We start from the raw sequence: 44128 nt of genomic DNA, 5'->3' as shown, positions 1-44128 counted from the left end.
CTCAGCCAGGTCAAGGACTCGGTCGCCACGCTCGGGTTCACCCCGGCGCTGCGTACCGAGGGGCTGCTCGACACCGACGTGCCGGCGCCGGTGGCCGACCACCTCGTGGCGGTGCTCGGCGAGGCGCAACCAGCATGCCCCGGGTGATTCGCACCCGAATAGGGCCGAACGGCTCTGCTGTACGGGGCAGTCGGCCCTGCGCGACAATGCGGTCGCCGACCCCACGACGGGAGGATCCGTGAACTTACGTCGCGCTCCGCTCACCCCGCACCCCATCCCCTTGAGGCTCACCCCGGTCGCCGCCGTCCTGGCCGCCGCGCTCCTCGCCGTGCTCACCGCCCTCGCCCCGCCCGCCGCCGCGGCCGAGGACCAAGCCGTCCGCGGCGGCGACATGCTCTACAGCAGCACCGGACCGTCCTGCCCGGTCGGCTTCAACGCGGGCCGCGGCGGGGAGCGTTACGCCCTCATGCAGGGCCGCTGCGTCGACGCCGCCGGCCCCGTCTGGTACGCGGACGCCGCCAGGACGGTGGAGGTCGGCCGGACCGAGGCCGTGAACTTCCCCGGCGGCGACTTCGCCCTGATCCGCTACACCCACCCCGGCTTCACCTACCCCGGCGAGCTGGCCGCCGGACCCGGGGTCGTCCAGATCACCGGCGCCGCCCAGCCCTCGGTCGGGCAGCAGGTCTGCCACGCCGGCCGGACCACGGGCGTGCACTGCGGCCGGGTCGTCTCGGTCAACGACACCGTCGGCTATCCCGAGGGCGTCGTCTTCGGCCTGTTCCGCTCCGGCGTCTGCGTCGAGCCGGGCGACGGCGCCGGGCCCGCCTTCTCCGGCGGTACGGCGCTCGGGCTGATCGTGTCCGGCGGCTCGTGCAGCTCCGGCGGGGCGACGTTCTACCAGCCGGTGGTCCCCGCGCTCCAGGCGTACGGGCTCACCCTGCCCTGAGCCGGCCGGCGGCCGGGTCGCGGGGCGAACGGCCGCCGGGCGGAGGGGCGTTGTCAGTGGGCTCGGATAGAACTGATGTATGAATGCTACGGATGCCCGACGCCAGCACTACGCCTTCGCCCACGCCGTGCTCCGCGACTTCGCCCTGAGGGCACCGGAGCGCCTGCTCGCCGCCGCGCTCGACGGCTCGCTCGACGCCGAGCTGCGGGCGCTGTGGCGGCAGGCCGGGGCGGGGCTGCCCGCCGGGGAGCAGTCGGGCGACCGGCCGGTGGGCCGGCTCGTCCGGCACGACTCCGTCCTCGTCACCCTGCCGCCCGCGGTGGCGCCGCCCGAGGCGCACTTCGTGCTGGTGACGGCGCCGCTCGGGGCGCCGGTGCGCTATGCCACGCTGGAGGCGTCGCCCGACCCCGCGGGGCGGCCCGCGGCGATGCTGTGCATGTGGGCGATGACGGCGGACGGCCCGGCGCACGCGAGCACGCTGCAGTTCCTGCCGCCGCGCGAGGACCGGTTCCTGGACGCCGCGATGGAACTGCCCAGCGTGCCGCCGACGTTCGCCCTGTCCTGACCGGCTCCCCGCCCTCCCGTCCGACGGCCACGCGCCCCCGGCGCGCGCCCGACCGGCCGGAACCGGCCGTCCCGGGGGCCGGATTCAGCCTTTCTGCGGCGTCGGGTCGAGCCCTTCCTCGACCACCTCGCGGGCCACCTCGGCCAGCGGCCGGCGGTTGTTGCGGGCGTGCCCGCGCAGCAGGCGGAACGCCTCGTCGACGGCGATGCTCCGGCGCTGGGCGAGCGCGCCCTTGGCCTGCTCGATGACGACGCGGGAGTTGAGGGCGTTCTGCAACTGCGCCGCGACCGCCGTCTGCTCGGCGAGCGCGCGCTGCTGCAGGATGCCGAGGGTGGCGACGTCGGCGAGCGCCTGGCCCAGCCGCAGCTGCGCGGCGTGCAGGGTGCCGGGCCGGTCCCGGAAGAGAGTGAGCGCTCCGACCACCGTGCCCCGCATCTGCATCGGCGCGGAGGCGACGAGGGCGAAGCCCAGCTCCAGCGCCCGGCCGGTGAACCGGGGCCAGTCCGCGCGGGCCCGCGCGTGCGCGAGCGGGGTGGCGGGCACAGGTCTCGCGGTGCGGTAGCAGTCGACGGCGGGGCCCTCGCCCCACTCCGCCTCCGCCTTCGCCAGGGCGTGCGCGCGCTCGTCGGAGGCCGACGCCGTCAGCGGGGCACCGTCGTCGGTGGCGAGGACGACGCCCGCGGCGCTGACGTCGACCAGCTCGGCGCAGTGCAACGCAAGCCTGCGCGCGTGCTGCTCGACGTCGAAATCGCTGTCGAGGGTGTCGGCCAGCTCCACGAACGCGGCGGCCAGACCGTCCTCTCGCGACTCCTCGGGCATGGGGTCGTCACCTCGTTTCACGGCTGCTGTGCCGACCGGATGTGCGGCCGGACGTGCCGCCGGAGGTCACGCGCGACCCGCTGCCCGCATCCGGGTACCTACGGGGGCTGAACTCGGGAGTGGTTCCCGGTCGAGCGTGGGCGCGCACCGGGACTTGCTCCCAGGGAGGGGCGGTTCGCTCGTGCTCCGGCGACGGCCCACCGGGGTCCGGGGTGGTCGTGGCAGACAACATTAGACGGCTGCCGCACGGGGGGCGAAGCTACCCCGCGGAGGCGGGCGTTCAGCGGGCGTTCCGCGGTCGTACGCCACCGGTGATGGCATATGCCGCGGCCATACGGGCGCCCCGGACCCGCCCCGTACGAGGGCCTGACGACGGTCCGGCGGAGGGCCGCGTCCCGGCATCCGGAACAGGGTCGCCCGCACGGCGGCGCGGTGCGAGTATCGCCGCCATGGTCGACATGTCCCTCCTCGCCGCCTTCGTCGTGGCGATCTTCGTGCTCTCCATCACCCCGGGCCCCGACATGATGTTCATCGTGGCCATGGGCGGGCGGGGCGGCTCCGGCATGGGCGTCATGGCCGCCGCCGGCGTCGCCTGCGGCATGCTCGTGCACGCCTGCGCCGCCGCCCTCGGGCTCTCCGCGCTCTTCGGCGCGCTGCCGGTGCTCTACCACGTCCTGCGCTGGCTCGGCGCCGCCTACCTCCTCTACCTCGCGATCCGCGCCTTCCGCGACCGCTCCGTGCCCGGCGACGAGGACGACGCGGCGGCCGGCACGGACGGCAGGCACAGCGGGCCGCGGCCGCGCCGCGCGTTCTGGCAGGGAATGATCACCAACCTGCTGAACCCCAAGGTCATCATGTTCAACATCGCGTTCCTGCCGCAGTTCGTGGACCCCGGCCGCGGCCATCTGCCGCTGCAGTTGCTCCTCCTCGGCATCACCGGCGTCGTCGTGGGCTTCTGCGTCGACGGCTCGGTCGGCCTGCTCTCCGGCCGGCTGTCGCGGGCGCTGCGCCGCAGCCGCCGGCTGGCGCGCGGGCTCAACATCTTCAGCGGCACCGTCTTCGCGGGCCTGGCCGTACGGCTGGCGGCCGCACCCCGCTGAGCCGGCACCCGGGAGGTCCGGGCCCGGGCGCCGCCGCGCCCGCGCCCGGACGTCACGCCGAGGTGAGTCCCGCCCGGGGCGCGGCTGCGGGGACGAGCAGCGCCCGGCTCCGCTCGTCGCCCCACGCCGAGTCCGGGGCGACGTACGGGCGCAGCAGCTCGTCGAGTTCGGGGTCGGCGAGACCGGCCAGCGCGTCGGAGGCCCGCTTGCGCGCGATCCCCGCGAGGAAGTCGGCGAGCTGCACCCGCGGATCGGTCTCCGCGTCGACGAAGCGCAGTGCGCGCAGGTGCGCCCGGGGCGGCCGGCACACCTCGTACAGCCGTGCCACCCGCTCCTCGGTCAGCGCCGTCTGCCGGTCGTGCACGACGGTCACCGCCGCCCCGTCCCGCCCCCAGTACGCGACCGCCGCGGCCAGCGCCGGCAGCAGCGAGTCCAGCGCCGGTACGGTCCGCGGGTCCGCGAGGAGCGCGGCACGCAGCGCCTCGGCCCGCGGGCGCGCCTGCCGTACGCGCGCCAGCACGCGCCCCGCCTCGCCCGGCGCCCCCGCGCGGTGGAGCTCGTCGGCCAGCCGGAAGAAGCCGTCGGCCGAGGTCTCCGCGCCGCGGCGGGTATTGATCCACATCAGCTCGTTGAACGAGGCGAGGAACGCTCGCCACGGCTCGCGGCCGTAGCGGAGCGGGCCCTCGCGGTACAGATCGCCCGCCGGGCCGCGCGCATCCGCGTCCCGCAGCATCGCCGCGGCGTCCGCCGGGTCGGCCCCGGACACCAGCAGGTCCACGATCCGGGCGACGGCGAAGAACGCCTTCTCCGTCAGGTGCACGCGGGCGCGGCCGGGGAGCGGCCCGTCGGGGCCGAGGAACCACAGCATCGTGCCGCGGTGCTTCTCGCGCTGCAGGTGGTTCGCCTTGTAGACGGTCGCGGGGGAGCGGATGCGGTTCCGCAGTTCGCGGATGCAGTCGGCCGCGTCCCCGGCCGGGACCGTCACACCGGCGTGCGCGAAGACGTCGGTGATGCCGCCGACGAGGTTCTCGCCCTCGTAGCCGGACTCGTCACAGAACAGCTCCGCCCCCGCCGCGAGCGGGTCGGCCAGGGGTACGCCGCCGGGGGCGTCCGCGGGCACGCCGGAGGGCGGACCGTGCATGAGCCGCCTCCCGCCGTTGCCGAGAGCGCGACCGTACCGCGGCCGGTTCCCGCGCACGAGAGGTTTTCCGCGCGGTGCCGCCGCCCGCCGGCCCGTACCCCGGCAGGAACCGGTGGGCGGGGGCCGGCGGGCGGGGCTTCACGCCGCGGTCGGCGCGGGGCCCACCAGCTCCGACAGGACGTCCTCCATGGTGACGAAGCCCAGCACCCGCCCCTGGTCGCCGGTGACGGCCGCCAGATGGCTGCCGGCGGCCCGCAGCGCGGTGAGCGTGTCGTCCAGCGGGGTGTCGATGGCCACCCGCGTCATCGCGTGCAGAGCCGAACGCGGGAACGGGGCATCCCGCTCCGTCACCCCGAGGGTGTCCTTGATGTGCAGGTAGCCCAGCAGCGCCCCGCCCCGGTCGGTGACCGGGAAGCGGGAGAAGCCCGCCTCGGCGGCCAGCCGCTCCAGCCGCGCCGGGGTCACGGTGTCCTCGACGGTGGTCATGGTGCCCGCGGGCACCAGGATCTCGCCGACCGGCCGGGTGCCCAGCTCCAGCGCGTCCCGCAGCCGTTCGCCGTCGGCCGGCTGGAGCAGCCCGGCCTGGCTGGCGTCGGTGACCATCCGGGCGAGCTGGTCGTCGGTGAAGACGGCGGCCACCTCGTCCTTCGGCTCCACCCGCAGCAGCTTCAGCAGCGCGTTGGCGAAGGCGTTGATGCCGAAGACCACCGGGCGCAGCGCGCGGGTCACGGCGACCAGCGGCGGGCCCAGCAGCAGCACGGTGGGCACCGGCGCGGCCAGCGCGATGTTCTTCGGGATCATCTCGCCGATCAGCATGTGCAGGTACGTCGCCACCGTCAGCGCGATCACGAACGCTATCGGGTGCACGGCGGCCGACGGCACGTTCGCCGCCTCGAAGCCGGGCTCCAGCAGGTGCGCGATGGCCGGCTCGGCGACCGCGCCCAGCACCAGCGAGGAGACGGTGATGCCGAGCTGGGCCGTGGCCATCATCGCGGAGAGGTGTTCGAGACCGTAGAGCGTGATGCGGGCGCGCTTGTGCCCGCGGCGGGCGTGCGGCTCGATCTGGCTGCGCCGTACGGAGATCATCGCGAACTCCGCGGCGACGAAGAAGGCGTTCGTGACCAGCGTCAGGGCGCCGATCCACAGTTGCAGCGCGGTCACCGGCGGACCTCCTGGGCGGGCCGGCGCTGGTCGGGCGCTGCGGCCCGGCGCGGCGGCGCGGCACCGGCCGCGGCGCCGGCGGGAGCGCTGATGCGCACCCGGTCCGCGCGGTGGTGCTCGACGGCCAGGACGTCCAGCCGCCAGCCGCCGAGGTGCACCGCGTCGCCCTTGGCGGGGATGCGGGCCAGCAGCGTGGCGATCAGCCCGGCGACCGTCTCGTACGGCCCCTCCGGGGCTTCCAGGCCCAGCTCGGCGAGCTGGTCCAGGCGGACGCTGCCGTCGGCGTCCCAGGTGGGCCGGCCGTCGGCGCCGACGCCCGCCGGCTGGAGGTCGGGCAGCTCGACCGGGTCGTGCTCGTCGCGCACCTCGCCGACGACCTCCTCGACGATGTCCTCCATCGTGGCCACGCCGGCGGTGCCGCCGTACTCGTCGATGACCACGGCCATCGTGCGCCGCTCCCGCAGGCGCTCCAGCAGCCGGTCGGCGGGCAGCGTCTCGGGCACCAGCAGCGGCTCGGTGGCCAGCTCGGTGACCGCCGTCGCGGCCCGCGTCGGGGGCTCCAGCGCGAGCACGTCGCGGATGTGCACCGTGCCGACGACCTCGTCCAGGCTGTGGGCGTAGACGGGGAAGCGGGACAGGCCGGTGGCGTGGGCGAGGTTCGCGGCGTCGGCGGCGGTGGCGCCGGACTCCAGCGCCTTGACGTCGACGCGGGGCGTCATGACGTTCTCGGCGGTCAGCTCGTGCAGGTGCAGGGTACGGACGAACAGCTCGGCGGAGTCCGCCTCCAGCGTGCCGCCCGCGGCGGAGTGCCGGGCCAGCGAGACCAGTTCGTCGGGCGTACGGGCGGAGGCCAGCTCCTCGGCGGGCTCCAGGCCGACGCGGCGTACGACGCGGTTCGCCGTGCTGTTCAGATGGCGGATGAACGGGCCGAAGGCGGTGGTGAAGCCGCGCTGCGGGCCGGCCACGGTCTTCGCCACGGCCAGCGGCCGGGCGATCGCCCAGTTCTTCGGCACCAGCTCGCCGATCACCATCAGCACCACCGTGGACAGCGCCACCCCCAGCAGCGTCGCCACCGGCGAGGCCGCGCCGCCCAGGCCGAGGGCCTGAAGCGGGCCGCGCAGCAGCGTGGCCAGCGAGGGCTCGGCCAGCATGCCGATGACCAGCGAGGTCACGGTGATGCCGAGCTGGGCGCCGGAGAGCTGGAAGGTGAGCCGGCGGACGGCCTTGAGGGCGCCCTCGGCGCCCCGCTCACCGGCGGCGGCGGCCCGCTCCAGATCGCCGCGCTCGACGGTGGTCAGGGAGAACTCGGCCGCCACGAAGATCGCGCAGGCCAGGGTCAGCGCCAGGGCGGCGAGCAGCAGGAGGATCTCGGTCACCGTGCCACCCCCGCCCCGTCACTCGTTCTCCGGCGGGCTGTGGCACGGCTGGTACTGGGAGGTTCGCCCATTGCGGGACGCTGCTCCTTCGTGATCGTCGGTGTGGGTGTCCTGGAGTTTCCCGTATCGAGTGTCTCCGATACCAGGGTAAAGGGATAGTAAACCGGCTGGCGTGCCTGTGACCAGGCACGGGGCGGCGGTACCCGGGCGGGGCGGCGGCGTCAGGTCAGCAGCAGCGGGTTGTCGTTGCGGTGCAGCCAGCGCAGATACGTCTCGGTGGACCTGGCCGCCTCGCGGTAGGCGTCCTCCAGCGCGCTGTAGACGGCGTGGAACTCGCCGTCGGTGGTCGAGGCCGCCCGGGCGGCCAGAATGAGCCGTACGGTCAGCGGGTCGCCGCGCAGCGGCCTGATCGCCATGCCGGGGCGAGGCGTCGAGGTGGGCTGGCACGGGGTGACGGCCACCCCGGCCCGTACCAGGTCGGCGCCCGTCAGGTAGTCGCCCTGGATGACCCGCAGCTCCAGCCCGGCGCTGGCGAACATCCGGCGGATGCCGTGCCACTCGCCGTCCACGTGCGGGTCGACGACCCACGGGTGCCCGCACAGGTCGGCGAGCGCCACCTCCTCGCCCGCGGCCGCGGGGTGCGTCGCGGGCAGCGCGACGAACTGCGGCTCGCGCCAGAGCAGCGTGCGCTGGCCGACGCCGTCGGGTACGCGCAGCGGGCAGCCGGTGACCTCGTGCACGAACGCGACATCGAGCTGCCCCTCGGCGACCATCCGCAGCAGCGTGTTCGGCGACGGGTCGACGCGGATGGAGACGTCCGTGTCCGGGAACCGCCCGCGCAGCCGGCACAGCCAGCCGGCCACCGCCCGGTTCGCGGTGCTGCCCAGCCGCAGCCGGGGCCCGCTCTCCAGCGCGCGGGCCTCCTCGCGCGCCTCGCTGACCAGGGTGGACATCTCGGCGATGATCGGCCGCGCGCGGGCGGTCACGGAGCGGCCGAGCGGGGTCGGGCGGCAGCCCGAGCGGTCGCGTACGAACAGCCGGCCGCCCACGGCCCGTTCGATGCGGTTCAACTGTGCCGTCAGGGCGGGCTGGGAGACTCCGAGCCACCTGGCCGCCCCGTGGACACTTCCGGCGTCGGAGATCGCGCACAGCGCGCGCAGATGCCTCAACTCCAGCTCCACGCGGGGAGCATAGCCGCAAACATTTGTCAGGGGCACTACACCTATGCGCCGTTCCGCCCCGGCCGCGGGCGTCGGCGGGGGCGGGATCGTACGCCGCTATCACCGGATGAGATCTGCCCCCGGCCGCCTCTTCGCCCGCAGACTCCTCAGCGACCGACCGACCAATCGTTCGCGAGGAGAAAACCCCCATGAAGCTCTCCGGAAGACTGGTCTCCACCGCCTTGGGCCTCGGCCTGGCGCTGACCGGCCTGGCCGCCTCCCCGGCACCCGCGGCCGACCACCACGACCGGCAGACGACGCGGGCCTCCGCGGCGTACGTCGGGCATGACAAGGAACAGCAGGCGGAGAACCGGGCCTTCTTCGAGATGATCCGGGAGAAGGCGCGGGAGAAGCAGGCGGCCGAACCCGGCTACCAGGCCGTCACCATCACGTACAACGACGCCAGCGCACCCAACTACCAGGGCGACATAGCCCAGAGCACCCAGATCTGGAACAACGCCACCAACAACATCACCCTCGCCGAGACCTCCGGCTCCGGCGACTTCAGCTACCGCCAGGGCAACGACCCGCGCGGCAGCCACGCCGTGACGGACGGCCGCGGCCACGGCTACGTCTTCCTGGACCTCCGTCAGACCCAGCAGTACTACTCGCTGCGGGTCGTCACCCACGAGACCGGCCACATCCTCGGTCTGCCGGACAACTACAGCGGCCCGTGCAGCGAACTGATGTCCGGCGGCGGCCCCGGCACGTCCTGCCGCAACGCCTACCCGAACGCGAACGAAGCGGCCCGCGTGGACCGCAACTTCGGCTGAGCCGGACCCGGCTGCGGGCAGCGCCCGGAGCCGGACGCCGGCCGAGCCCGGTCCCGGCCCCACACGGAACCGGCGGGCCGCCGCCCGCGGGCCACGTGCCCGGCGGCCCGACCGCGCCCGCCCCGCGAACCTGCGGGGCGGGCGCGGCGCGCGTCCGGCCGCCCGGGGCCGGCGCGCGTCCTCCGGCGGCGTCCTACGGCCAGTAGGCGTCGAAGTTCCTGGAGAACTCCCAGTTGTTGTACCGGTCCCAGTTGATCGACCAGGTCATCAGCCCGCGCATGCCGGGCCAGGTGCCGTGGGTCCGGTACGAGCCGCAGTTGCTGCCCTTCGTCAGGCAGTCCAGCGTCTTGTTCACCTCGCCGGTCGACACGTGCCCGTTGCCCGCCTGGGTGCTGGCCGGCATCCCGATGGCCACCTGGTCCGGGCGCAGCGCCGGGAAGAACCGCTCGGAGTCGCCCGCGACCGGGAAGCCGGTGAGCAGCATGTCGGTCATGGCGATGTGGAAGTCGGCGCCGCCCATGGTGTGGTACTGGTTGTCCAGACCCATGATCGGGCCGGAGTTGTAGTCCTGGACGTGCAGCAGCGTCAGCGAGTCCCGCAGTGCGTGGATCACCGGCAGGTACGCGCCGCAGCGCGGGTCCTGGCCGCCCCACTGGCCGCGGCCGTAGAACTGGTAGCCCATCTGCACGAAGAACGTCTCCGGCGCCATGGTGAGCACGAAGCGCTCGCCGTACTCGGCCTTGAGCGTCTTCAGCGCCGAGATCAGGTTGACGATCGACGGGGTGGTGGGGTTCCGGAAGTCGGTGTCGCCCGCGTCGAGCGAGAGCGAGTGGCCCTCGAAATCGATGTCGACGCCGTCGAGCCCGTACTCGTCGATGATGCCGCCGACCGACCGGACGAAGGCGTCGCGCGCGGCCGTACTGGTCAACTGCACCTGCCCGTTCTGGCCGCCGATGGACAGCAGCACCTTCTTGCCCGCGGCCTGCTTGGCCGCGATCGCCGCCTTGAAGTCCGCCACCGGCTCCACGTTCGGGCACTCGGTCTGCGGGCAGAGCCGGAAGCGGATGTCGCCGGAGGTCGACGAGGTGGGCTCGCCGAAGGCGAGGTTGATGACGTCCCAGCTCGCCGGGACGTCCGCGAGCCGGGTGTAGCCGGAGCCGTTGGCGAAGCTGGTGTGCAGATAGCCCACGAGGGCGTGCGGGGGCAGGGTGCCGCCGGGGTTGCCGCCGCCGTCGCCGGTGGTGGCGCTGACGGTGGCCGACCTGGCGGACTCGCCGGCGGCGTTGGTCGCGGTCACCTCGAAGCGGTACGAGGTCCCGGGCGTCAGCCCCGTGACGGTGGCGGAGGTGCCGGTCACGGAGGTGGCGCGGGTGCCGTCGCGGTAGACGGTGTAGCCGGTCGCGCCGCTCACCGCGCTCCAGGACAGCGAGACGGAGGTGGCGGTGGTGGAGCTGACCGCGAGTCCTGAGGGGGCGGCGGGGGCGGTGCCGGGGTCGCCGCCGGGGCCGGTGAGGGTGAGGTCGTCGGCGTGGTAGGCGGGCTGGCCGTACCAGCCGTGGGTGTAGACCGTCACCGAGGTGGTGTGCGGACCGGTGGTGAAGGACGTGTTCAGCTCGGTCCAGGTGCTCGCGGCGGGGGTCCAGTCCGCGACGTCGGTGGTGCCGGTGCCGCGGGCGCCGAGGTAGGCGTACGAGCCCTGCACCCAGCCGCTCAGCGCGTACTGCGAATCGGGCCGTACGGGCACGGTCTGGGTGCACTGGCCCTGGTCGCCGCCCGACGGCTGGACCCGCAGGGCGGAAGCCCCGCTGCGCACGGGGCTGGAGACCGCGGAGCCGCTGCCGGCGGAGCAGCTCCAGCCGTCGAGTCCCGCCTCGATGCCGCCGTTGCGGACGAGGTTGGGCTCGGCGGCGGCCTCGGGCGCGGTGGCGCCGGCGGCGGTGCCGGAGAGCACGCCGCCCAGCAGGGCGAACGCGGCGATCAGGGCCGCGAGCGGGACGCTGCGGCGGAAGCGGTGTCTGGAGAAGCGCAGGAATCGGTCCACAACTGCCTCCACGGCTTGGGGTGTTGGGGCCTGGCGGGGGATGCGCGAGGGACAGGTTGGTCCAGACCAATAATGATGTCAAGGGGACGCGTACACGTCAGGGCGCGCACGCCGTCCGCGTACGCGCCCTGTGCTGCCGCCGTGCCCCGTCGTACGGGTGCCGTCCGTCCGGGGGCTTCCTCAGAGGCCCGAGATCCGCCCGTTGCGGAAGAGGTCGACGAAGATCTGGTGGTCGGCCCGCGCCCGTACCCCGTAGTCGTGCGCGAAGTCCACCAGCATCTCCGTGAACCCGTCGGCGTCCGCCGAGATCGCCCCGTCGATCGCCTGCTCCGTCGAGAACGGCACCAGCGAGTGCCCGCTCTCCGCCACGTCCGCCGCCGCGTGCATGGTGGCGGTGGCCCGGCCCAGGTCGCCCACGACGGCCGTGGCCTGCTCCGGGTCGTCGATGTCGGACCAGTCCAGGTCCACCGCGTACGGCGACACCTCCGCGACCAGTTGCCCCGCCCCGTCCAGCTCGGTCCAGCCCAGCCACGGGTCGGACGCGGCCTGCAGCGCGCGCTGCGAGATCACCGTGCGGTGTCCCTCGTGGCGGAAGTAGCGGCGGATCGCCGGGTCGGTGATGTGCCGCGCGACCGCCGGGGTCTGGCCGCGCTTCATGTAGATGACGATGTCGTTCTCCAGGGCGTCGCTGTGCCCTTCGAGCAGGATGTTGTACGACGGCAGCCCCGCGCTGCCGATCCCGATGCCCCGGCGGCCGACGACGTCCTTCACCCGGTACGCGTCGGGGCGCCGCTCCCGGCCGCCGGAGGGCAGCGTCTCCAGATAGCCCTCGAAGGCGTCGAGCACCCGGGCGCGGGTGGCCGCGTCCAGCTCGATCGCGCCGCCGCCGGAGGTGAAGCGGCGCTCGAAGTCCCGTACCTCCGTCATCGTCTCCAGCAGCCCGAAGCGGGTGTGCGCGCGGGCGGTGCGCAACGCGCCGAGGAGCGGTCCGGAGGCGGTGTCGAGGGTGAAGGGCGGCACCTCGTCGTCCTTGGCGCCGGCGGCGAGGGCGCGGATGCGCTCGCGGTAGGCGTCGGCGTACGCCCGCACGAGGCCGGAGATCTGCCCGTCGCTGAGCGCCTTGGTGTAGCCGATGAGCGCCAGCGAGCCGGCCAGCCGCTTGACGTCCCAGGTGAACGGGCCGACGAACGCCTCGTCGAAGTCATTGACGTTGAAGACCAGGCGGCCGTTGGCGTCCATGTACGTGCCGAAGTTCTCGGCGTGCAGATCGCCGTGGATCCAGACGCGGCCGGTCTGCTCGGTCAGGAACGGATCGCCGCGCTCGCCGGCCTCCAGATCGTGGTAATAGAGGCAGGCCGTCCCGCGGTAGAAGGCGAACGCCGAGGCGGCCATCTTGCGGAACTTCAGCCGGAAGGCGGCGGGATCGGCGGCGAGCAGCTCGCCGAATGCGGAGTCGAAGACGGCGAGTATTTCCTCGCCGCGCTGAGCGTCCCTGGTGTCCGTGACCATGCGCCTCACGATACCGGCGCGGCACCCCGGGACAGGGGCGCCCGGGGCGTGCGGTCCGCGCCCCGCCGGGGCGGGCGGGGCGCGGGGCGTACGCCCGGCAGACGCGCGCAAACGGCGCGCGCCTGCCGGGTGCTTCGGCTGTCCGAAGCCTGCCTGCCGTTGCCTGCCCGCCGCGTCAGCGGCGGGGGCGCGGGCCGACCGCGAGCGGGACGCCCGTACGCTGCGACTGCGCCACCGATGCCGGCGAGTCCTCGCTGCGTGCCGCGTCCTTCGGGATCTCCGGCTCGGCCGGCTCCGTGGGCCGGTCCGCCGGCGGGGTGTAGCCCTCCAGCGTCGCGTTGCCCCAGACGTACGGGTCGGCCTGGGCGCTGCCGAACGGCGACCACGCGAGCCGGGTCTGGCCGGTCTTGTCGTCGGTGTCCGAGTCGTACACCAGGACGTTGAGCGCGAACTTCTCCGGGTCCGCGGCGGCCGGCAGGTCGGCCAGCGCGATCTTCGCCTCGATCGTGTAGCCCTGGTACGGGTCCGAGACCAGCGAGACCACCCGCATGCCGGGCGCCGTGGTGGCCGCCGGGCCCTGCCGGTTGTCGCCGTCGCGCTCGGCCGCCGCACCGCCGCCGTTCGCGGTGTACGGGAAGATGCCCGTCTTGAACGTCGTCGAGGTGTCGTCGGCCGTGCCGCGCGGGTCGAGGGTGATCTCGACCGCGTCCGTACGCCAGTGGCGCTTGGCGTCGCTCTCCTCCAGCGCCGTGCCCCTGCGCTCGTCGGTGACCTTGACGAACACGTACAGGTCGTCACCGTGCCGCGAGAGCTTCGCCGTCGCCGAGATGTCCTCCGCGCCGACCTTCTCGCCCTCCCAGTGCACCAGCGGCAGTTCGGGGCCCGGGTACTCGCCGGGGCGCTCCACCCCGTCGAGCACGGGGGCGGTGGCGACCTCGGGGATCGTCGTGGCCGGGGCGGCGGGGTACGCCGGCTGGGTGTCGTTCGCCAGCCACGGCAGGCCGACGCGCTCCGTCCAGTCGCGGAACTCCGCGTACAGCGGGCGCAGCTCGCCCTGGGGCCGCACCTTCGACTTCACGGCCTTGCCGTTCGCCGCCAGGACGGTGTACCAGTCGGAGCCCAGCTGCTCGGGGTCGGTCGGCACCTGCGGCGGCCGCGCGGCCCAGCCCTGCGTGACGTACTTGCGGGCGGCGTTCCGCTCGACCTGCGCCCAGCTCGTGCCGTACTCCTTGCTCTGCGTACCGGTGAAGACGCCGAAGACGGGCAGCCCGCTGGCGCGGTCCGTACGCCGCTGCTTCGGGGCGTCCGGGCCGAGCAGGCTGCCGAAGCCGTAGTTCTGCGCGAGCAGCAGCCGCGGGCGGTGCGGGCGGTAGCCCTCCTTGGTGATCTGCGAGCGGAACGCGCGCGGGTCGCCGGCGAGGAAGAACGCCTCGATCGCCAGCCGCGCGGACAGCTGGTGGCCGCCGTGCTGGTTGAAGGGGCGCGGGTCCATCGTCACGACCGTGTCCGGGGTGGTGGCGCGGATCAGCCGGACGACGCGCTCCAGCGTGTCGTCCACGTCCCAGATCGCGGCCGTCAGCGGGCCGGACAGCGTGTACCAGAAGTCGGGCTTGTCGAGGTAGTAGATGTTGTCGATGCCGGCGAGGCCGACCGCCTCGCGCTCCTCGTCCTCCCGCATCTGCCCGAGCGGCGGACCCTCCTCCGGGCCGACCGCGTTGCCGCCGCCCTCGCCGCGGGTGACGGTGAGCACGCCGGTGCTCAAGCCGTGCTGCTCCCGCCACTGCCCGAAGGTCGCGAGGTTGCCGCACTCGTCGTCCGGGTGCGCGCCGACGAAGAGAACGTCGTTGTGGGCACGGTCCCGCCGTCCCGGCGGCGCCTTGCGCGGACGCGGCACGCTCCAGTCGTCCGCCCACGCGGACGGGGCGGTCGCGCCCAGCGCCGTACCGACGATGCCGGACACCAGCGCGGCCGAGACGAGCCGCCGGCTCGGTCCCGACCGGTCCGCGTCCTGTGCCCGAACGGGCTCCGTTCTGTCCCCCTGTGCCGAGTTCGTCACCGATGGCCTCCCCTTGACGTACGTGGTGAGCCCCGCTTGATGAGGCTCACGACCGCCTTTCTAAGCCAGACCGGGAGCCGGGGCAAGGGGTTTGTCAGGACATCTTGTCAACTGGACGTCAGCCGCCGTCTCCCGGTGCGCCCCGTGGTGTTCCCAACTGTCGGCACGGGAACGGGAGTACGAGACATATCGCACCGCGTGTGACAGAGTTCGGATCATCCGACGGCGTACTCCGGAATGCATGTGACCACCGAGAACGGCGGGACGGCCTGGCTGAGCACGTGGCCGGGACCTCCTGGACCCCGCCCGGGATCGTTTTCACGAAGCCGCCATAGCCGGGGCGGCGGCACCGGCGGCCTCCCGCGGGCGAAGGTCAGCGCAGGGCCGGTACGGTGCCGCCCGCCGCCCGGGCGAGGCCGACCCCGCGCAGCCCGCCGCACCACCCGTCGGCGATCTCCGCGAGCCGGGCGGCACCGGGCGGGGTGCGGCCGAGGCCGATCGCGTACCGCGCGCACGCCGGCCCGGTCTCGAACGGCCGGGGCCAGGCGTGCGCGTCCGCCGCGCCGGTCTCCTCCAGAGCCGTCAGCAGCGCCGGCAGACGCCCCCGGACGCGCCCCAGGGTCTCCTCGAACTCCCCGGCCAGGTCCCGGCGTACGGTCAGGACCGCCCAGGCCGCGTGCCGCCGGTGCAGGGGCGGCGGCGACAGCAGCTCGGGCCAGGGGTCCCCGCCGGTCTCCGCCGCCTGCTCCAGCAGGGCCCAGGCGCGGTACAGCTCGTCGGCCAGCAGGTCCCGGAAGCCGGCGGTCACCTGCCCGGTGCAGGTACGGACCGGCGCTGTGGGGGTGAGGACGACCACCGGCGCCCGCGGTCCCGTGGCCGCGGTGCCGAGGGCGACCGGATCCCGCCAGTCCCAGGCGGCCCAGGTGCCGAAGAAGTGCACCAGCAGGTCCGGCGCGGCCGGTTCGACGGCCTCGCGTACGGTACGGGCCGCCAGCACCGACCAGGCCAGGCCCGGCAGTCCGCCGAACGGGGCCGAATCGAGGCCGCGGGCCTTCGCCCACGCCTTCACCCGGGTCGCGAGCCGGACGAAGGCGGGGTGACGGCCGCCGACCGCGGTCCGTACCGCCTCCGCGTCGCTCACCGCGCTCAGGGCGATCGCCGCCGCCTCGCCCGACTCGGCGCGCCGGGCGACCGCTTCGGCGGGATCGAGCGCTCCGGTGGCGGCGACGACCAGGTCGACGTCCAGGCCGCCGGTGCGCAGCCGCAGGCCCGGCACGCGGGCGCCGGTCACCTGCCGCACCCGGGTGGCGTCCGGCAGTGCGGCGCTCACCCGCGCCCGTACCCCGGAGAGGCCGGCGTCCCCGGGCAGCGCCGCGACCAGGTCCAGATCCGCGCCGGCCAGGGCGCAGCCCATGCGCCGCGATCCGGCGAGGTGGACGACGCCTTCCCCCAGCGCCCCCGAGATGCGCCGCACGATCTCGCGCGCCCGGGCGTCCTCGGCCTCGCCCGCCGCGGCCGGCACGGCGGCGGGTCCGGCGGTGCCCGGCGCCACGTCGGCCTGCACGCCGTAGTGGTCCGAGACGTACAGCCCGTCCGGCGTGGGGGAGTCGCCCCGCAGGGCGGCCCCCGTCGCGCGCAACCGGCCCGGGCGCAGGAGGACGCGATCCAGCCGGGAGGCCCGGCCGGACAGCGAGGACACGGCGGCCAGCGGGTTGACGCCCGGGTCGAACGTGGGCGTCCGGTCGCCGGCGCCGTGGACCTCCGTCCAGACGTCCCGCAGCCCGAGCGCGGTGGCGGGGGCGTCACCGCCGTCGTTGAAGTCACCGACCAGGACGAGGTCGCCGGCCACGCCGCGGAGTCCCTCGGCGAGCCGGCCCAGTTGGGCCCGCCGCAGGGCGGGGCCGTCGGCGGAGTGGTCGCTGCTCAGATGCGTCGTGGCCACGACGAGGGGACCGGTGCCGGTGTCCACGGTGAGGGCGGTGACGGCCTTGTGCGGTCCGAGCGCGTGCCAGCCCGCCTCGCGTACGGGCAGCCGGCTGAGCAGCAGCAGCCCGCAGTCGGCGACGCCCTTGCCGCCGGGGTCGGTGCCCAGGGTGTAGCCGGCACGGACCCAGGGGGCCCGCATGAGCAGGGTGAGCAGATCCGCCTCGACCTCCTGGAGCGCGATGACGTCCGCGTCGGCGTCCGCCAGGGCGGCGAGCAGCAGCGGGCGGCGCCGGACGGTCTCGATGCGGTCGCTGTCGTAACGGTCCCACAACGTGTTCCAGGTGAGGATCCGGACGCCCGCAGCGCCCGGCACCGCGGGCGGGGGGTCGTCGGCGGGGCGCCAACCGGCCGCCGGCTCCCACCGGAAGGGCGTTGCGGCGGTGAAGAAGGGGGCGCTCAGCAGACGGGGACTGCGCCTTCGGCCGGCGTCCGAGGTGTCGATACGGTCCACGCCGGTGGCGCGGTCCCAGAGCAGTTCGCCGTCCGCCTCGACGAACACGATCCGGTGCCACGGAATGTCGCCGCCGGGGACGAAGGAGGGCAGCGGGACCCGCTTGGGCGCCGCGCCGCGCTGGTTGATCCCCAGCACGAACCTGGCGGGATCGAACCGCGGGTCCCAGCGGACCCGGTGGTATATCTCGTCGCTCGTACGCATCACGCCTCGCCCTCGCCCTCGCCCTCGTCCGCGGGCCCGGCCAGCGCGCCGGCGGTGTCGGCGACCGTTCCGTCCGCGCCGGCGTACCAGGTGCGGTGCGCCTCGCCCGGATAGGGCGGGGTGAACCGGTGCACCTGGGCGATGAGCACGTCCGGCGGCACCGGGTGCGCCCGTGCCCGGTTGCGCCGTACCAGCTCGTCCTCGTCGACCAGCGCGACCACGTGGGTGACCAGGGCGTCGCGGCGCGCTGCCACCCGGTGCACCGCGGCCCGCTGGTGCCGGTTGAGGGAGGTGGCGTCCCACACCGCGGTCCCGCCGCCGGCCAGCGCCGCGTCGAGCCGGTCCAGACCCGCCCGCAGGACGTCCCCGTTGGCCCGCTGGTCGGCGCGCGAGCCCCGGGCCGTGCGCAGGTCGTCCAGGCAGACGTACGCGCCGGTCCCGGCGAGGTTCCCGGCGAACGTGCTCTTGCCGCTGCCGGACGGCCCGACGAGATGGACGAGCTTGGGGAACGACCCGGAGCGCCACCGCCAACTCGCCGCCACCGCCTCCGCGACGGTGGCGATCCGCCCGGCGGCGTACGCGTCCCGCGCCTCGGCCCAGCACCGGTCGGCGGCGTCGGAGCCGAGGCCGTCGAGCGCGGCCCGCAGCCCGGCCCGCAGCGGCTCCAGCGGCGCCGGGCCGAGCAGCCCGGCGTCCTCGGCGTGCAGGGCCGACCACTCCACCTGCTCGCGCGCTCCGGCGCCCCGCGCGAGCGCCCCCGCGACCGCGTGCAGCACCCCCAGGTCGGCGGCGAGCGCGAGGCGTACGAGACCGGCCCGGCGGTCGCCGTCCGGCCAGGGACGCTGCAGACCGGCGAACAACCCCACCAGATCGGCGACACGGCGCGCGGCAGGCATGCCCAGCGGCCCCGCGAGCCGGGGCGCGAGCCACGCCCGGCGCGACCCGTGGAGCATCGCCGCCAGCACTCCCGCCAGCCGCGCGTCGCCGTACCGGCCCAGCCCGGCCAGCCTCGCGGACACGTCCGCGACGGCGGCTTCCGCGGCGGCCGCATCCTCCGGGACGGCGCCCACCGCGGCCGACAGCGACGCCACGTCGGCGGTCCCGCCCGAACGCACCGCCCACAGTGCGGCCTTCGGACCCCGCCCGTTCTCCACGACGGCGGCGTGCATCCAGTGCGTGTCGGTCTGGACGTGTCCCCGGCGTACCCACTTGGCGACGCGCTGCCCGAACTCCGCGAGGCCGAACCCCTCGACGGCGCGCACGACATACCCCTCCTGCCGCGCGGTGTCCAGCCGCAGCGCCCGCAGCACCCGCTCGTCGAACACCCCGCGCCACAGCACCGGCGGCACCGGCACGCCCCGCCGCCGCAAGAACCGGACCGTCCGGTCCCAGTCCAGGCAGCGGTCGCCGTCCCAGACGGAGAACCCGTAGAACCAGCTCTCCAGGTCCTCGTAGGCGATCGAGTGGCGCGCGAAGACGTTCTCGCCGCACACCCGCCAACCCCGCGGTATCTCCCGGCCGATCCGCCCCTGCAGGCCCTTCACCCATGCCCGCGAGGGATGGTGCGCCGAATCCGGCGACCGGGCGTGCAGCCCGTCGGTGTAAAGGGTGGTGTTCTCCCCGTCGAGCTTCTCGGTGACCACGACCTCGCGCCCCCGCAGCCCGGACAGCTCACCGGCCCGTACGTCGTCCGAGGCCGCCCCAGGCGACCACGGGAGATGCGGTGTACGGGGATAGTGCACACGCATGATCCGGCTCCGTGACGCTGTCGGGTCCGGCCACTGTAGAAGCGCCCGGCAGCGCGCCTCCAGCGAATAACCCGGCGGGCCGGGCAGGGCGGCGAAGACGCCGTCGTCCACCCGCTGTGGCGCCCGCTGCACGAGGCCGAGGGCGGCTGGTTCTGGTGGGGCGCCAAGGGCCCCGGGCCGGCCAAGGAGCTGTGGCGGCTGATGTACGAGCGCATGACCGGCCACCACGGGCTGCACAACCTCGTCTGGGTGTGGAACTCCGTCGACCCGGCCTGGTACCCCGGCGACGACGTCGTCGACGTCATCAGCGCCGACACCTACCCCCCGGTCGGCGATCACGGGCCCGCCAGCGGGACGTACGACAAGCTGGTCGACCTCGTCGGCGACAAGAAGCTCGTCGCCATGACGGAGACGGGCTCCATCCCCGACCCGGACCTGCTGCAGACCTATGAGGCGGACTGGAGCTGGTTCACCACCTGGAGCGGCGAGTTCATCGACGACGGCGAGCACAACCCGCTGCCGTTCCTCCGGCGGGTGTACGAGCACGAGTACGTCCTCACGCTCGACGAACTGGGCGACTGGCGCTCCCACCCCCCGGCCCGGACCGGCTGAACCGGGGGGTGCACGGGGCGGTCCCCGGCCCGGCGGGCCCGCCGCCGGCCTTCGTCCGGTGGGCGCAAGACGTCGAACGCGTCCGTGCGGGGGACGCCCGGGACGGGCCGCCGGGTCCGTCCTGCGGGTCAGGGCAGCAGTGACTCCCGCAGCACCCGGCCCTCGGACTGCGTCGGCGGGTCGACCCCGAGGATCGCCGACATGGTCGCGGCCAGGTCGACGTGGCGTGGGTTCCGCGGCGGGCGTCCGCGCCGGATCCGGTGGCCGGCCAGGATGAGCGGGATCTCGGTCTCCGCGCGACTTCCGTGGCGCCCGTCGAAGCCCTCGGCCGGCGGGGTGAAGGACAGCGCGTACGGTGCCGCCAGTTCGAGCACCAACTGGCCGTACTGCGGCGCCATCCGCAGCGCGGCCTGGTCCGCCTTGCCCAGCACGGTCGCGACGCCTTCGACGTCCGCCAGCGCCGTGCGGGCACGGTCGGTCGCGGCGGTGTCGGTGGCCGCCGCACCCAGGAGGTGCACGGACGCGATGCTGCCGCCGGAGACCAGGACGGCATCGGTCTCCGGCGCCGGCCGGCCGCCGGACCCGATCACTTCGGGCGTGAAGCCCGCGGCGGCGAGGGCGGCGACCGCCTCGGCCGCCATCGGCGTGTTCCAGCCCGTCATGCCGTGGTCGCCGGTGACCACCCAGGTCGTCCGGCCGAAGAGGCCGAGATCCTTGACCGTCCGGATCAGCCGCCCGATCTCGGCGTCGGTCTCGCGCATGGTGTCGAGCATCCGCGGGTCGTCGGGCCCGAAGGAGTGCCCGTCGCCGTCGAGGTCGCTGGAGTAGACCGCCAGGAAGTCCGGTCGGCGGGTGAGGGTCACCCTCGTGCCGCCGCTGTTCACGGGCTGCCCGGTGAGCATCGCGATCGCGTCGTCGACGCGCGCGCCGATGCGCCCGCCCGGCTGGGTGTAGAGGCCGTCGGGGTCGCCGTACGCCGTGCCCTTGTCCTGCAGGATGAACCACTGCGCGGACCCGATCCGGATGCCCTGCGGTCGCCACGCCTGGGCGAGTCCCTCGACCGCGCTGTCGCGGCTCTGGCCACGGACGACGCCGGCCGCCTCGTCGTAGTAATAGGCGGCGTTGCGGGTGCGGTCCGGGTGGGCGCCGCACGAGACCGCCGTCCACGACTGGTTGGTGATGCTGGCCATCACGCCGGTGCTGGTGGTCACCGAGCCGGTCCGCACCAGTGACATCAGGTGGGGCATCGGCGCACGGCCGTCGAGGTAGTCGATGTCGAAGCCGTCGAGGGCGACGAAGATCAGCAGGCCGCGCTTCGGGGCGGCGTACGCGGAAGCGGCGGCGAGGGGGGACGCGAGCGCCCCGGCCACGGCGCCGGCGAGGACACCGCGCCGGGACAGAGAGGTGGTGGACATGGCGCGACCGTAGAAGCGCCACTCTCCCGGCCGGCGAGCACGGGGTGAACGGGCCGCGAATTCCCGCGTCCCGGCGTTCCGGACGCACCACGGACTCCCCCGCCGCAGCGGAGAGCGCCGGTGAGGACACCGGCGCTCTCCGGTCTGTCAGTACGGCCCGTATACGTTGTCGATCGACCCGTACCGGTCGGCCGCGTAGTTGCACGCGGCGGTGATGTTGGCCACCGGGTCGTAGCTGTCCGTCGAGGTACCGGGGACGTGGTACGCCTCGAAGGTGGGCGCGATGACCTGGAGCAGGCCCTTGGAGGGCGTGCCGTTCACGGCGTTGATATCCCAGTTGTTGATGGCCTGCGGGTCCCCCCCGGACTCACGGATGATGTTGCGGTGAATACCCTCGTAGGTCCCGGGGATACCGTGCTCGGCCATGATGTCGAGCGACTCCCTGATCCAGCCGTCGAGGTTGTCCGGGTAGCTCGTGACGGTCGCGCTGGCGGTCTTCAGGCCCGACTCGGATTCCGCCTCGTCGGCCTTGTCGGCCTTGGCGCCGAGGACGAGTTCGAGGCCCGGGAGGATGAAGTGCGGGTTGCCGCCGACGGCCTCGCGGTTGTCCTCGTACAGCTTCTTCCAGCCGCCGCGCACGCCTTCCCTGTCGGCGATCTTCGCCAGGGAATCTCCGGTGACCACGGCGTACGTGGCCGCTGCCGCGCCGGCGGTCGCCGCGGCGGGGGCCTCGGCGCGCACGCCGCTCTGGGGGGCGGAGGCGGGGACGGAGCCGGCCGCGGAGGCCGAGGACGCGCCGATCAGCGGAGCGGCGATCGCGACGCCGCTGACGCCGGCGAAAGTGATGCCGCGGGTGATCAGGCGCAGCTTGGGACGGCGGTGCTTACCTTTTGCAGGCATGGGTATTTCTCCTCAGCGCCTGCGAGGTGAGCTGTCGGGTTCGGGCTGGAGATGCCCGGCCGCACCACGGTGCGACTTCACCCCAAGCCGTTCCGGAATCCGGACCGGCGACTTACCTATGGGTCCCCCGCTCCTGCCGTGTGTGATTAGGGAACGGTTTCCGGATGGCGGCAGGATTCGGCGTCCACCCGGCTGGCGCAGACTTAAGCATGTCTTTCCGGTCCGGACAAGCTGCGGAACCCGTCCGGTCAGCGCGGGACCGGCTTCGCGGCCGGACGAGTGCCGCCGCGGAAAGCGGAGCGGGCCGCAACTCGCTTTCGGGATAAGGAAACTGTGAATTCCCGCCGTGGGCGCCCGCGGCCGAACGTGATTCGCGTCACCGGACACATGAGGTCCGATCGGTCAGAAGCGCGGGGCGATCGGGGGCGAATCCTTCAAATGGTGCGTATCGCCCCGCAGGGAATATCCGACAAGTCCGTTTGTTCCGGACCGTCTGGCTGCCGGGTCTGTGCGGAGGGAATTCACGAACCCGTAGTGGGGGGACCCGCTCGTCCGCGGGGACGACGAGGCGTCAACTGACCAAAGGAAATGACGTCTTCGGAATCACCGCCGGATTACGGGCGGAAGGTGCGCAGTTGGAGTGAGCGGCGTGAAATACCGTCGCCAACTCCCTCAGCACTCCACCACGTTGACCGCGAGGCCGCCGCGGGCGGTTTCCTTATACTTGACCTTCATGTCCGCGCCCGTCTCCTTCATCGTCTTGATCGCCTTGTCGAGGGAGACGAAGTGCTGGCCGTCGCCGCGCAGCGCCATGCGGGCCGCCGTGATCGCCTTGACCGCCGCCATGCCGTTGCGTTCGATGCACGGGATCTGGACCAGGCCGCCGATCGGGTCGCAGGTCAGGCCCAGGTTGTGTTCGATGCCGATCTCCGCGGCGTTCTCCACCTGTTCGGGGGTGCCGCCGAGGATCTCGGCGAGGCCGCCGGCGGCCATGGAGCAGGCCGAGCCGACCTCGCCCTGGCAACCGACCTCTGCGCCGGAGATGGAGGCGTTCTCCTTGAAGAGCATGCCGATCGCGCCCGCCGCGAGGAGGAAGCGGACCGCGGTGTCTTCCTCCCCGGCGCGGCTGTCCCTGCCCGGTACGAATTCCGCCGCGTAGTGGAGGACCGCGGGGATGATGCCCGCCGCGCCGTTGGTGGGGGCGGTGACGACGCGGCCGCCCGCGGCGTTCTCCTCGTTGACCGCCATCGCGTAGAGGGTGACCCACTCCATCGCGTGCGCCGCCGGGTCGCCCGCCGCGCGGAGCTGGCGGGCCTCGCCGGCGGCGCGGCGGCGGACCTTCAGGCCGCCGGGGAGGATGCCCTCGCGGCCGGTGCCGCGGGCGACGCACTCGCGCATGACCCGCCAGATCTCCAGCAGTCCGGCGCGGATCTCCGCCTCCGTGCGCCAGGCGCGCTCGTTCTCCAGCATCAGCGACGACAGCGACAGGCCCGTCTCACGGGTGCGGCGCAGCATCTCGTCCGCGGTACGGAACGGGTGCTTCAGCACGGTGTCGTCGAGCTTGATCCGGTCCTCGCCGACCGCCTCCTCGTCGACGACGAAGCCGCCGCCCACCGAGTAGTACGTCTTCTCCAGCAGCGTCCCGCCGTCCGCGTCGTACGCGGCCAGCGTCATGCCGTTCGCGTGGTACGGCAGCGAGCGGCGCCGGTGCAGGACGAGGTCGGCGGAGACGTCGAAGGGGATCTCGTGGTCGGGCCCTATTTCGGCGCCCAGCAGGTGCAGCCGCCCGGTGGTGCGGATGCGTTCCACCTCGCCCTCGGCCCACTCGATGTCGACGGTGCGCGGCGAGTGGCCCTCCAGACCGAGGAGGACGGCCTTCGGGGTGCCGTGGCCGTGGCCGGTGGCGCCCAGGGAGCCGAAGAGTTCGGCGCGTACGGCGGCGGTGTGGGCCAGCAGGCCCTCGTTCTTCAGCCGGCGCGCGAACAGCCGGGCCGCCCGCATCGGGCCGACCGTGTGCGAGCTCGACGGGCCGATGCCGATCGAGAAGAGGTCGAAGACGGAGATGGCCACTCGGGACTCCCTTGTCCTTGCGTGGGACGGGCGCGTGCTTGGTGCGAGGTGCGACGGCTTGCGCGTACGTCCCCGGGGCCCGGCCGCCCGTCGCGCGAAGCGGCGGGCGGCCGGGCCGTACGGGCTACAGGCCGGGGTACAGCGGGTGCTTCTGCGCCAGGTCGGTGACCCGGGCGGCGAGTGCGGCCGTCTTCGCCTCGTCGAAGCCCGGCTTGAGGGCTTCGGCGATGACGTCGGCGACCTCCTCGAAGTCCGCGGCGGTGAAGCCGCGGGTGGCCAGCGCCGGCGAGCCGATGCGCAGGCCGGAGGTGACCATGGGCGGGCGGGGGTCGTCGGGGACCGCGTTGCGGTTGACGGTGATGCCGATCTCGTGGAGCCGGTCCTCGGCCTGCTGGCCGTCCAGCTCGGAGTCGCGCAGGTCGACCAGGACCAGGTGGACGTCCGTGCCGCCGGAGAGCACCGAGACGCCGGCCGCGCGGGCGTCGTCCCGCAGCAGCCGCTCGGCCAGGATCCGGGCGCCGTCCAGCGTGCGCTGCTGGCGCTCCCGGAACTCCTCGGACGCGGCGATCTTGAACGACACCGCCTTGGCCGCGATCACGTGCTCCAGCGGTCCGCCCTGCTGGCCGGGGAAGACCGCCGAGTTGATCTTCTTGGCGAGGGTCTGGCGGGAGAGGATGACCCCGCCGCGCGGGCCGCCGAGCGTCTTGTGCGTCGTCGTGGTGACGATGTCCGCGTACGGCACGGGGTTGGGGTGCAGGCCCGCGGCCACCAGCCCGGCGAAGTGCGCCATGTCGACCATCAGCAGTGCGTCGACCTCGTCGGCGATCCGGCGGAAGCCGGCGAAGTCGAGCTGCCGCGGGTACGCCGACCATCCCGCGACGATCAGCTTCGGCCGCCGCTCCTTGGCCAGCCGCTCCACCTCGGCCATGTCGACCTGACCGGTCTCGGCGTCGACGTGGTAGGCGGCGACGTCGTACAGCTTGCCGGAAAAGTTGATCTTCATGCCGTGGGTCAGATGCCCGCCGTGGGCCAAGTCCAGACCCAGGATCGTGTCGCCGGGCTTGAGCACCGCGAACATCGCCGCCGCGTTCGCCGACGCACCCGAGTGCGGCTGGACGTTCGCGGCCTCGGCGCCGAAGAGCGCCTTGACGCGCTCGCGGGCCAGGTCCTCCGTGACGTCGACGTGCTCGCAGCCGCCGTAGTAGCGGCGGCCGGGGTAGCCCTCGGCGTACTTGTTGGTGAGGACCGAGCCCTGCGCCTCCAGCACGGCGACGGGGGCGAAGTTCTCCGAGGCGATCATTTCGAGGGTGGACTGCTGGCGCATGAGCTCGGCGTCCACGGCGGCGGCGACCTCGGGGTCGACCTCGTGGAGCGAGCCGTTCAGAAGGGACATGGGACCTTCCGGGGAAAGAGGGGGACGCGGGGCGGGCGGGGCTGCGGCGGCGGAGCTCAGCCCGCGGTGAACGCGGTGTACTCGGCGGCGGACATCAGGTCGGCGGACTCGGCCGTGACGCGCACCCGGAACAGCCAGCCGTCCTCGAAGGGGCCGGAGTTCACCAGCGCCGGGTCGTCCACGACGTCCTGGTTGGTCTCGGTGACCTCCCCGGTCACCGGCGCGTAGAGGTCGGAGACGGACTTCGTCGACTCCAGCTCGCCGCAGGGCTCGCCCGCGGTGACCGCGGCGCCCACGTCCGGAAGCTGGACGAACACGACGTCGCCGAGCGCGTTCGCGGCGTGGGCGGTGATGCCAACGGTGGCGACGCCGTCGTCGGTCGCGACCCACTCGTGTTCCTTGCTGTAGCGCAGGTGCTCAGGGTTGCTCATAAGGCGATTCTCCAGGATCGGGACGTGAGCGGCGTAAAGGGGCGCTGGTGGCGCGGTCGAGGGGCCGCCAGGGAAGGGGTCAGAGGCGTTCGGAGAGCCGGTCAGGGGCGCTTGTAGAACGGCAGGGCGACGACCTCGTACGGCTCGTGGCTGCCGCGGATGTCGACGCCCACGCCGGTGGCCGCCGAGGGCCCGGGACCGGCGTGCGCGGCGTCCACGTACGCCATGGCGATCGGCTTGCCCAGGGTGGGGGAGGGGGCGCCGGAGGTGACCTCGCCGATCGGCCGGCCGCCCGCCACCACCGCGTACCCCGCGCGCGGCACCCGCCGGCCCTCGGCGACCAGGCCGACCAGCACCCGCGGCGGCTCGGCCGCGGCGCGCTCGGCGGCCTGTTCGAGCGCCTTGCGGCCGACGAAGTCGCCGGGCTTGTCGAGCTTGACCACCCGGCCGAGCCCGGCGTCGAAGGGCGTGAGCGCGGTGGTCAGCTCGTGCCCGTACAGCGGCATGCCGGCCTCCAGACGCAGGGTGTCGCGGCAGGAGAGCCCGCACGGCACCAGGCCGTCGTCCGCGCCCGCGGCGGTCAGCGCCGCCCAGACGGCGGGCGCGTCCGCGGGGCGGACGAACAGCTCGAAGCCGTCCTCGCCGGTGTAGCCGGTGCGGGCGATGAGCGCGTCCGCGCCGGCCACCGTGCCGGGCAGGCCCGCGTAGTACTTCAGGCCCGCCAGATCCGCGTCGGTGACCCGGCCCAGGACGGCCGGCGACTTCGGGCCCTGCACGGCGATCAGGGCGTACGCCTCCCGGTCGTCCCGCACCTCGGCGCCGGGGAAGCCGGCGGCCCGCTCGGCGAGGGCGTCCAGGACGACCTGGGCGTTGGCGGCGTTCGCGACGATCATGTACTCCTCGTCGGCGAGCCGGTAGACGATCAGGTCGTCGAGGATGCCGCCGTCCTCGCGGCAGATCATCGTGTACCGGGCGCGGCCGGGGCGCACGGCGGAGAGCCGGCCCACCAGGGCGTAGTCCAGCAGTTCCGCGGCCCGCGGGCCGGTGACGGCGATCTCGCCCATGTGGGAGAGGTCAAAAAGGCCGGCGCGGGTGCGCACCGCGACGTGCTCCTCGCGCTCGCTGCCGTAGCGCAGCGGCATGTCCCAGCCGGCGAAGTCGGTCATGGTGGCGCCGAGGGCGCGGTGCGTGGCGTCGAGCGCGGTACGGCGCGGTGCAGGGCTCTCAGTGGTCATCATCAGGCTCCCGGACAGGGGGTGGTCGTGTCCTCCCCATCTGTCATCGGAACCTGAGAGGTTCGCCACGATCCCGCGGGAGCGTGGCTTGCACCTTGGGTGGGGCGGCGCCGGCACGGCCGGGGACACCCGCTTTTCAGATCTGCCTCGCCCGCGCGGTGACGGTGCCTGAGAGATTCAAGGGAGGACTTGCTCCTTCGGCGCCCGGTGCGGCGAGGCACCGGGACTCTCCCGCGCGGGTTCTAACGGCCGGTATGCAGTTGGCGGCCCCATCATTGCACGCGCCCTCGGCCGTGGGACAGGGCGAAGAAGTGGGAGGCCACCTTCCGTTGCGTCCTTGTCGAGTCCCGCCGCTGTTGCGAGGCTTGTGGACGGCAAGCGGCGGCGGTGCAGGGCCTGGGAGGCAGCGTGACGGTGGAGCAGGCGGCCTCCAGGGAACGGCTTCGATATCCCGAGGGGGACATCGTCGTGATCTCCGGACTGCCCGGCAGCGGCAAGAGCACGCTCATGCGCCGCACGCAGCCGCCGGCGGCGGTGCTGCTGATCGACTCGCAGTACGTGCGCGAGCGCTGGGCGCGCAAGCTGGGCGCGCGGCTGCCGTACGCCCTCTACCGGCCGTTAGTGCGCATCGACCACTACGCGCGGCTGCGCCTGGCGGTCCGGGCCGGCGGCAGCCTCGTCGTGCACGACTGCGGCACGCTGCCGTGGGTGCGGTGGTGGCTGACCAGGCAGGCCAGGCGGTACGGGCGCGGGGTGCACGTCGTGGTCCTGGACGTGCCGGCCGACGTGGCGCGGGAGCGGCAGGCGCGGCGCGGGCGCGCGGTGTCGCGGTACGCCTTCGCCCGGCACCGGTGGGCCCACCGCAGGCTGCTCGACTGGGCGAGCGGCGGGCAGCCGGCGGAGGGGTGCGACTCGGTGCTGGTGCTGGACGGGCAGGCGGCGGGGGCGCTGCGCTCGATCAGCTTCGGCTGAGCCAGCGGCGGCCCAGCCCGACCCTGTGCGTGCGGCTGTGCCTGTGCCTGTGCCTGTGCCTGTGCGAGTCTGCGCCGGATGAGCCCGCGGCGCCCGCGCGGCCCCGCTGTGCCGGGCCCGCGGGCCGCTACGCGCCGGACCGCGTCGGCAGCTCCGGCGGCGCCGCCGCGTTCGCCTGCGGCACCTGCCCCGCCGGCACCAGCCCGCTGCCCGCCGCCGCCGCGAGGACCCGTACGAGCGCCGCCACGGTCACCGAGGCCCGCTCGTCCACCGCCGCCCGGTCGCCCGCCTGCCCGGCCCGTACCAGGCCGGCCAGTTCCTCCCGCAGCGAGTCGACGGCCTGCGCCAGCGCCGTCGTCGGCTGTGCCTTCATCGACTTGACCTTGCCCTCGGCCCCCGCCGCCGCGCCCACCGCGTCCAGATGCGAGCGCACGTCGGGCAGCGTGCGCGGGTTCGCCCGGCCGCCGTCGGCGACGGCCTGCTGGACCTGCTCGACGGTCCGCGCCGTGGCGGCGGTGAGCTGGCCGAGCTGCGCCAGCAGGTGCAGCGTCGAAGGGTCGACGTCGGCGGCGGCGGCGGGGGCCGAGGCCGCGGGCCGGACGTCGTGGTGCCCGCCCCCGGTGACGTCCCCGGCGGCGGCGACGGGCCCGGCTGCGCCGAGCACGAGGGCGCCGCCGGCGACGGCGGAGACGACGGTGGCGGCGAGGCCGGCCATTCGGTTCGTACACATGGAAAACGGGCTCCCTGTCGCGAGGTCGTGAGGGTGAGAGGACTCCACCGTGGGCAGGTGCGGCCTTCGCCCGCGAGTGCACGCAGCCGTTAGGGTGCCGACGTTCATCCCCCGAAAGTTGGCTGGTCCCGATGAGCTTCGACTACCGCTCCCCGCAGCCCCCCGCCACGGGCGGCTTCCCCGGCAACGAGCTGGAGGAGGTGCTCGCCGCCTCGCTCGGCAACGCGCAGGCCGCCCCGCGGCTGCTGGAGGTGCTGGGCCGCAGCAGCCTGTGGGTGCCGCTGCCCGGGGGCGGCGGGCCCGACAGTCCTTCGCTCCCCGTGCCGACGACCGAGATCGGCGGCGCGCCGTACGTGCCGGTGTTCTCCTCGCAGGAGGAGTTCCTGCGGGTCACCGGCACCCATATGTCGTTCACCGTCGCGCCCGCCCGCGAGTTCGCCCGCGGGCTGCCGCCGCAGGTCGGCATCGCGGTCAACCCCGGCGGCACGGTCGGCGTGCCGCTGCCGCCCTCGGCGGTCGCGGAGCTGTGCCGGGACCGCGGGGCGCCGCGGCTGCCGGGGGAGGCGCGCGGCGGCCGGGTGCGGCTGTTCACGCCGGACTGGCAGGACGACCCGGTGGACTTCCTGGCGGTCGCCCGGGAGGAGTTCGAGCGGATCGGGGTGGTGCGCAGCGCGCGCCGGGGGCTCGCGAGCGTCGAGGGCGGTGCGGAGCAGCTCTACATCGGGGTCGAGTTGCTGGACACGTACGACGAGAGCCGGCAGGCGACGGTGGAGGCGCTGGGCCGGGCGCTGGGCGCGCAGCCGGTGCCGTGGAAGGTGCAACTGGTCTTCCTCGACGCCGCGGTGGACCCGGTGATCACCTGGATGCGGGCCAAGGTCGAGCCGTTCTACATCCGGGTCGGCTGACGCGGTCAGGCTCTAAGCTGGTTTGATGACCTTTCCGGGCGTATACGCGTGCCCGGGAGCGGCGGCGGCCGAGACGAAGGGTTGGGGCCCAGGGTGAACGGGGGCGCGAGCGGGAGCGCGCGGGGAGCGGGCGTGGACCGGTTGGTCCGCCAGGTGGCTCCCGGCAGGTACGACGCGTACGAGGCGCTGCTCGCCGCGCTGGCCGCCGGGCAGGTGTGGATGCTGCTCTGGCAGGGCAGCCCCGACTCGCCCGACGCGCAGTACGGCAGCATGCAGGTCGAGGGCCACGCCTACGCGCCCTGCTTCAGCTCCGACCGCGAACTGGCCGCCAGCGGCTGGGCCGGTGCCCACGAGCCCGTCGCCGGCGCCGAGATCGCCGCCGCGCTCTACCCCGACCGCTGGGGCCTGTGGCTCGACCCGCACACCGCCGGCGGCGGCGTCGGCGTCCCCTGGCTCGACCTGCGCCGGGTGGCCACGGGCCTGGACCGGCTGCCCGCGGGCCCGCTGCGGATCGCCGAACCGGTCGTGGACGTCGCGCAGTTCTACGCCCTGCTGGGCCAGACCGCCCACCGCACGCCCGCCGTGCGCACGCTCTGCCGCGCCTGGGTGCAGCCGGTGCTCGGCGAGCCGTACCTGGCCATCGGCATCGACCTGTACGACACGGGCGGGCAGTCCGTCGCCGCGGCGCAGTCGATGATGCAGGAGTCCGTGGCCGCCGTCCCCCCGGGCCTGGCGGTCTCCACGGTGGCGCTGGCCGACGACCACGACCCGGTGGCGATGTGGATGCGGGCGAACTCCCGGCCGTTCTTCGACCGCGGCGCCTACGGCGGCGGTCCGGCCGCCCCGCCCGCCGGTTACGGCTATCCGCCGCCGCACTCCGCTGGCGGCGCCCAGCAGTCCGGCTGGCAGCCGGGACCCGCCCCGCAGTTCTGAGGTCCTCGCCCCGCTATATCCGTACGTGTCCTGATATCGGGCCGGTGAAGATCCGCTCAGCGGCGGTCGGATGTCCGGATAACGGTTATCCACTGCATCGCATCACGTTTGCGCATCCATTCCCCTTGGGGTCTGGCGAGTGATCGCAGGCGCATTGAAGACTCCCCCCGCGGGAAGCTGTCGTTCCCCTGTGCGACGGCAGAGCTTCACGATCACGGACTATCAAGCACCAGGCACTACGGATCACGGCACCACGGCATGACTTGCACCAGCGAAGCGAATGAGCCGCTACCGCGGCAGACGACGGCGGGACGCCGCCGCTCGAGAGGGGTCCCCACAACATGACGGCACCTATCGAGACCACCGGCGCCACCGAGGCGACGCCGGAAGCTCTCGTCGAGGGCGTGGACAAGAGCCGGATCGAGGGCCGTTCGCTCGGGCGTATCGCCTGGATGCGGCTCAAGCGCGACCGCGTCGCCATGACCGGCGGCGTCCTCGTGGTGCTCCTCATCCTGATCGCGGCGCTCTCCCGGCCGATCCAGGCGATCTTCGGACTCGACCCCAACAGGCTCAACCAGGACCTCGTCGACCCCTCCCTGGCCACGCCGTACGGCTCGTTCGGCGGCATGAGCTGGGACCACCCGCTGGGCGTGGAGCCGCGGCTCGGCCGCGACATCGCCACCCGGATCCTGGAGGGCTCCTGGGTCTCGCTGCTCGTCGCCTTCGGCGCCACCATGGTCGCCGTCGTGATCGGCACCGTCCTCGGCGTGATCGCCGGCTACTACGGCAAGTGGGCGGACACGATCATCAGCCGGACCATGGACACGTTCCTGGCCTTCCCGGTGCTGCTCTTCGCCATCTCCATCTCGGCCGCGCTGCAGGGCGGCGCGTTCGGGCTGAAGGGGCTGCAGCTCCACATCGGCGTGCTGATCTTCGTCATCGGCTTCTTCAGTTGGCCGTATATCGGCCGCATCGTCCGCGGACAGACGCTGAGCCTCCGCGAACGCGAGTTCGTGGAGGCGGCGAAGAGCCTGGGCGCGCGCGGCCCCTTCATCCTCTTCCGGGAGCTGCTGCCGAACCTGGTGGGGCCGATCCTCGTCTACTCCACCCTGCTGATCCCCACCAACATCCTCTTCGAGGCGGCGCTCAGCTTCCTCGGCGTGGGCATCCAGCCGCCGCAGGCCTCCTGGGGCGGCATGCTGGACAGCGCGATCGACTACTACCAGGTCGATCCGATGTTCATGGTCGTACCGGGCGTGGCGATCTTCCTGTCCGTGCTGGCCTTCAACCTCTTGGGCGACGGGCTCAGGGACGCACTCGATCCCAAGGGCCGCCGATGACACCGATGACCCCAAGAAGCAGCCTGGGCGCGGCACCCGCCGTTCCCGCTCTCGTCCCATCACTCCGAACCAGGGGGCAACGCCTCACCATGAAACTCAGGTCGAAATCAGCCGCCATGCTCGCGGTTGCCGTCTCGGTCGCGTTGACCGTCTCCGCCTGCGGCGGTGGCGGCAACGACGACGACTCGGACGGCGAGGGCGGCGGCGCCGCCGCGAACGCGGCGATCGAGAAGGTCCTCAACGCCTCCGACAAGAAGGGCGGCACCCTCGTCTACGAGTCCGCCGACGTGCCGGACTCGATGGACCCGGGCAACACGTACTACGGCTACGTGTGGAACTTCAGCCGCCTGTACGCGCGCTCCCTCATGACCTACGCCCCCGGCCCGGGCGCGCAGGCCGCGGAGCCGGTGCCGGACCTCGCCGAGGGCCCCGGTGAGGCCACCGACGGCGGCAAGACCTGGACGTACAAGATCAAGAAGGGTGTCAAGTACGAGGACGGCACCGAGATCACGGCCGGCGACGTCAAGTACGCCGTCGAGCGGAGCAACTACGCCCGCGACGTGCTCTCCCTCGGCCCGAACTACTTCGCCCAGTACCTGCAGAACCCGGACGACTACAAGGGTCCGTACAAGGACAAGAGCGAAGAGGGCATCTCGTCCATCGAGACCCCGGACGACCACACGATCGTCTTCAAGCTCGACCAGGCGTTCCAGGAGTTCGACTACCTGGTGGCCATGACCCAGACGGCGCCGGTGCCGCGGGACAAGGACAACGGCTCGGACTACCAGAAGAACATCGTCTCCTCCGGCTCGTACAAGTTCGAGAGCTTCGACCTGGACAAGTCCGCCACCCTGGTCCGCAACGACCAGTGGGACCCCAAGACGGACAAGATCCGCAAGCAGCTCCCGGACAAGATCGAGATCCGGTTCAAGGTCAACGCCGAGACCATCGACAGGAACATCGAGGCCGGCAAGACCCACGTCATGTTCGACGCCCTCGGCGTCACCGGTCAGACCCAGTCCCAGCTCCTGCGGGACAAGGCCAGCAACATCGACAACCCGACCGGTGGCCGGCTGACCTACCTGGCGATGAACACGCAGCTCGCGCCCTTCGACGACGTCAACTGCCGCAAGGCCGTGGAGTTCGCCGTCGACAAGGACTCCTCGATGCGTGCGCTCGGCGGCGAGCCCAAGGGTGACATCGCCACCACCGCGCTGCCCCCGGACGTGCCGAGCCACGAGGCGTACGACGACCCGTACGCCAGCGAGGGCAACAAGGGCGACGTCGACAAGGCCAAGGCCGCGCTGAAGGAGTGCGGCAAGCCCGACGGGTTCGACACCGTGCTGACCGCGCGCACCGAGCGGCAGGACGAGATCGACAACGCCACCGCGATCCAGGCGGCCCTGAAGAAGGTCGGCATCAACGCCGAGATCCAGAAGTTCCCCGGCGGCAAGTACTTCACCGACTTCGCGGGCTCCCGCAAGTGGACCGAGGACAACAAGGCCGGTCTGTACATGATGCAGTGGGGCTCCGACTGGCCCAGCGGCTACGGCTTCCTGCAGCAGATCGCCAACGGCGGCGCGCTCGGCGAGTCCGGTAACACGAACATCTCGTACCTGGACGACCCGGAGATCAACAAGCTCCTGGACGACTCGATCGCGAACCCCGACAAGGCGGCACGCGCCAAGGCGTACGCCGAGGTGGACAAGAAGATGCTGGAGACGGCGGCGATCGTGCCCCTCTCCTACTTCAAGGTCCTGCACCAGCGTTCGGACCAGCTCACCAACCTGGTGGTCTCGCAGGCGTTCAGTGGTCAGTACGACTACCTGAACCTCGGCCTGAAGTAGCATCCCCACCGGCTGCGCGGGCGGTGCCCGCACCGGCACCGCCCCCGCCGCCCGGACCGTGGAAGGCACGCCCTCGTGTTCGCGTATCTCATCCGGCGGCTGATGGCCGCAGTGGTGCTGCTGTTCGTCGTGAGCGCCATCACCTACGCCATCTTCTTCCTTCTGCCGCGGCTCGCCGGCAGCACCCCCGACCAGCTCGCCGCGCAGTACATCGGCAAGAGCCCGGACCCCGAGACCATCGACGCGGTCAAGAAGAACCTCGGCCTCGACGATCCCGTCTACGTCCAGTACTGGGACTTCATCCGCGGCATCTTCGCCGGCCGGGAGTTCAACTTCGGCCCCGACCCGTCGCAGTGCAACGCGCCCTGCCTCGGCTACTCCTTCCGCAAGCACGAGGAGGTCTGGCCGGAGATGCTGGACCGGCTGCCGGTCACCGCCTCGCTGGCCATCGGCGCCGCCGTGCTGTGGCTGGTTTCCGGGGTGATCACGGGCGTGATCTCGGCGCTGCGCCCGGGGTCGGTCTTCGACCGCGCCGCCATGGGCGTCGCCCTGGCCGGCGTCTCGCTGCCGATGTTCTTCACCGGCACCGTCGCACTGGCGCTTTTCGTCTACCACTGGCAGATCTTCCCGAACGAGTACACACCGCTCACGGAGAATCCGGTGCGGTGGTTCCAGGGGTTGGTGCTGCCCTGGTTCTCCCTGGCGTTCCTGTATTCCGCGCTCTATGCGAGACTCACGCGGGCCGGGATGCTGGAGACCATGGGTGAGGACTACATCCGCACCGCCCGCGCGAAGGGCCTGAAGGAGCCGGTGGTGATCGCCCGGCACGGACTGCGCTCCGCGCTGACGCCCATCGTGACGATCTTCGGTATGGACTTCGCGCTGCTGCTCGGCGGGGCGGTGATCACCGAGACGGTGTTCTCCTTCAACGGGGTCGGTTCCTGGGCGGTGCAGTCCATCAGCGAGAACGACCTGCCGCCGATCCTCGGTGTGACGTTGTTCGCCGCCTTCTTCATCGTGCTCTGCAATCTGGTGGTCGACTTCGTGTACGCCGCCATCGACCCGAGGGTGAGGGTCTCGTGACCGGTCTGACGAAGACGGGCGCCGTCGGCGAGCCGGTTCCGGCAAGCACCGAGGCGTCGTCGTTCCTGGACATCCGGGACCTCAAGGTCCACTTCCCGACCGACGACGGTGTGGTGAAGTCCGTCGACGGGCTGTCCTTCCAACTGGAGAAGGGCAGGACCCTCGGCATCGTGGGCGAGTCCGGCTCCGGCAAGTCCGTCACCTCGCTGGCCGTGATGGGCCTGCACACCGCCGGGCAGTACGGCAAGCGCCGGCGGGCGCAGATCTCCGGCGAGATCTGGCTCAACGGGCAGGAGCTGCTGTCCGCGGAGCCCGACGCGGTGCGCCGGCTGCGCGGCCGTGAGATGTCGATGATCTTCCAGGACCCGCTCTCCGCGCTGCACCCGTACTACAAGATCGGGTACCAGATCGTGGAGGCGTACCGCGTCCACCACGACGTCGACAAGAAGACCGCGCGCAAGCGGGCCATCGAGATGCTCGACCGGGTCGGCATCCCGCAGCCCGACAAGCGCGTCGACGACTACCCGCACCAGTTCTCCGGCGGCATGCGCCAGCGCGCGATGATCGCGATGGCGCTGGTGAACAACCCCGAACTGCTCATCGCCGACGAGCCGACGACCGCGCTCGACGTGACCGTGCAGGCGCAGATCCTCGACCTGATCCGGGATCTGCAGAAGGAGTTCGGCTCCGCGGTCATCATCATCACCCACGACCTCGGCGTGGTCGCCGAACTGGCCGACGACATCGTGGTGATGTACGGCGGCCGGTGCGTGGAGCGGGGCTCGGCCGAGGCGATCTTCGACCGGCCGCAGCACCCGTACACCTGGGGTCTGCTCGGCTCCATGCCGCGCATCGACCGCGAGGCCACCGACCGGCTCATCCCGGTCAAGGGCAGCCCGCCGAGCCTCATCAACGTGCCGAACGGCTGCGCGTTCCACCCCCGCTGCCCCTACGCGGACGTGCCCGCGGACAACGCCAGCCGCACCGTACGGCCCGAGCTGCGCGACGTCGGCACTGGGGGCACCCCCGCCAATGAGGGCGTAGCCGGTGGGGGACACTTCGCCGCCTGCCACCTGCGGCAGGAAGACCGGGAGCGCATCTACACCGAAGAGATTGCGCCGAAGCTGTGAAGGACGAGGCTGTGCCCGAGACCAAGGCCGACACGGCGAGCTCCCCCGCCGGCAACGCCCCCACTGGCGGGGGTGCCCCCACAGCGGGGGACGGGAAGGAGACCGGCGCCGCGGCGGCCGGCCCGGCCGACGCCGGCGGAACGAAGGCGACCGCGACCATTCCGGGCGCGCGGCTGCGCAAGAAGCCCGCCGCCGGCGCCGAGCCGCTGCTGAAGGTCTCCGGGCTGACCAAGCACTTCCCCATCCGCAAGGGCCTGATGCAGCGCCAGGTCGGCGCGGTGCAGGCCGTGGACGGCATCGACTTCGACGTGCTGCCCGGCGAGACGCTGGGCGTCGTCGGCGAGTCCGGCTGCGGCAAGTCCACCATGGGCCGGCTGATCACCCGGCTGCTGGAGCCCACCGGCGGCACCGTCGAGTTCCAGGGCCGGGACATCACGCACCTGAGCACGGGCCAGATGCGCCCGCTGCGCCGCGACGTGCAGATGATCTTCCAGGACCCGTACTCCTCGCTGAACCCCCGGCACACCGTCGGCACCATCGTGGGCGCCCCCTTCAAGCTGCAGAACGTGCGGCCCGAGGGCGGGGTGAAGAAGGAGGTCCAGGGGATCCTGGAGCGGGTCGGGCTGAACCCGGAGCACTACAACCGCTATCCGCACGAGTTCTCCGGCGGCCAGCGGCAGCGCATCGGCATCGCCCGCGCGCTGGCCCTGCAGCCGAAGCTGATCGTGGCGGACGAGCCGGTCTCGGCGCTGGACGTGTCGATCCAGGCGCAGGTGGTCAACCTCCTGGACGACCTCCAGCAGGAGTTCGGCCTCACGTACGTGATCATCGCCCACGACCTGTCCGTCGTCCGGCACGTCTCGGACCGGATCGCGGTCATGTACCTGGGCAAGATCGTCGAACTGGCCGACCGCGCCAGCCTGTACCAGGAGCCGCTGCACCCGTACACCAAGGCGCTGATGTCCGCGGTGCCGGTGCCGGACACCAAGCGGCGCCAGCAGCGCGAGCGCATCCTGCTCAAGGGCGACGTGCCCTCGCCGATCGCGCCGCCGTCCGGCTGCCGCTTCCACACCCGCTGCTGGAAGGCCACCCAGGTCTGCAAGACCAAGGAGCCGCCGCTGCTGGAGCTGAAGCCCGGCCGGCGCACCGCCTGCTGGCACCCGGAGAACGCGCCCGACCAGGCACCCGACGACAAGCAGTAGAAGCGTGCCGGAGTAAAACGGGGGCGTGGTGTCCGACGAACTGTTCACCCCGTCCCTGCAGCACTGGCTGGACCTCGCGGGGATCTTCGTCTTCGGGATCTCCGGCGCGCTGCTCGCGGTGCGGAAGAACTTCGACGTCTTCGGCATCGCGGTGCTCGCGCTGGCCACCGGGCTCGGCGGCGGGCTGCTGCGTGACCTGGTGATCGGCGCGGTGCCGCCGGCCGCGTTCACCGAGCCGGGGTATCTGTTCACGCCGCTCGTCGCCGCGCTGCTGGTCGTCTTCCTGCACCCCGAGGTGGAGCGGATCACCAGCGCGGTCATGGTCTTCGACGCGGCGGGCCTGGGGCTGTTCTGCGTCACCGGCACGCTCAAGGCGTACGAGTACGGGCTCGGCCTCACCTCCGCCGCCGTTCTGGGGCTGACCAGCGCCGCCGGCGGCGGCGTGGTGCGCGACCTGCTCGCCGGCGAAGTGCCGTCGCTGCTGCGCTGGGACCGGGAGATGTACGCCGTGCCGGCGCTGGTCGGCGCGGTGGCCACCGCGCTGCTGATCCGCTTCGACCAGGTCGAGCCCGCCACGGCGACGGCCGCGGCGGCGCTGGCGTTCGTGCTGCGGCTGCTGGCGCTGCGCTTCCGCTGGCGGGCCCCGCGCGCCTGGCAGCGGCGCAGCAGGGCGGCGGGGGAGGGCTGAGGGGCGCCCTGCCGTCCGGCGGGTGCGGTACGGGGCCGGGGGCGGGGTCCGTACGGCCGGAAGGCGGCGTTCGGCGGGCCGGGCGGGCGCCGTAGAATCGGGACCATCATGGACCAGGCCGTCTACCTCGACCACGCCGCCACCACCCCGATGTTCCCCGAGGCGGTGCGTGCCATGACCGAACGCCTGACCGTCACCGGGAACGCCTCCTCGCTGCACGCCGCGGGCCGGCGGGCCCGGCGTACCGTCGAGGAGTCCCGGGAGCGGCTGGCCGCCGCGTTCGGCGCCCGGCCCAGCGAGGTGGTCTTCACCTCCGGCGGTACCGAGGCCGACAACCTGGCGGTCAAGGGTCTGTACTGGTCGCGGCGGGCCGAGGACCCCGCCCGTACCCGGGTGCTCGCCAGCCCGGTCGAGCACCACGCGGTGCTGGACGCCGTGCACTGGCTGCAGAAGCACGAGGGTGCCACGGTCGACTGGCTGCCCGTCGACACCTACGGCCGGGTGCACCCCGACGGGCTGCGCGCCGCGCTGGAGCGCGGCCCCGGCGGGGGCGCGGGCGACGTGGCGCTGGTGACGGCGATGTGGGCCAACAACGAGATCGGCACGGTCCTGCCGGTGGCCGAACTCGCCGCGGTGGCACGGGAGTACGGCGTGCCGATGCACGCCGACGCCGTGCAGGCCGCGGGCCAGACGGAGGTCGGCTTCGGCACCAGCGGGCTGGCCGCGCTGACGCTCACCGGGCACAAGATCGGCGGCCCGTACGGCATCGGGGCGCTGCTCCTCGGCAGGCAGTACGCGCCCGAGCCGCTGCAGCCAGTGCACGGCGGCGGGCAGGAGCGCGAGGTGCGCTCCGGCACGCTGGACGTGCCGGCGATCGCGGCGTTCGCGGTGGCGGCGGAGCTGGCCGCGCAGCGGCGCGCGGAGTTCGCCGGCGAGGTGGGCGCGCTGCGCGATCGCCTGGTGGCGGCGGTACGGGCCGCGGTGCCCGACGCGGTGCTCAACGGCGACCCCGAGCCGGCCGGGCGGCTGCCCGCCAACGCGCACTTCTCGTTCCCCGGCTGCGAGGGCGACTCCCTGCTGCTGCTCCTGGACGCCCAGGGCATCGCGTGCTCCACGGGCTCCGCCTGCACCGCGGGGGTCGCGCAGCCCAGCCACGTGCTGCTCGCCGCGGGGGCGGACGCGGACCTGGCGCGCGGCACGCTGCGGTTCTCGCTGGGGCACACGTCGACGGAGGCGGACGTGGCGGCGCTGGCGGCGGCGATCGGGCCCGCGGTGGAGCGGGCACGGGCGGCGGGGCTGACCTGACCCGGGCGGCGGCGGGGCGGTGCGGCCCGTAGCGGCCCCCCCGGCCTCGGGGGCGTCCGGCCTGCCGGGTCAGGAGCCGCGTGCCGGGCGGGCGCTCGCCTTGCGGCCCGCGGCCTCGTGCGCCTGGCGCACCAGGCGCATGTACCGCGGCCAGTCCCAGTGCGGCCCCGGGTCGGTGTGCGTGGCCTGCGGGACCTCGTTGTGGCCGACGATGTGCTCGCGGTCCACGGGGATGCCGTAGCGCCGGCAGATGTCCGCGGTCAGCTTCGCCGACGAGCGGTACATGACGTCGGTCAGCGTCTCCGGGCGGTCCACGAAGCCCTCGTGCTCGATGCCGACGCTGCGCTCGTTCCACTCCCGGTTGCCCGCGTGGAACGCCACGTCCAGCTCGCGCACCGTCTGCGCCACGTGCCCGTCCTCGGCCCGGATGACGTAGTGGGTGGCGGCACCGTGGCCGGGGTCGCCGAAGACCTTGAGCGCCACCGCGTAGCTGCCCTCGGTGACGTGGATGACGACGCGGTCGATGCCGTAGTCCGCGGGGCGGTCGGCGCGGCGCCAGTTCGCCTCCGAGGCGCCGGCCCAGCCGGCCGCGGCGTAGTCCAGCTCGCCCGGTCTGCGCGCTTTGTCGATGCCGGGGATCTGCCACCACATGCGCTTGAGCTGCTCGTACCCGGCCCAGCCGAGGCCGGCGCCGACCACGCCCACGCCCAGGGCGGCCAGTACGGCGCGGCGGCTGGAGCCCTTGCGCGGCTCCTCGCCCCCGGGCAGCCCGGGATCCGCGCGGGGCGCGTCGGTCCCGCGCGCCGGGTCGGCGCCGTCCGTGGTCGGCATGCGGTCGGTCCTTCCCGTTCGGTCTCGATCGGCCAACGCCTCCGGCCGCCGGACGGTTCCGCTCCGCGGCCTCGTTACCCTGGAGTGGCTATGACCGACACCGCCCGCCCCGCCCGTCTGAAGGTCCTCGCCGCCATGTCCGGCGGCGTGGACTCCGCCGTCGCCGCCGCCCGCGCCGCGGCGGCGGGGCACGACGTCACCGGGGTGCACCTCGCGCTCTCCGCCAACCCGCAGTCCTTCCGCACCGGCGCCCGCGGCTGCTGCACCATCGAGGACTCGCACGACGCCCGCCGCGCCGCCGACGTCATCGGCATCCCCTTCTACATCTGGGACCTCGCCGAGCGGTTCCGCGAGGACGTCGTCGAGGACTTCGTCAGCGAGTACGCCGCGGGCCGTACGCCCAACCCCTGTCTGCGCTGCAACGAGAAGATCAAGTTCGCGGCGCTGCTCGACAAGGCGCTGGCCCTCGGCTTCGACGCGGTGTGCACCGGCCACTACGCCAAGGTCGTCACCCGCGAGGACGGCAGCCGCGAGCTGCACCGCGCGGCGGACGCCGCCAAGGACCAGTCGTACGTCCTCGGCGTGCTCGACGAGCGGCAGCTCGCGCACGCCATGTTCCCGCTGGGCGAGACCGAGACCACGAAGGCCGAGATCCGCGCCGAGGCCGCCGAGCGCGGGCTGTTCGTGGCCGAGAAGCCCGACAGCCACGACATCTGCTTCATCGCGGACGGCGACACCCAGGGCTTCCTCGCCCGCCGCCTCGGCGCCGCCGAGGGCGACGTCCTGGACGAGTCCGGCGCCCGCGTCGGCACCCACTCCGGCGCGTACGGCTTCACCGTGGGCCAGCGCAAAGGCCTGGCGCTGGGCCACCCGGCCCCGGACGGGCGGCCGCGCTACGTGCTCGACATCTCGCCCGTGGACAACACCGTCACGGTCGGCCCCGCCGCGTCCCTGGACGTCGAGTCGCTGACGGCGATCTCACCGCGCTGGTGCGGTACGCCGCCGGCCGGGCCCGGCGCGTACACCGCCCAACTGCGTGCGCACGGCGGCGAGACGGCGGTGACCGCCGAAGTCGTCGGCGGGGAGCTGCGGGTGAGCTTCGCGGCGCCGGTCCGCGGGGTGGCGCCGGGGCAGGCCGTGGTGCTGTACGACGGCACGCGCGTGGTCGGCTCCGCGACCATCGCGACCACACGCCGCGCGAACGCGCCGGTGGCCTAGCGCGGCCGAAACGCGCCTGGCCGCGGGCCCGGAGCCCGCGCGTACGGTGTGACGCATGAACATCTGCGTCTTCCTCTCCGCAGCCGACCTCGACGCGCGCTACACGGCGCCCGCCCGCCACTTCGCCGAACTGCTGGGCAAGCGCGGGCACACGCTGGTGTGGGGCGGGTCGGACGTGGGGCTGATGAAGGTGGTCGCCGACGGGGCGCAGGAGCACGGCGGCCGGCTCGTCGGGGTCTCGGTGACGTTCCTGGCGGACAAGGTGCGCGAGGGCGCCGACGAAATGGTGGTCGCCGGGGACCTGGCGGAGCGCAAGGCGGAGCTGCTCGGCCGCTCCGACGCCGTCGTGATCATGGTCGGTGGCACCGGCACGCTGGACGAGGCCACGGAGATCCTGGAGTTGAAGAAGCACGGGCTGCACTCCAAGCCGGTGGTGCTGCTCAACACCGCGGGGTACTACGACGGGCTGCGGGAGCAGTTCCGGCGGATGGAGGCGGAGGGGTTCCTGCCGCTGCCGCTGGCGGAGCTGATGTTCTTCGCCGACGACCCGGTGGCCGCCATGACGTACCTGGAGGCAGGTACGGCGCGGTGACAGGATGACCGCATGAGTGAGATCACCCCTGCCACCACACATCTGATCACGGGCGCCGGCTCCGGCATCGGCGAGGCGCTGGCGCGGCGGCTGGCCGCGCGCGGGTCCGCCGGGCTCTGGTTCCTCGTCCGCAGCCGGGCCCGCGCCGCGGAGCTGACGGAGCGCTTCCCCGGGGCGCACACCGTCGTGGCCGACCTCGGCGCGCCGGGCAGCCTGGCCGACGCGCTGGCGGGGCAGGAACTGCCCGCCCGGCTCGACTCGCTGGTGCACGTCGCGGGCGTGGTGGAGCTGGGTCCGGTCGCGGAGACCACACCGAAGGTCTGGGACGAGACGCTGGCCGTCAACCTGATCGGACCCGCCGAGCTGACCCGGCTGCTGCTGCCGCGGCTGCGGGCGGCGCGGGGGCACGTGGTGTTCGTCAACTCCGGCGCCGGACTGAGCGCGGGGCCCAGGTGGGGCGCGTACGGCGCGAGCAAGCACGGGCTGAAGGCGCTGGCCGACGCGCTGCGCGCGGAGGAGGCCGGCAGCGGCGTGCGGGTCACCACGGTCTACCCGGGCCGCACCGCGACGCCGATGCAGGCCAAGGTGCACCGGCAGGAGGGCCGGGAGTACGAGCCGGGGCGCTGGATCGACCCCGAATCGGTGGCGACGACCCTGCTGACGGCCCTGGACCTGCCCCGCGACGCCCAGCTCACCGACGTCTCCGTACGCCCCGGCCCGTAGGCCGGCGGGACTTTCGGCATACCCTCACCCTCGTGACCGCTCGTATAGGGCGCAGGCGCCGTCTTTCAGGGCGGGGTAAGCCCGGATTCGGCCTGAGCCTGCTTCTCCTGCCACCACCCGTAGGGCACAAGGGCAGCACGGGGTTCGCCGTTCTTCTCGATGATGAGGTGTGCGTCCCGGAAGTAGGCTCCGTCGATGCGGCGGCCGAGTTGGGCGCGCAGGTCGTTGGTCGCGATGCGTTCGGTACTCATGGGTCTGATCGTACCGACAGAGACCTTAGGTACTATCGGTACTGTGAAGCTCAGGTACAACTACCGTCTCGATCCGACGCCGGGTCAGCGCATGGCCCTGGCGAAGGTGTTTGGGTGCGCACGGGTGGTGTTCAACGACGGGCTTCGCGTCCGGCACGAAGACCATGCGGCCGGGCTGCCGTACATCAAGGACACCGATCTTCAAAAGCAGGTCGTCACTGCGGCGAAGCAGGCGCCCGAGCGGGCATGGCTCGGCGAGGTGTCTTCGGTGGTGCTTGTGCAGGCGCTCGCCGACCTGCACACCGCCTACCGGAACTTCTTCAACTCCGTCACCGGCAAGCGCAAGGGTCCGAAGGTTGCCCCCCCGCGGTTCCGCTTACGGAAGGACAACCGGCAGGCGATCCGGCTCACGCGCAACGGCTTCCGTATCCGAGCGGACGGAAGGCTGAACCTCGCCAAGGTTGGCGACGTCAAGGTTCGCTGGTCCCGTCGACTTCCGTCGGACCCGTCCTCGGTCACGGTGGTCAAGGACGCGGCCGGACGGTACTTCGCGTCTTTCGTTGTCCAGACCGATCCGCCCGAGGTGCTTCCGGAGACCACGGGCGAAGTCGGTATCGATCTAGGGCTGACGCACTTCGCGGTCCTCTCGGACGGTCGGAAGATCACCGCACCCACTTTCCTGCGTCGCGCCGAACGCAAGCTGAAAAAGGCGCAGCAGGCTCTCAGCCGGAAGGCCAAGGGTTCCAGCAACCGCAGGAAGGCCGTCGCGCGCGTGGCGCGGCTGCACGTCCGCGTCGCCGGCGCGCGGCGGGACCACCACCACAAGTTGTCGACCGCCCTCGTTCAGGAGAACCAACTGATCGCGGTGGAAGACCTCGCGGTGAACGGCCTCGCCCGCACCCGCCTCGCCAAGAGCGTGCACGACGCCGGATGGGCCCAGTTCACGGCCATACTGGAGTACAAGGCCGCACGATACGGCCGCGCTTTCGTGCGCGTCGGTCGATGGCTGCCGTCCTCGCAGACCTGTTCAGTGTGCATGGCCGTCGACGGGCCCAAGCCCCTCAGCGTCCGCACCTGGACATGCAAGGGATGCCAGACCACCCACGACCGGGACATCAACGCCGCCCGGATCGTCTTGGCCGCCGGACGGGCGGACAAGCAAAACGCCTGCGGAGGGTGAGTAAGACCCCCCGCTCGACGGAGGGCATCACCCAGTGAAACAGGAA

At 73.1% G+C, this 44128-nt stretch carries 38 protein-coding genes and 2 riboswitches; of the genes, 19 read left to right on the top strand and 19 right to left on the bottom strand.

Features of this window, described 5'->3' with window-relative positions:
• Nucleotides 1-238: 238 nt before the first annotated feature.
• Both ABGA99_RS30005 and ABGA99_RS30000 read left to right on the top strand, forming a co-directional pair.
• Complete coding sequence (locus ABGA99_RS30005; RefSeq protein ID WP_347583845.1) at nt 239-946, top strand: S1 family peptidase; 708 nt, start codon at nt 239-241, stop codon at nt 944-946.
• A 79-nt stretch (nt 947-1025) separates the two neighbouring features.
• Complete coding sequence (locus tag ABGA99_RS30000) at nt 1026-1511, top strand: hypothetical protein (RefSeq protein WP_347580649.1); 486 nt, start codon at nt 1026-1028, stop codon at nt 1509-1511.
• Between the two features lie 84 nt (nt 1512-1595).
• On the opposite strand, the gene ABGA99_RS29995 is transcribed toward ABGA99_RS30000, so the two are convergent.
• The gene (locus ABGA99_RS29995) at nt 1596-2330 is read right to left on the bottom strand and encodes a GAF and ANTAR domain-containing protein (RefSeq protein WP_347583844.1); all 735 of its coding nucleotides are present in this window, start codon (nt 2328-2330) and stop codon (nt 1596-1598) included.
• Between the two features lie 449 nt (nt 2331-2779).
• Between ABGA99_RS29995 and ABGA99_RS29990 the strand changes: the two genes are divergently transcribed.
• On the top strand, nt 2780-3430 hold the full coding sequence (locus ABGA99_RS29990; protein WP_347583843.1) for a LysE family translocator: 651 nt from the start codon (nt 2780-2782) through the stop codon (nt 3428-3430).
• Nucleotides 3431-3482: 52 nt separating this feature from the next.
• Here the strand turns inward: ABGA99_RS29990 and ABGA99_RS29985 are convergent, their stop codons facing one another.
• From ABGA99_RS29985 to ABGA99_RS29970, 4 genes are all read right to left on the bottom strand, one after another.
• Nucleotides 3483-4571 carry a hypothetical protein gene (locus ABGA99_RS29985; RefSeq protein ID WP_347580646.1) on the bottom strand — a complete coding sequence of 363 codons (1089 nt, stop codon included), beginning with the start codon at nt 4569-4571 and terminating at the stop codon, nt 3483-3485.
• Nucleotides 4572-4709: 138 nt separating this feature from the next.
• Nucleotides 4710-5732: a hemolysin family protein gene (locus tag ABGA99_RS29980; protein WP_347583842.1), complete on the bottom strand. Its 1023-nt coding sequence runs from the start codon at nt 5730-5732 to the stop codon at nt 4710-4712.
• Nucleotides 5729-7108 (bottom strand): hemolysin family protein, encoded by a 1380-nt coding sequence (locus ABGA99_RS29975; protein WP_347583841.1) that lies wholly within the window; start codon nt 7106-7108, stop codon nt 5729-5731. The genes ABGA99_RS29980 and ABGA99_RS29975 overlap by 4 nt, the downstream gene beginning before the upstream one ends.
• Nucleotides 7109-7329: 221 nt before the next feature.
• Nucleotides 7330-8277, bottom strand: a complete 948-nt coding sequence (locus ABGA99_RS29970) for a LysR family transcriptional regulator (RefSeq protein ID WP_347583848.1) — start codon at nt 8275-8277, stop codon at nt 7330-7332.
• A 200-nt stretch (nt 8278-8477) separates the two neighbouring features.
• On the opposite strand from ABGA99_RS29970, the gene ABGA99_RS29965 reads away from it, so the two are divergent.
• Nucleotides 8478-9101, top strand: coding sequence for a snapalysin family zinc-dependent metalloprotease (locus tag ABGA99_RS29965; RefSeq protein ID WP_347580643.1), 624 nt, complete (start codon nt 8478-8480; stop codon nt 9099-9101).
• Between the two features lie 193 nt (nt 9102-9294).
• On the opposite strand, the gene ABGA99_RS29960 is transcribed toward ABGA99_RS29965, so the two are convergent.
• From ABGA99_RS29960 to ABGA99_RS29940, 5 genes are all read right to left on the bottom strand, one after another.
• Nucleotides 9295-11142: a glycosyl hydrolase family 18 protein gene (locus ABGA99_RS29960; protein WP_347583840.1), complete on the bottom strand. Its 1848-nt coding sequence runs from the start codon at nt 11140-11142 to the stop codon at nt 9295-9297.
• A gap of 180 nt (nt 11143-11322) precedes the next feature.
• Entirely contained in the window at nt 11323-12651 is a 1329-nt protein-coding gene (locus ABGA99_RS29955; protein WP_347583839.1) for a DUF2252 domain-containing protein, read from the bottom strand.
• A 175-nt stretch (nt 12652-12826) separates the two neighbouring features.
• Nucleotides 12827-14707: a sugar-binding protein gene (locus tag ABGA99_RS29950; RefSeq protein ID WP_347580640.1), complete on the bottom strand. Its 1881-nt coding sequence runs from the start codon at nt 14705-14707 to the stop codon at nt 12827-12829.
• A gap of 373 nt (nt 14708-15080) precedes the next feature.
• Nucleotides 15081-17348, bottom strand: a complete 2268-nt coding sequence (locus ABGA99_RS29945; protein ID WP_347583838.1) for a poly(A) polymerase — start codon at nt 17346-17348, stop codon at nt 15081-15083.
• The gene (locus ABGA99_RS29940) at nt 17348-19096 is read right to left on the bottom strand and encodes an RNA ligase family protein (RefSeq protein ID WP_347583837.1); all 1749 of its coding nucleotides are present in this window, start codon (nt 19094-19096) and stop codon (nt 17348-17350) included. The genes ABGA99_RS29945 and ABGA99_RS29940 overlap by 1 nt, the downstream gene beginning before the upstream one ends.
• A gap of 66 nt (nt 19097-19162) precedes the next feature.
• On the opposite strand from ABGA99_RS29940, the gene ABGA99_RS29935 reads away from it, so the two are divergent.
• Nucleotides 19163-19708, top strand: coding sequence for a glycosyl hydrolase (locus tag ABGA99_RS29935; RefSeq protein ID WP_347583847.1), 546 nt, complete (start codon nt 19163-19165; stop codon nt 19706-19708).
• A gap of 128 nt (nt 19709-19836) precedes the next feature.
• On the opposite strand, the gene ABGA99_RS29930 is transcribed toward ABGA99_RS29935, so the two are convergent.
• The 6 genes from ABGA99_RS29930 to gcvT form a co-directional block, all read right to left on the bottom strand.
• Nucleotides 19837-21123, bottom strand: a complete 1287-nt coding sequence (locus tag ABGA99_RS29930; RefSeq protein WP_347583836.1) for an alkaline phosphatase family protein — start codon at nt 21121-21123, stop codon at nt 19837-19839.
• Between the two features lie 147 nt (nt 21124-21270).
• The gene (locus ABGA99_RS29925; RefSeq protein WP_347580637.1) at nt 21271-22023 is read right to left on the bottom strand and encodes a LysM peptidoglycan-binding domain-containing protein; all 753 of its coding nucleotides are present in this window, start codon (nt 22021-22023) and stop codon (nt 21271-21273) included.
• A 1-nt stretch (nt 22024) separates the two neighbouring features.
• A riboswitch (cyclic di-AMP (ydaO/yuaA leader) is annotated at nt 22025-22216 on the bottom strand.
• 479 nt (nt 22217-22695) lie between these two features.
• On the bottom strand, nt 22696-24093 hold the full coding sequence (locus ABGA99_RS29920) for an L-serine ammonia-lyase (protein ID WP_347583835.1): 1398 nt from the start codon (nt 24091-24093) through the stop codon (nt 22696-22698).
• 124 nt (nt 24094-24217) lie between these two features.
• Nucleotides 24218-25486, bottom strand: coding sequence for a serine hydroxymethyltransferase (gene glyA / locus ABGA99_RS29915; protein ID WP_347580635.1), 1269 nt, complete (start codon nt 25484-25486; stop codon nt 24218-24220).
• A gap of 56 nt (nt 25487-25542) precedes the next feature.
• Complete coding sequence (gene gcvH / locus ABGA99_RS29910; protein WP_347580634.1) at nt 25543-25917, bottom strand: glycine cleavage system protein GcvH; 375 nt, start codon at nt 25915-25917, stop codon at nt 25543-25545.
• 101 nt (nt 25918-26018) lie between these two features.
• Nucleotides 26019-27155, bottom strand: a complete 1137-nt coding sequence (gcvT, locus tag ABGA99_RS29905; protein ID WP_347580633.1) for a glycine cleavage system aminomethyltransferase GcvT — start codon at nt 27153-27155, stop codon at nt 26019-26021.
• Nucleotides 27156-27298: 143 nt separating this feature from the next.
• A riboswitch (glycine riboswitch) is annotated at nt 27299-27396 on the bottom strand.
• A 164-nt stretch (nt 27397-27560) separates the two neighbouring features.
• Between gcvT and ABGA99_RS29900 the strand changes: the two genes are divergently transcribed.
• Entirely contained in the window at nt 27561-28124 is a 564-nt protein-coding gene (locus ABGA99_RS29900) for an AAA family ATPase (protein ID WP_347580632.1), read from the top strand.
• Nucleotides 28125-28251: 127 nt separating this feature from the next.
• Here ABGA99_RS29900 and ABGA99_RS29895 read toward each other — a convergent pair whose 3' ends face one another.
• Complete coding sequence (locus ABGA99_RS29895) at nt 28252-28854, bottom strand: hypothetical protein (protein ID WP_347583834.1); 603 nt, start codon at nt 28852-28854, stop codon at nt 28252-28254.
• Between the two features lie 131 nt (nt 28855-28985).
• Between ABGA99_RS29895 and ABGA99_RS29890 the strand changes: the two genes are divergently transcribed.
• From ABGA99_RS29890 to ABGA99_RS29850, 9 genes are all read left to right on the top strand, one after another.
• Complete coding sequence (locus tag ABGA99_RS29890; protein WP_347580630.1) at nt 28986-29759, top strand: enhanced serine sensitivity protein SseB; 774 nt, start codon at nt 28986-28988, stop codon at nt 29757-29759.
• Between the two features lie 132 nt (nt 29760-29891).
• Nucleotides 29892-30692, top strand: a complete 801-nt coding sequence (locus ABGA99_RS29885) for an enhanced serine sensitivity protein SseB C-terminal domain-containing protein (RefSeq protein WP_347580629.1) — start codon at nt 29892-29894, stop codon at nt 30690-30692.
• A 341-nt stretch (nt 30693-31033) separates the two neighbouring features.
• Nucleotides 31034-32032, top strand: a complete 999-nt coding sequence (locus ABGA99_RS29880) for an ABC transporter permease (protein WP_347583833.1) — start codon at nt 31034-31036, stop codon at nt 32030-32032.
• Nucleotides 32033-32148: 116 nt separating this feature from the next.
• Complete coding sequence (locus tag ABGA99_RS29875) at nt 32149-33879, top strand: ABC transporter substrate-binding protein (RefSeq protein WP_347583832.1); 1731 nt, start codon at nt 32149-32151, stop codon at nt 33877-33879.
• Nucleotides 33880-33954: 75 nt separating this feature from the next.
• Nucleotides 33955-34962, top strand: a complete 1008-nt coding sequence (locus ABGA99_RS29870) for an ABC transporter permease (RefSeq protein ID WP_347583831.1) — start codon at nt 33955-33957, stop codon at nt 34960-34962.
• The gene (locus tag ABGA99_RS29865) at nt 34959-36092 is read left to right on the top strand and encodes an ABC transporter ATP-binding protein (RefSeq protein ID WP_347583830.1); all 1134 of its coding nucleotides are present in this window, start codon (nt 34959-34961) and stop codon (nt 36090-36092) included. Before ABGA99_RS29870 ends, ABGA99_RS29865 begins: the two co-directional genes overlap by 4 nt.
• Nucleotides 36089-37294, top strand: coding sequence for a dipeptide ABC transporter ATP-binding protein (locus tag ABGA99_RS29860; protein ID WP_347583829.1), 1206 nt, complete (start codon nt 36089-36091; stop codon nt 37292-37294). Before ABGA99_RS29865 ends, ABGA99_RS29860 begins: the two co-directional genes overlap by 4 nt.
• Before the next feature lie 28 nt (nt 37295-37322).
• A complete protein-coding gene (locus tag ABGA99_RS29855) occupies nt 37323-37982 on the top strand; it encodes a trimeric intracellular cation channel family protein (RefSeq protein ID WP_347580652.1) in 660 nt (219 codons plus the stop codon).
• Nucleotides 37983-38090: 108 nt separating this feature from the next.
• Nucleotides 38091-39287, top strand: a complete 1197-nt coding sequence (locus ABGA99_RS29850) for a cysteine desulfurase family protein (protein ID WP_347583828.1) — start codon at nt 38091-38093, stop codon at nt 39285-39287.
• Nucleotides 39288-39356: 69 nt separating this feature from the next.
• Here the strand turns inward: ABGA99_RS29850 and ABGA99_RS29845 are convergent, their stop codons facing one another.
• On the bottom strand, nt 39357-40118 hold the full coding sequence (locus ABGA99_RS29845; RefSeq protein ID WP_347583827.1) for an N-acetylmuramoyl-L-alanine amidase: 762 nt from the start codon (nt 40116-40118) through the stop codon (nt 39357-39359).
• A 90-nt stretch (nt 40119-40208) separates the two neighbouring features.
• Between ABGA99_RS29845 and mnmA the strand changes: the two genes are divergently transcribed.
• Genes mnmA through ABGA99_RS29830 form a run of 3 tightly spaced genes read left to right on the top strand, consistent with a single transcriptional unit; the run spans nt 40209 to nt 42651 of the window.
• Nucleotides 40209-41336, top strand: coding sequence for a tRNA 2-thiouridine(34) synthase MnmA (gene mnmA, locus ABGA99_RS29840; protein WP_347583826.1), 1128 nt, complete (start codon nt 40209-40211; stop codon nt 41334-41336).
• A gap of 55 nt (nt 41337-41391) precedes the next feature.
• Nucleotides 41392-41928, top strand: coding sequence for a TIGR00730 family Rossman fold protein (locus ABGA99_RS29835; protein WP_347583825.1), 537 nt, complete (start codon nt 41392-41394; stop codon nt 41926-41928).
• A gap of 12 nt (nt 41929-41940) precedes the next feature.
• Nucleotides 41941-42651 carry an SDR family oxidoreductase gene (locus ABGA99_RS29830; protein ID WP_347583824.1) on the top strand — a complete coding sequence of 237 codons (711 nt, stop codon included), beginning with the start codon at nt 41941-41943 and terminating at the stop codon, nt 42649-42651.
• A 65-nt stretch (nt 42652-42716) separates the two neighbouring features.
• Here the strand turns inward: ABGA99_RS29830 and ABGA99_RS29825 are convergent, their stop codons facing one another.
• Entirely contained in the window at nt 42717-42902 is a 186-nt protein-coding gene (locus ABGA99_RS29825; protein WP_347580618.1) for a hypothetical protein, read from the bottom strand.
• 43 nt (nt 42903-42945) lie between these two features.
• Here ABGA99_RS29825 and ABGA99_RS29820 point away from each other — a divergent pair, with 43 nt between their 5' ends.
• A complete protein-coding gene (locus ABGA99_RS29820) occupies nt 42946-44082 on the top strand; it encodes an RNA-guided endonuclease TnpB family protein (protein WP_347583823.1) in 1137 nt (378 codons plus the stop codon).
• Nucleotides 44083-44128 lie beyond the last annotated feature (46 nt).

Origin of the sequence: Streptomyces sp. B5E4 (assembly GCF_039871555.1) — a bacterium.
GTDB lineage: Bacteria > Actinomycetota > Actinomycetes > Streptomycetales > Streptomycetaceae > Streptomyces.
The sequence above is the reverse complement of the archived record's forward strand: the minus strand, read 5'-3'. Positions and strand labels throughout refer to the sequence as shown.

Excerpts from the sequence above, each read along its gene's own strand:
- ABGA99_RS30000 (WP_347580649.1), top strand. The coding sequence starts at position 1,026 with ATGAATGCTACGGATGCCCGACGCCAGCACTACGCCTTCGCCCACGCC.
- ABGA99_RS29995 (WP_347583844.1), bottom strand. The coding sequence starts at position 2,330 with ATGCCCGAGGAGTCGCGAGAGGACGGTCTGGCCGCCGCGTTCGTGGAG.
- ABGA99_RS29990 (WP_347583843.1), top strand. The coding sequence starts at position 2,780 with ATGGTCGACATGTCCCTCCTCGCCGCCTTCGTCGTGGCGATCTTCGTG.
- ABGA99_RS29985 (WP_347580646.1), bottom strand. The coding sequence starts at position 4,571 with ATGCACGGTCCGCCCTCCGGCGTGCCCGCGGACGCCCCCGGCGGCGTA.
- ABGA99_RS29965 (WP_347580643.1), top strand. The coding sequence starts at position 8,478 with ATGAAGCTCTCCGGAAGACTGGTCTCCACCGCCTTGGGCCTCGGCCTG.
- ABGA99_RS29955 (WP_347583839.1), bottom strand. The coding sequence starts at position 12,651 with ATGGTCACGGACACCAGGGACGCTCAGCGCGGCGAGGAAATACTCGCC.
- ABGA99_RS29945 (WP_347583838.1), bottom strand. The coding sequence starts at position 17,348 with ATGCGTACGAGCGACGAGATATACCACCGGGTCCGCTGGGACCCGCGG.
- ABGA99_RS29940 (WP_347583837.1), bottom strand. The coding sequence starts at position 19,096 with ATGCGTGTGCACTATCCCCGTACACCGCATCTCCCGTGGTCGCCTGGG.
- ABGA99_RS29930 (WP_347583836.1), bottom strand. The coding sequence starts at position 21,123 with ATGTCCACCACCTCTCTGTCCCGGCGCGGTGTCCTCGCCGGCGCCGTG.
- ABGA99_RS29925 (WP_347580637.1), bottom strand. The coding sequence starts at position 22,023 with ATGCCTGCAAAAGGTAAGCACCGCCGTCCCAAGCTGCGCCTGATCACC.
- glyA (WP_347580635.1), bottom strand. The coding sequence starts at position 25,486 with ATGTCCCTTCTGAACGGCTCGCTCCACGAGGTCGACCCCGAGGTCGCC.
- gcvH (WP_347580634.1), bottom strand. The coding sequence starts at position 25,917 with ATGAGCAACCCTGAGCACCTGCGCTACAGCAAGGAACACGAGTGGGTC.
- gcvT (WP_347580633.1), bottom strand. The coding sequence starts at position 27,155 with ATGATGACCACTGAGAGCCCTGCACCGCGCCGTACCGCGCTCGACGCC.
- ABGA99_RS29895 (WP_347583834.1), bottom strand. The coding sequence starts at position 28,854 with ATGTGTACGAACCGAATGGCCGGCCTCGCCGCCACCGTCGTCTCCGCC.
- ABGA99_RS29890 (WP_347580630.1), top strand. The coding sequence starts at position 28,986 with ATGAGCTTCGACTACCGCTCCCCGCAGCCCCCCGCCACGGGCGGCTTC.
- ABGA99_RS29880 (WP_347583833.1), top strand. The coding sequence starts at position 31,034 with ATGACGGCACCTATCGAGACCACCGGCGCCACCGAGGCGACGCCGGAA.
- ABGA99_RS29875 (WP_347583832.1), top strand. The coding sequence starts at position 32,149 with ATGCTCGCGGTTGCCGTCTCGGTCGCGTTGACCGTCTCCGCCTGCGGC.
- ABGA99_RS29850 (WP_347583828.1), top strand. The coding sequence starts at position 38,091 with ATGGACCAGGCCGTCTACCTCGACCACGCCGCCACCACCCCGATGTTC.
- ABGA99_RS29845 (WP_347583827.1), bottom strand. The coding sequence starts at position 40,118 with ATGCCGACCACGGACGGCGCCGACCCGGCGCGCGGGACCGACGCGCCC.
- mnmA (WP_347583826.1), top strand. The coding sequence starts at position 40,209 with ATGACCGACACCGCCCGCCCCGCCCGTCTGAAGGTCCTCGCCGCCATG.
- ABGA99_RS29835 (WP_347583825.1), top strand. The coding sequence starts at position 41,392 with ATGAACATCTGCGTCTTCCTCTCCGCAGCCGACCTCGACGCGCGCTAC.
- ABGA99_RS29830 (WP_347583824.1), top strand. The coding sequence starts at position 41,941 with ATGAGTGAGATCACCCCTGCCACCACACATCTGATCACGGGCGCCGGC.
- ABGA99_RS29825 (WP_347580618.1), bottom strand. The coding sequence starts at position 42,902 with ATGAGTACCGAACGCATCGCGACCAACGACCTGCGCGCCCAACTCGGC.